This window comes from Alphaproteobacteria bacterium, assembly GCA_030680745.1.
Taxonomy (GTDB): domain Bacteria; phylum Pseudomonadota; class Alphaproteobacteria; order JAUXUR01; family JAUXUR01; genus JAUXUR01.
In genome coordinates, this window is the sequence record JAUXUR010000026.1 from 1 (window position 1) to 57,671 (window position 57,671).

A 57,671-nucleotide genomic window follows, 5' to 3' on the forward strand; every position below is an offset into this window, starting at 1 on the left:
AAAGACAGAGTTTTAAAAAATATAATGTCGCGTGCTCAATCGTTGGGATATGTGCTGTTAAGAAAACCGGAAAATGATGTCAAAAAAAATGACTTGTTATCAACATCTTAAGTCTTGGTCATTAGAAGCGGCAAAGCCGCGTGGCAATCCAGTCTTAAAATTAACATTTGGAGCTTTTTAAATGTTTTTTTCTGGATTGCTTCTTCGCCGTTGGCTCATCGCAACGACGGAAACTTTAGGTTTTTTAATAAAGGTATTATCGAGTTCGTGTTATGAATAAATTAGTTTATCTTGTTGCATTATACATATTAGTTGCTTCTACCATTAAAGCTGAAGCTCATTCTGCGCAGGTGATTTCTTCTTTAACAATCATCCGAAAAGATGAAGAACTTGCGGATATGAGTCGAAAACGCCATATTCCCATTCAGCTTTCATATGTGGGGAACAATCCAAAAAGTCATGTCATTTTGCTGAATCATGGTTATGGTGTTACCTATAAAGATTATCAATTTATTGCAAATCATCTTGCAAAATTAGGATTTTTTGTTGTAAGCATTCAACATGATTTGAAGACTGATTCTAAAATTCCACGAACAGGTAACATTTTTCAAAGGCGTATGCCTATGTGGGAGCGCGGTGTTCAAAATATTAATTTTGTATTGGACGAACTTAAAAGAATAAATCCCAATCTTAATTTTGATAAAGTCACATTGATTGGACATTCGAATGGTGGTGATATATCCATGATGTTTGCAGATTTATATCCACAAAAAATAGCAAAAGTGATTTCAATTGATTCACTACGTTACCCAATGCCTGTAAAGCATCATTTACCGATTTTATCTTTGCGTGCGACGGATACTAAAGCAGATGAGGGTGTTTTGCCTTTAACAGGCGCAAAAATCGTCGAAATCAAAAATGCAAAGCATAATGATATGTATGATGCTGCAACTGATGAAGTAAAAAAGGATATCTTGAATGAGATATCCGATTTTTTGAAGTAGAAATGTGTTGATTAAAAAAAGTTCGGAAATACATAATGACATTATTAGCATGTTCCAAAAATTCTTTTTTTGACCCTACTATTAAACATCCTTTTTTTTTGTGCTAATACCGGTTACTCGGTGTCGAGCAATGGCTTTGTTCAATATCCTTTGGAAGAGCGATATGTTAATCCTTTGTGGATTGTGCAACCACTCTAAAAGCAGTTCTAATTTGTTCAATGCGTTCAGCTTTTGCTTTTGCTTCATAATTTTCTGAAATACCAGCATTCCAAACAGGTCCGGGCCAGGCTTTGTCATCTTTGTAACGCGCGATGATATGGATATGAAGTTGTGGCACAATATTTCCAAGATTTGCAATATTAAGTTTGATGGGGTGAAAAAGTTGCTGCATGATTTTACTCGTTAAGGAAATTTCACGCATAAGCAATTGCTGATTTTGTGTGTCGAGATCTATAATTTCAATAAGTTCGGGTTGTTTAGGAATAAGAACAATCCATGGAAAAGCTGCATTATGGTTAAGGCGCATTTGGCATAAGTCTAAATCGAAGATAAAATCTGTATCAGATTCAAGACGAGAATCAAGTTGGAATGTCATAGAAGGTTGTTTCCTTAGAAGTTTATTTACGTAATAATTTGATGAATGTACTGATTTAAAGAGTCTAATCAGAAATTAAAAATAGGCAATAAATTTTCGTTATTTTTTTTCTTATAACTCGCTTTTAACAATAAGATAATATTGTTTTTAAAACTATTATATAGTAATTTTAATTAAATATTAACAATAAACAAATACAATTATTATATAAAAATGTTTTTAGGAGGAAAAGATGAAGAAATTTTCTTTGTTGTTTGTATTTACATGCGTATCAGTTAATGTTTTTGCGGTGGAGCAAACTATTAAAAAAGATTCACCTTTGTTTGTACCAAAATGTGAAGATGCAAATTTTCAATATCCGAGATGCATTGATAGTAATGGTAAAGTAATTGATAATCCAAAGTTCATTGAATATGGTAAGAATAATCCTGGAAGAAGGGGTGTTAGCAAAACTCCCCGTGTTTCAGTAGAATAAAATGGTTTGTCGCATCTATGATTTTTCACAGATGCGACTTTTGTGATTTGTTATTAGTCTCGTGCAAAAAGCGCAACGCCAAACCATTGTGATTTTCCGAAAGCTGGAATGACAGGTGTTTTAACGAGTACGTAAGAATAGCGATGTTGTACAGGCATCATAATGTCTCTATGACCGGGGCTATTATACCAGCCTTCAACAATTTGTTGTGCTGCTTCTTCAGGTGTTGATGCTGTGACGCATGCTAAAATTTCACCTTTATAATTACCTTTAAATCCTTCATAGCGCTCCTCAACACCAATATGGAGTAAAAATTTATCTCCAAGTCTTTCTGATTTTGTGCCTTTGCCTGTTTGATGAAAGTAAAAATTTTCAGCAAGTTCTTTGGCGAAACTAAAGGCTTGAACTTGTATTGCTGGGTCCATTGTTCCATCAGCGCTTTCAGGGCGCGTGTTTTTAGGGCTGGTGTAAGTTTTTACGGTGTTTGCAAGAATTTCATCAAACTTTGCAGATCCTTCAGCGCATGATGTGTCTAAAGCAGCTGTTGGGGTTGCTTTTGGAAAGCTTTTTGTAAAAATGCCAACAGCAAACCATTGCGGTTTTCCTGTAGAGGAAATAATATCTGTTGGTACAAATCCAAAGCCAAAACGATTATATCGGGTTAGAAGATGCGGCGTACTTGCCCATTCTCTTATAACAAGTTTTGCAGCTTTTTCGGCATTATCTGCAGAAACACTTGCAATAAGTTCAAATTTAATGCCACCAGGAATAGAGTTTAATCGGGCTTCAATACCATCTTGGTTGATTTTTTTTGAAGGCGTGCTGTTATGTAAATCTTGCAGATAGTAATCTTTGGCCAGTTTTTGTGCGAATTTAACAGCTACTTTACTTATTGTTTTACTTACATCACCTGAGACGCAGCGACTTTTGTCGCCTTTACGTGTTGTATATTGTCTAGCAGCTTCTTCTAATATTCTGCTGTTTTGGTTTGCCTCTTCGTTGGTTATAATATTATTGGCTGCATGAGATGCGTTGAAACCAGACGTTAAAAGCAAAGAAAAAAGAAATATTTTTTTAATCATTGAAAAACTCCTAATAAGAACTAAATTAAATGTTAAGTAAATTGTAGTATTGAATAATTTAAAAGTAAAGTAATTTTAATAATTAATGTACTGATTACTTAAAATTAAAAGTATTACTATAGTTTATAGTGTAAATTCTAATAAAGATCGCACTACCTACCTCCTCTCTATTCCTACGTCCTGTTGCTTGATCGTGGGGTCCAGAAAGCGTTTAAAAAGGCCTTATTCTTAATTAATAATCAATGTGTTTGTACCATGGATTCCGGACAAGTGAGGTAAGATGTTCAAAATTCGTACACTCTCATGGGGAGTTACAAAATTTCTCAGCTTGTGTGTCGAGAATTGTTTATAAAATAAATTGGAGAAAATATGTCTGTTTATAATTTTATTAAAATGTCTTTGAGAATATTCTTAAATTTAAATATGTTTTTTCTATTATTATTTTGTATGTTTTTAATACAATCTGGAACTGATTTATATGCAAATCCAGAAGATGATTTGGCTAATGGGCTTATACAAGATGCTAAAGACGATGCAGAAAAAATCTATCAATTAGGTGTAAAATTTAGAATTAAAGATATTCTGCAAGAATACCCACTTTTAAATAAAATAAGTGAAGAATCATTGCTTCATTATGGATTAAAGTGTTTTCAATTGCCTGGCATAGATTGTACAGCCAATTCACAATATAATATGGCCTGTATATATTATGAATTGCTTCATATTAATATTGAAAGAAATTTTGATGTAAATAAAATGAAAGAATTGTTGTTAAAAATTATATGTTATTTCAGAAACGCAACGAAAGAATATGGCGTTGATAATCTAGATCAAGCTATTTCAAAACTTAAAACTATTTTTTTGGAATGCGAAGAGGAGATATATGCTTCTTTTATACCTAAAAAGGAAGATCGTATCATATTTTTTCTTGAAAATTTAATTAATGATGAAGTTGCTCATCCTTTTGGTGGTAAGAAGTTATTTTTTGAAGAAATAGTGCGTAAAATTTCTGTGAATGATGATCTATTTCGTGTTTGCGTGATTGATTTTTTTGATGAATCTTGGCCAGAAAATAGAGAAAATATTTTTTATGATTTAGCAAAAAGAATTCACGATTTTATTTTATAATAAGAATTAAGCGAAATGGTCGTTACATTAGCCCCGACATTGCCGGGGCATATTGTCTATAATTACTTCTTACTCCACCATCCCTTTTTAGGTGCAGCGGGTTTGTCTACAATCATATTCAAATCTTTATTAGATTTAGGTGCAGGTTTTTCACTAGAACTACCAGTTGATGGTACAGTTTCCGATTGATAAACAGGTGATGAAATAATTTCTACTTTACCAGCAGGTTTTGGAGGTCTTGAATCATCTCTTTTATTATCTCTTGGTTTTCTGTCTCGTGAATTTCTATCACCAGTTTTTCTATCGCCCGTATTTCTGTCACCTGTATTTCTATCTCTGGGCGTTCTTTTGGTATCACTTTTTGTATCACGACGTGTATCGGATTTAGCTTCTGTATCGATACGAGGTGTTTCTTGATTGATCCCTTGATCTTTTTGAGAAGGAATAGGGAAGGTACCCTCATCTTTAATCATAGGTGCAACTTGTTGAGGTGCTGTTCTTTCAGGCTGAATATCCGCAACTTTAGTTTCTACAATTTTGTTTTCAACAAATTGATTTTGCGGTGGAATGTTTTCGCCTTTTTGCTCCATAAGATTTTGCTTAGGTTGACGTCTTGTGTCATTTGCATCTCTGGGTGGTCTCGTTCTATAAGGTGAGCGACGAAGATAGGTGCGTTCTCTAGGTTGACGTGGTTTTGCTTCAGTTGGTTGCCCTTCATTGGGCGCACTTATTTGTGGTGCTTGAGTTCCAGGTTCAATATTAGGGTTAATGTGTTTTGCAGCACGGGGTGGTGTAAAAACAACTTCATCCGTTAATAGTAATTCTGAAGCTTGGGTCGCACCAGACTGACTTCCTGGGCCTGATAAATCAAAAAACTGTTGTTGGCCTGATTGGTTTCTATCATGGCTTCGAGGCTGACGTTGGTTGCGCGGATGATTTCTTGTTTGTTGACTAGGTTCAGATTCAAATCTAGATTTATTTTCAAGGGGCTGTCCTGAAGGAAGCAAAGCCTGTTTTTCTGAAATTGGTCCTGATGTTATATCGAAAGGTTGTGCAAAACCATGCATTGGTTGTTCGTCTGGTTGCCCCATTGGTTGCATTGGGTCAAATGGAGTGCGAGGATTTGCATTTCTGTCCCAGCGTTCATTACGATCGCCACCAAAACGTTTGTCTCTACGCCCTTTACGTGGATGATCAGGCTCTTTTTTGTGTAAATGAGCTGGATGTGGTGGATGATGAGGTTGTTCCAATTCTGAATCGAACTCTAGTCTTGGTTGTTCCAATGTGACTGCATCCAATGCTTTGATAGCAGGTGCTGGTGGTGCAAGACTTTTGATGCGATTAATAGAATATTCGTAAGGCATCAATTCTTCTGTTACAAAGACAATTTTTTGACGATATACTTCTTCAATACGCGCTAAAATATTGCGTTTTTCATTGAATATATAAAGTGCAACAGGTGCCGGTAAAATAACTTGCATTTCTTGGTTTGGTGCTTCAATAGCATCAGCTTCAATGGCACGTAAAATTTTAAGAGCACGCGCTTCAACGGATCGAATGGTGCCAACACCACCACAATGTTCACAATTTTGACTATTCATTTCAAGAACAGACGGACGTAACCGTTGACGCGACATTTCCATAAGACCAAATTGACTTATACGACCAATTTGGATGCGCGCACGGTCAAATCGAACAGAATCTTTAAGTTTTTTCTCAACATTATGTTGATTTGCGTGTTCGCCCATATCGATGAAATCGATGACAATCAAGCCACCAAGATCTCGTAAGCGTAATTGGCGTGCAATTTCTTCCGCAGCTTCAAGATTTGTACGTAAAGCTGTTTCTTCAATGTTGCGTTCGCGTGTTGAGCGACCCGAATTGACGTCAATAGCAACAAGGGCTTCCGTTTGATTAATAACAAGATAACCACCTGAAGGAAGTTGAACAATAGGCGTATCAATGGACGCAATTTGCTCTTCTATATGGTAATGGTGGAATAACGGTATCGTTTTATCTTTATAAAGCTGAATTTTTTTGGTGTGGGATGGGATCAAAAGACGCATGAAATTTCGAGCGTTTTTATAACCTTCATCACCTTCAACAATGATTTCATCGACATCACGTGAATATAAATCGCGTAAAGCACGTCTAATAAGATCGCCTTCTTCAAACACAAGAGAAGGTGCTGTCGAATTAAGCGTTTGGTTGCGAATATTTTCCCAAAGACGAATAAGTGCTTCAAAGTCACGTTTAATTTCAGACTTAGAACGGCCAGAACCAGCAGTTCTAACGATAACAGACATACCGTCTTCAACTTCTAAATCAGAAATAGCTTCTTTAAGTTTTTTGCGGTCTGATGGATCATTGATTTTACGCGAGATACCGCCACCGTCTTTATCAGTATTGGGCATAAGAACACAATAACGGCCAGGTAACGAGATATAAGTTGTAAGGGCTGCACCCTTGTTGCCACGTTCTTCTTTTGTCACCTGAATCAGAAGAATTTGTCTTCTTTTGATAACTTCTTGAATACGATAACGTTTAAAAGCAGGGAGTTCTTTTCTTTCACGAGCTGCTGGCATATCTTCATGGTTCTGAAAAACTTCTTCAGAAACATTACTATCAAAACTCATTTCTGTGTTTTGAGCGTTCTCATCAGTGGTATTTTCATCATCTGATGCAACCACATTTTCAGAGGATGTGTCTATTGGTTCCGGTGAAAAAGCATCAATATCAAACTTTGCTTCTAAATCATGAAATGCATTTTCAATCGCTGATGTTGCTTCAACAATTTCAGGTTCTTCAATTTTAGGTGCGTCAAAGGTTGACGGTAGCACATCAGTTGTATCGTCTGTTAGATCTGTATTATCAACGTGACTTGGCTGCGCAGCCTCATTTGGGGTGACATTAATAGGTCTTGGGTCATAAGGAGAACCTAATAGCTGCCCTTCAATTAAGCCCGTGTGTAATTCTTCAGTTGATCTGTCAGAAACTGGAATGCGATAATAATCAGGGTGAATTTCACTAAACGCTAAAAAACCCTGACGATTGCCACCATAATCAACAAAAGCGGCTTGGAGCGAAGGTTCAACGCGTGTTACTTTAGCGAGATAAATATTACCTTTTAATTGTTTTTTTGAGGCTGTTTCATAATCATATTCTTCTAACTTATCGCCATCAAGTATGACGACTCGTACCTCCTCCTGGTGGGCTGCATCGATAAATAATTTTTTGGGCATTGGGGGTTAACTCCGTTTTCCTGCCGGGACTAAAATGGGCATCATAATTCAAAAAGCCATTTTTGTGGGGCAAGGTAAAATAATAATACTGATTTGATGAACTTGTATTGTGTTGTTTTGAAACTAAAGGAAAAAGGTGCGAATTTTTTGAATTGCTATACATAGCTTCGCATATCGGAAAGCTAACACTAAGATTTTGAACGCGCATGCAAGCATTCTCTATATTTAAGAGGTTCCTTGCTGTATTTGCTTGCACGATCAATTGCTCCTAGCTATTTTTACAATTGGTTGGTCACCTTTTACAACGACAGCCTATGACCGCGTTTAGGTCTTTAATTGCACAACATAAAATTAGGTTGCTGGAGTTTTTATTCAAACTCTATGTTAAGATAGCCACAGATTAGCATTTCGGCAAGAGGATGAATAGAAATTTTTGTTTTTTTTAAAAAAGTAATTGCTTTTAAGAGCCTATTTTTAAGCAAAAGTAGCTTATGTTTTGCGCTTGCCCTTTTTTTTGGGAGCACTCATATTTTATGGGCCATCCCTAAAGCTGTTGATGTGCGGATTGGAGAAAATGGCGAAACTACAAGATTTTTAATTGAATTAAGTGAAAAAACATTAATTGATACACATGTAGACGCGCAAAACCAATCGGTTAAAATTCGTTTTTTAAAGCCTATTGATTGGTCAATTCTTTCGACTAAAAAAAGACGCATTTTTGGTCTGGTTAAAAATTATTCTTATGGTGCTGATAAAAACAAAGCGCATCAATTTTTGATTCAATCAAACAGTGCAATTGATATTGAAAAAATATTTTGGCTTAAAAACACTGCAAATGATGGCTATAGACTTGTAATAGATTTAAAAAAAACAATTCCAAATCCGAAAACGACTATTATTCAAAAAAAAGCACCTAAGCAAATTGATCCTGTTATTGCTAAAGAAACAGCGCCGATACCGAAAGTTGCAATACAGGTCAAAAACGATCTTGCGGAGATTGAAGATTTGCTTGCAATTCTTAAACCTCAGCAAGAAAACATTTCAACAATTGCGGTGGATAATCAAACACATCTTCCGCCTTACGATATCAGGCCAATGCCTAAGCCATTGCTAACAAAAGATAAAAAATCATTTATGCCAGTACAAAAAACGATCCTTATTGATCCGGGTCATGGTGGTCAAGACCCAGGTACAATCAGTTGTACGGGTGTTTATGAAAAAAACATTGCATTACAAATGGGTTTTCTTGTTAAAAATATTCTAGAAAAATCGCCTTATTATAAAGTTTATTTAACGCGCGTTGATGATCGTTATTTAAGATTGCGGGAAAGGTTGGAAATTGCAAAACGCGTAAAAGCAGATTTGGTCATTTCGCTTCACGCAGATTCGTCGCCAAAACTTGATAATCGGGGAGCTTCTTTGTACCTTTTATCTAATGAGGCATCAGATGCGGAAGCCGAGGCTTTAGCTAAAAAAGAAAACAAAGAAGACATAATATCGGGCGTTGACCTATCTGAAAATAATCGTGAAATTAATAATATTTTAATCGACCTTGCACAACGAGATTCACTTAATCTAGCATTTGATTTTGCTCAACATTTAAAAACAGAACTTGTACCTTTTGTGCCGCTTATTCAGAAACCTATAAGATTTGCAGATCTTGCAGTCTTGAAGGCGCCGGATATACCGTCTATTCTAATAGAGTTAGGTTGTATATCGAACAAAGAAGATGATAGATTATTGAAAACGGCTCAACATCGTCTTAAAATAGCGCAAGCTATAAGACGTGCTTTGGATCGTTTTTTTGAATTTGGTAAGTAAAGTAGGTAAATATGTTTAGATGGCTCGCCATTTCTTTTGGTTTTGTCCTTTTTTGTTTGGTCGCAGTTTTTGTTGGTTTTTTAGGTGTTCTCCATTATTTTGGTCGTGATCTTCCAGATTACAAACAATTAGCCGATTACGAATTACCAGTTACAACGCGTGTTTATGCAAGTGATGGTGCTTTGGTTAAAGAATATTCAATTGAAAATCGTATTTATACGCCTATTACACTTATACCTGACCAAATTATTAATTCTTTTATTGCATCAGAAGATAAAAATTTTTATAACCACCCAGGCATAGATCCTCAAGGGATGTTACGTGCCCTCGTGAATAATATTGTTAATAGAGGCAAAAAAAGACCTGAAGGTGCGTCGACGATTACGCAACAGGTAGCAAAAAACTTTTTCCTATCCAATGAAGCGACTGTTAAACGTAAAATTAAAGAAGCTATTCTTTCCTTTCGTATTGAACGCGCTTTATCAAAAGATCGTATTTTAGAGCTTTATCTTAATAAAATTTATTTTGGATATGGAGCTTTTGGTATTACATCAGCAGCTTTGAATTATTTTGATAAAACGCTTGAAGAATTAACGCTTGCTGAAATAGCTTATCTTGCAGCCTTACCTAAAGCCCCTGCGAATTACCATCCTGTGAATCATTATGATGCAGCCATCGCTAGACGTAACTACGTTTTGAATCGTATGTATGAAAGTAGATCTATTTCCAAAGAAGATATGCAAAAATCACAAGCCGAGCCCATTACAATTGTTGATAAAAGAACGCTTAACAATAGATCGGCAGAATATTACGCTGAAGAAGTAAGACGTGTCCTTATGGAGCGTCATGGCATGCAAGGGCTTTACGGTGGTGGCTATTGTGTGCGCACGCCTTTAGACCTTGAAATTCAAGGTTATGCCGATGAGGCAATGCGTTTTGGACTAACAGAATATGATAAACGACATGGATGGCGCGGCCCCATCACACGCGTTACAAAAACTGATAATTGGCAAAATGAACTTAAACATATTGAAACGCCTGAAGGTATGGGTAATTGGCGTATTGCTGTTATTTTAGGCAATAAAGGCAATGATACTGAAATTGGTTTTGCAGACGGCACCACAGGACATATCCCACCTTCCTTAAGATGGGGCACAATTAAAACAGGTGATGTTATTCCTGTTGAGCTTCAAAAAATAGGTGAAAAAGGCCTTGAATTACCGCCTGCAACGTATGCTGTACGTCAAATTCCACTTATCAATGGCGGTTTTGTAGCGCTTGATGCCCATACAGGACGTGTTTATGCAGTCGCTGGTGGATTTAGTTATGATTCCAGTGAATTTAACCGCGCAACCCAAGCCATGCGTCAAACCGGATCTGCCTTTAAGCCCTTTATTTATTTAACGGCTCTTGAAAATGGATTAACGCCCAATTCACTTATTTTGGATGCGCCAGTGACAATTCATTTAGGTCAGGGCTTGCCTCCTTATTCGCCTAAAAATTATGGTGCTTATAAAGGAACTGTAACGTTACGCAAAGCACTTGAAGGGTCTTTAAATTCGGCAGCCGTTCGGCTTGCAGCAAAAGTGGGTATTGAAAAAGTTGCTGAAATGGGTGAACGTTTGGGGATTGCAGATCATATGCCTAGACGTTTTTCCATTACTTTAGGTGCTCAAGAAACAACGCCTTTACGTATGGCAGCGGCTTATGCAGCTGTTGTGAATGGTGGTAAAAAAGTAACACCTACTTTTATTGATTCAATCCAAGATCGTCATGGACGAATGGTTTATCGACATGACAATAGAAATTGCCCTGGTTGTGTCACCGACAAATGGAATAATCAAGAAGTGCCTGTTTTGCAGGATGAGAGAGAACAAATTTTAAATCCATTAACAGCCTATCAACTTGTCAGCATCATGGAAGGTGTTGTAAAGCGTGGAACTGCCGTGCGTCTTAAAGATTTTCCAAACCCACTTGCGGCTAAAACAGGGACATCAACAGGATTTCATGATGCATGGTTTTCATGTTATACACCTGACATTGTAACGGTCACCTATGTAGGTGATGATGCGCATAAGCCAATTGGAAATGGTGAGACTGGATCTAAAACAGCCCTCCCCATTACAAAATACTTCCTTGAGCGCGCTCTTAAAGGTGTACCGCCTGTTCCTTTCCGAATTCCTGCGGGCATTAGAATGGTTGCGATTGATCCTACAACGGGGCAGCCAACAAATGCTGGTAATGATAATGCTATTTACGAACCTTATTTGCCAGGGACCGAGCCTACATTAGGATCTGAGCAAGAAAAATATGTGCCCCCTTCGGTGGAAGAAGAGCAATATGTTATTAATGAGCGTGGAGACGCTGTTCCACATAATCCAAATGCGTCGCCTGCTGACACGTTGTCTAGTAGTTCATCAATGCCTGGAAGTTTGAGTCCAAATTCAGGTGTAAGTGTAACGGGTAGCAATTTACAAATTAATCAAGGGGCTTTATCAACAAGCACACAACAACCTAAGTCACCCTCTTCTTATGATGAGCAAGCCTATGATGGTGATTTAGAGGGTGATTCAGGTCCTACGGAAGGGTTATATTAGGGCTATAGTGGATCAATCTACGAGGTATATTTTTATTTTTAATCTACGGGACAAAAAATGAAATTCCTTCGGTTTCACCTCTCCCCTTGTGGGAGAGGTCGGCGCGCAGCGACGGGTGAGGGGTATCTAAAGCGTTTGCAAAGAGCAATACTATCATGCCATAATTTAAGCATTGCCAAACAAATACTCACCTCTCCAAAATTGTAAAATACCCCTCACCCGCTCCTTTTTGTCGCGACCTCTCCCACAAGGGGCTAATCTGTGGACACATCTTTTGCAATAGTAAATTCTGATAAAAATAACACCACTAACCCCCATTTTCCTACTCCCCGCGGCTTGACCGCGGGGTCCATAAAATCATAAAAATTTAACACAAATCAACAATCCACCTTCTTTACAATGGATCCAGTAGTCAAGCCGCGGGTATATCATTACCCACAAGTGTTTCAACCTATTGATATTTAATAACTATCGCTTACTCACCTTCTACGTCCGCGGCTTGTCCGCGAGATCCAGAAAGCAAATAAAGAAGATGTCATTGCCTATTTTATACAATCTTAACTTTAGGAAAGATCGTCTGGATCCCGCGATCAAGTCGGCGTTGTTGCATAAATTGTTTATTTTTGATTTTTCAATCTTTAAGTGTGTTCAAAATGTAGAAGAGAGCACTTTTAAAATATAATCTTAAATTTACAAGGTGTTACGAACACAATTTTTTCGGTATAAACTTCAATTTCAACAAGGAGTTTTACCTATGCCTAAGAAAGCCTATCGTGTTCGTAACTGGAAAGAGTATAACAAAGGTTTGATTAATCGGGGAAGCCTAACTTTTTGGTTTTCTGATGAAATACAAAAAAATTGGCAAAAAAGTGAAAATAGCACTGCACACGGAAATCAAAAATATTCAGATGCTATTATTTTATGTAGTTTGACTTTAAGACAATTATTTAGACTTCCTTTAAGAGCGACACAAGGTTTAATGGCATCTTTGGCAGAATTAGCTAAACTAGATGTCAACATCCCTGATTATTCGACATTATCTAGACGAAGCAAAATCATAAAAGTTAATTTTGATATAAAGAAAAGTTTAAAAGCACGCCATATTCTAATTGATTCTACAGGTATTCGAGTTATTGGCGAAAGGGAATGGAAGAAATTACATCATGGAGAAAGTAGATATCAGCTTTGGCGAAAATTGCATATTGCAATGGATGCTGACACAAATGAAATACTTGCAGCTACTATGACAGAAAGTGTACGTCTTGATGGAAATTACTTACCTGGATTAATTGATAAAATTGACGGTCCAATTGATCAAATCACAGGAGATGGTGCTTATGACAAAAAAAATTGTTATCAGGCTGCTTATAAACGAGGTGCAAAAGCAGTTTTTCCTCCACAGCATGATGCCTGTGTGCAAAGAAACAAAATTAAAAAAGATCAAGCCTTAATGGCACGTGACGCAACAATCTTGTTTATAAACAATGGGGAGGACATGAAGACAAGACGAAAATTATGGAAAATAGAAAATAATTATCATCGTCGTTCTTTAGTTGAAACAATGATGTCACGTATGAAGTCCATATTTGGAGACGAAATGCGATCACGAACTACTGAAAATCAACATACTGACTTAATGATTCGTTGCAATATTATTAATAAAATGAACCTACTAGGAATGCCAAAAAGTGAACGAATAGATTAAACTATCTAATCCTTGTTGAGAGTGACCCTCTTAATACTCCATATACCCATAACTTAGGATTTATGCAACAACGCCGATCAAGTCGCGGGACGTAGGAAAGGGGTGGGGTTTATACTTATGGGTAATGATATAGCCGCGGGAAGTGAAGGAGTGCGATTTTTATCAGAATTTACTATTGCAAAAGATGTGTCTACAGATTAGCCCACAAGGGGAGAGGTGAAAAAAACCTTCTTTTGAAGATAATATAAAAATATTTGTACATTTTTTAATAATTTGATACAGTTATTTTTGAATAAAATTTTAATAACAAGTAAATAGCTAATAAATAAAAAGAAGTATATTGTTTTCTTATTCACAAATATTTAAATAATTTTTTATTTAGTATTTTGTGTTATAAATTAATGCAGTCAAATTATTGCAATAAAAACATGCAATTCTTGCAAATAATATATGAAATTATGGGCTTGTTTCGTGTAGTTTTTAAAAATTTAAGCGAATAATGATTTTTAAATTTAATAATGGATAAATATAAATGTATATTAAAAAAATAGCACTTTTTATAATAATGGTTACAGGAATAATTTGTAATAATGCGTGTTCGGTATTAAATCCAGAGCTTTATAAGAAAAAATATTCTTTTTCGGAACCAGTTTTGGATGAAACAAAAGCGCTTAATTATATAATTGGCAAAGGTGAAAACCCAGAAGTAGTGTTTAAACTTATGTGGGAAGAAGCTATTCAGAAAAATGAAAACATTCAATTAAAGTTATTACTTTTATTTTCTGATGCTCGTTTTTATAATAAAGCAAAACAAAGAATGCCAAATTTACTAAATGATAATAGTGAATATTCTTTAAATTCTCTTATTGAAATGGGTGTTAATCAAAAAAAATCTTGGGCTTTTTATGAAAAAGCAATGATTGAAACCAATAATAAAGAAAAATTTATTCTCTTAAATCAAGCAAATAATTATATATTCCCACAATTATCAGATTCATTGCTTTATCAAAATATAGAAAATGAACGTAAAAAACTAATAGAAAATATATTAACGAACGTTATAGGTATTGAACATACAGAAAAAAGTAAAATAAAAATAAATAGATTTATTAACCAAATAATTGAATATAAATATGGTAGTTTTTTATTTTTTATATATACAGATTTAAAAAATAAAAACATAAAAAACCCAGATTACTCTTTTGCATGTTTAAAAGCTGCAAGCGAATTAGATTATGTAACAGCATGTGTTGAGCGTGGTAATATTTTTCATCTTCAAAACAATATGGAAGCAGCTTATGAGTGCTTCCTTAAAGCCGCCAAAATGGGTGAGATTGGTTCAATGTATAATGTTGGTGTAATATTAGCCGCCAAAGAAGCAATATTAGATAAGCAAAAAGGATTGAAGTGGTTATTAAAAGCGGCTGATGGAGGTGAAATTGATGCCATGTATTACGCCGCTATCACATTAAAAGAACTTTCTAAAAAACAATCTAATATTCAATTGGATGTTCAAAAAACAATCAATCTTTTATGTGAAGCCTCAAAAAAGAACCATATTGATGCAATGGTTAAATTAGGAAAAATGCTCAATAAAGAAATTATCGGCAAAGAATTTAATCCAACAGAAGCTGCTGAATGGTTATTAAAAGCTGTTCAACAAAAAAACCCAAAAGCCATGTATCATTATGGACTTTTGTTAAAAAAAGGATTTATAGGTCAAGAACCAAATATAAAAGAAGGTAATCTTTGGATTAAAAGGTCAGCGACTCTTAATTATGAGCCTGCTATAAATTATATGGGTGGATTGTTAATGGGATGGGTGAAAAATGAAGAACAAAAACCTAATCAACAAGAAGCATATAACTGGTTTTTAAAAGCGGCTGAAACAGACAATCTTGCGGCTTTCAATGCTGCGAACATGATAGGATTTGGTTTTAGAAATATAAAACCTAATCGCAAAAAAGCAATTCAAATTTTATTAAAGACGGCAAAAAATAAACAAATTGACTCAATGATACTTCTTTCGCGTTTTTATTTACGTGAAGCATTAGCGGAAAATAATATGACATCTTATAAAAACGCTGCTTTATGGTTAAAACAAGCTGAAGAATATGGATGTTTTGATGATTTGCTTGGCCCTACATCAACAAAATTACATCTAAAAACAAAAATTAGATTTAGATTTTGCTTAACAAATAAAGATAAAATTAGAGAAATTTACAATCTTGCTTGTTTTTATTATGATGCGCTCATAGGTGACAATCAAAACAAAAAAGAAGCTTTCAGATTATTTTTGTGCGCAGCAAAAAACGATTATGTTGACGCCATGTATTGTGTTGGTGATATGCTTTTAGATGGTTTTGAAGGCCAAGAATCCGATCCCAAAGAAGCAGTCCATTGGTTTTGTCTCGCGGCAGAAAATGATCATGCGCCCTCTATGGTAAAATTGGCAAAACTTTTTATCTGCACACCTGAATTCTCTAAAAGCGAGCAAACTCTTCAAGAGGCCCTTTTTTGGCTTCGAAAAGCAGAAGCGTTGAATGAGACTGAAGCACGTGATTATCTTGAAATGTGCGAAACATTATTAAATAAACAATCAAAAATAAAAATTGATGATGATTCTTTAATAAAACTTGTTGAAAACTCTAATAAATTACAACCAATTTTAGTAGATTTAGGTGAGTTAAAACATTCAAATGAAGAAGATGACAGTGATACACTTGAAAATGATGTGGACGAAATAAATGTTGTCTTCCCTGAAGAAGGTAATAATTTTACTACTCTATCTTCATTGTCTGAAGTAGCCGAATGTGCCATTAATCCACAGTATAAAAATCCAAAATCTATAAGAAATCATTTTCGTGAAATTGGATTGTTAAAAAAACAGCAACAAAATCAAGAAAAAACTGTACTTATAACATTGTCAGCAGGGAATCAATTCATTGTTAATATGTTGTGTGACAATACTATAAAAAACAAAAATATTGATTATAATCAATTAGTTAATTTGTTTAATGATCCTTATTTTGAAAATCAAGTACGTATCATTAGATCCAAATCTGGATGTGTTATAAGTGCTAAAAACTATAAAACACTTCATCATGAGGCAACAAGTACGCATAAAAAACATGGTCAAAGTTACGATGGATTGAATAGAGAATTTACAAAACAACTTATTTCAATTCTTGGAATGTTTGGTTTGGGAACGGAGGGTAAATAAGTAGATTTAGAATGGTCAATTTCCAAGACTCTCCTCTCTATTGATAGAGAAGAGAGTCTTGATTCAGCTGTTTTTACTCTTTTTTTGTAATTTAACTGCTTGTATGGTTTTATTTGCAATACCTTTTTGTGTCTTGTTTTTCAATATACATTTTGAGGTGTTGCACTTCATTTTAGTGGTTTGTTAAAATGTGTGGTTCTGTAAAATGTAACGTTCTCCTGTGGAGGCAATGTTATTTATGGTAATATTCTCCCCGTTTAATTCAGGCTCAGCTTTGTACTGTGAATATGAGCCTTCTACATCAAAGGTCTCTTTTTCTTCTTCAAGAAGTTCCTGAATAACAATATGTGAAAAATATTTATAAATAATATCTTTCATGATTCTAACACCAGGTTCATCGTTTTGATCGATTATTTGTTGAAGGGTTTCTTGATCAGGTTCAATATAAATTTTGTTTTCTTTGCACAATTCATCAAAATAATTATGAGCAATTGTTGTTTGTGTTTCTTTGGAAACCTCTCCAAATTCAATAACACGCATTCTACTTCTTATGGCGTTATCTGTCGGTAATTCATTGCAAGCCAATATGACAATAGTCTTGGATATGTCAATATGAAGACCTGATATGGAGGGGGCGTCTATATTGTTTTTTTGTTTTTCAAGAAACTGCAAAAGAAAATTGGTAAGTGTGTGTTTATTATTAATAGCGTTTAATCCTTTGTCAAACTCATCTAAGAACAATATATTGTTTTTAAAATTATTTTCTTCATGTCCAAATAAATCTAGCAGAAGATCTTCTGAATTATTGACGTGATTTCCGTATTTAGATGGAAGAGCTGAAAGATCGCCTGAGGCATCAAAAATTGTCATCGAAACGCCTAACAATTCAGCGATTTTATTTGCCAAATAAGTTTTTCCAGTTCCTGGATCTCCATGAAAGCAAATGACTGTTTTTTGGCTATTGGGCAAAAGCGACGCTACGATTATTTCACGAATCATATCGCTTATTTGTTGCTTAACTTTGTCATTAAAAGTTTCTAGAAAAACATCAAGTTTAGGTTTGAGCTCTTTCCACTCAAATATTTTAGCATCCTTTGCTAGCTTGTGAATATAGGAGCCCCTAAGAAGGGCAACGTCACTGCCATAAACAGACTTATTCTTTTCTGGAAGGTATTCAGAAAATTTTGTATAAGTGTTTTCACTGATTCTTCCTTCTGCGAACCACTGCTTCATGTCTTTTTTCATAGATAATACTTGAATCTCATCTTGCGAACAAAGTAGGTTAGGAAAAAATTCTGAAGCCATGTGGTTTCCAGCTTGTTTAATCGGATCTACAAATAGCTGAGATGCAAGGTATTGCCCTCCCATCATACCAAATAAGTTATTGGCAGTATTCATGATTGAGAATGGGCGTTTTTCGTTTGACAACATATAATTCAATGCGACATACCCTCCTACTAACGCGATTCCAGGCGCTAAAGGCTTGACTTTATCATAAATTTTTTCGGAAACCCATGGTTTAGACGAGTCGGTCTTATCTGATGTTTCCAGTCTGTTCTTGGTTGGATTTGCAAAAGCTGAAGTCATAAATAAAAGAGATATAGCTAAATTGGTTGCAAAAAACATTTTCTTGTTCATAAAAAATCCTATTCATTGAATTCTAAATATTGGTTATTAATTATTGATTCTGCACTTTATTAAAACTTGACATAAAAGTCAACAAAATAAAAAAAATTATAAATTCATTATAATAATTAAAACAAAATGCTGTTTATTTAATTGAAAAATATTTTAAATTTAAATTTTTTGTTCTGTAATAAATGTAAAATTAAAAAATTAAATTTATATTTAAATTAATTTCTGATATAAGCAAAAACATAGAGGTATGCTTTAATCAGCATTTAAGGCAAAAGAATAAGAAATCAATCTGCTGGATAAAAATATAATTTTCTTTCGATGTTTACCTCAATCTATATGAGCAAGGAATGACGATGTATCAATTTGAAGTTATTTTACTGTATTTGGTTGTGATCAATCGGTAAAACAAATAATCCATTTAGTTGTAGGAACATTGGCATCGCTTGTGGATGTCCAAGTTCATGTGCTTTTGTAAAATTAATGCGTGATGCATCTTTATCTTTGGGACCACCCTGACCATTAAATTGCATAAGCGCTAATGCAAAGGCTGCATTTCGGTGATTTCTTGCAGCAGCGCCACTAAGATAAAGACGCGCTTCAACTAAATTTGGTGCTTCTTCAATATGTTGTGGATTGAGATCACTATTGAAACGCATGATTGCATAATTATACATGGCGCCCGCATGACCAAGATCAGCAGTTTTTTTGAAATATTTTAGGGCCTCTTCAGGATTTTGTAATCCATATTCAGAAGAATTACACATTGAAGCATAATTATACCAAGAGACATTAAAATCATCTGTATATTCGACTGATTTTTTGAAGTATTTGAATGCTTCTGGATAATCTTTTTTGCCACCATCACCATCAAGACACATGCAAGCGTAATTATGTGTAGCCTTATAATGATCGTGATCTGCAGCTTTTTTATAATAATGCCGTGCCATTCTTAAATCTTGATCACCGCCTTCTGCATGATCACACATATGCGCAAATTCATACATTGATTCAATATGACCAGTATCAGCCGCAATTAAAAAATAATCACGTGCAGCACAATGATCTTTATCATCGTTTAATCCTTGGTAAAGTATCGAAGCATATTGAAAGTAATCTTCTGGTTCAGCGCTCTTGTCGTTAATTTTTTGACTAAGGTCAGTAATTAATTCTTCATAATTAGAGTCTTCTGGTGGTGTCCACATCGCAATAGAAGCGTGCGGCATGGATAGGAATACATATAATAAAATTAAAATACTTGATTGTTTAATGTATGATAACATTTTTGCTCTTCATTTATAGGGTTGATTGATAAAATATAAAATACATTGCATGATCGGGTCACTTGGAATGTCCAGGCAACCCAATCAAAGTTCAAACAATATTAGAATTGTTTGTCAGTAAGTTGCGTCAATAAATTACGCAATAGATCGTATTTATCAGCAAGGGCTAAAGCTGTTGATGCTGAAAACTCAAATCTTGTATTGTCTTTTGCAACAATTGTAAGTTTTTTAGGTTCGTTTTGTTGCGCGCTTACAAGTTTGCTATAATCTTGGAGTTTTGCCATGAAATCGCGTAAATCGACCTCTTTAAATTCATCCATTTCGCGGTGCTTAAAACCTTTATGGAAGGAGCTGACCGCGTGATGTGATCCTTCTTTGAGCGTAGAAGCTGTTAGACGATCATCACGTATAAAAAAGATAGCTTTCTGTGCTTTTGGTGAATAAAGCGTTGGAGCCTTCTCTAAAGTCCATTTATTAACACTTACATGGCCGCCTGTATCATGGCTTAATTCACGTTTGGCAACATCTATTGGAGAGGTGCTTGCTGAGGTGCATTTACCACCAGGTAAATTCCAAGCAAAAGGGGCGTAGTTCTTTTTACCGATAAAAGTAGAAACAGAACCATCTGTGTTTAGTTTCACTAAAAAAATATCAGCTGTCTGAACTTTTAAATCTGCTGATTTAACAACGCCCATATCATGGAGTTGCGGAATGTTAGTGTCGCATAACATAGGATTTTTGCGGCATTCCGCTTGTTGTGTAAAAAGCATTGCTGCTAAGCATGCTAAAGAGAGTGATTTAATGGATGACATTTCCTGACCTCAAATAATTTATTATGTTATTTGATTTTACAAAATTTTTATTAAAAAACAAATCGATATTTTAACTATTTTTGAAAATTATGAAGAAAGGGGATTGAGAATGGCGGGAGTGACGGGACTCGAACCCGCGACCTTCGGCGTGACAGGCCGACGCTCTAACCAACTGAGCTACACCCCCTTTTAGGGACTATTTCTTTCGAAGCCACGCCTTTGATTTAAAGGGTTTTTAGATCTTTGTCAACACTATTTTGAATAATTATTAAAAAAAAAGAACAAAGGGGAGGGATCCCCTTTGTTTTCCAAGGCATTTGGTTTTAAGTCATTTGCCATTATTTTGGGTGATGCCCAAATTATTTCACCGACATGGGTCGTGGCTCGTCACTCATTTTCATGGTTGGTGTTGTTGCTTTTGTTGCATCGTTCTTTTTATCGTCTTTTTTCGATGGCCATATCCAATGCCAAGCGGCGCTAAATCCATTGCCGATCGCGCTGCCAACATAAACAGCACCGTCTTTGATGGAAGTGCCTACCCACATGGCTTTATCCTTAATCCAACCCCATACACCTTTAGATTCTTCTTTTGCTGTTTCTACTTTTTGTGTTGTAGGTTGATCAGCTACTGTTACTGATATCGGTCCTACGACTAGAAAAAAAACAGCGAATAATGTCATTAAAATTGTTGATGCCTTGGTCATTTCTTCCTCCTAAATTTATCGCTATCTTGTTTAGATTCACATGAACCATTCATGTCTTCTTAAACCTAGTATAGGATATAAAGGTTAAGAATTTATTAAGAGGAAAAGATGAGGATTAATATTAGATAGATGTATTAACTGTGATTTTTGAAGGGGAGGAAGTGACTCCTGACAGGAGTCACTTTAAAAAAAAGATTTATTTTTTAATACTAAGGTTTTTTGAGTAGACTATATCCAATGAATTGTGTTCGTATCCCTCAACCCATGGTTTTACAAGTCGTTTGGTTACAGAGTGAAAAATGGGAAGAAGAGCGTGGCTTTCTAATGCCATTTTACTAAGATTGTATAGGCTTTCTTCTCTTTCTTGTGATTCAGCAGATGCCATCGCTTTTTTATATAGATCGTCATAAGCTGTGCAATTATACCCGCTTGTATTCATGCCTGAATAAGAGAGATAAAGTTGCGTAAAGCTAAATGGGTCAAAATAATCAAGATTCCAAAAATTACGAAAGGCTTCAGTGACTTGTTTTAGTTGACGATTTTGAAGAAATACTTTGAGTTCTTCGTTAACAAGGTGTGTTTTAACGCCTAAATCTTTCCACATGGTTGAAATGGCTAAAACTAGTTTTTTGTGATTATCATTCGTGTCGTAGCGTAATTCAACTTCAAGTGGTTTTTCTTTAGAGTAGCCAGCTTCCTTGTATAATTTTTTGGCGAGCTTTAATCGTTCTGCTTGCGTCATGTTTTTGTAAGAAAAAGAAGGTGCATTAATTTCTTTGATAGAAGGGTCAACCCAAGAATAAGCTGGAATTTCACCGGTTTTAGTAATACGTTCGCAGATAAATTCTCGATTAATGGCAAGAGATAAAGCTTCACGAAGCTTAAGATTATCTTTAAAGGGTGGTCGTGTTAAATTGAACCCTATGCCTGCTGTTGTAAGGTAAGAACCGCCTTTAAATTCGTTTGGAAAATTTTTACGCACGAAATCATATTGTGAATCAGGGATGATATAGGTGAAATCGATATCGTTAGCGCGATAAAGTTTAAACAAAGCATTTTGATCTTCGATGGGGTAAAAAGAAACATTCGTTAATTTTACGTTTTCCTGGTCCCAATAATGCGGATTTTTTTTAAGTAAAATTTTGCTTTGGGGTTGCCATTCCTCAAGTGTAAAGGCGCCATTAGAAACCATAATGCCAGGTTTTGCAAAGTTTTGGCCATATTTTTCTATTTGAGAAGGCAAAAGAGGAAAGAAAATGCTATGTGTTAAAAGGTTTAAAAAATAAGGATAGGGATTGCGGAGTGTAACTTCAAAGGTATAGGGATCGATTGCTTTGATGCCTAAATCATCAATTTTTTTTGTGCCTTTTACAATTTCTTCAGCATTTTCAATTATATAGATAAGGTCTGCTTTGGGCGAAGTGGTTTTAGGGTCAAGGGCACGTTTCCAACCAAAAACGAAATGTTCAGCCGTGACAGGTGTTCCATCAGACCATTTCGCGTCATGTCGAAGGTGAAAAGTATATTTTTTGCGATCTTCACTGATGTCCCATTTTGTTGCAACACCAGGTAATGCTTCATTATCTGCAGAGGCATTTGTAAGCCCTTCATATAAATCACGCAAAACACTTAAGGGGTGTATGCCTAAAGCAACATGTGGATCAAGAGTGTCTGGTGATGATTGAATACTTCTACGTAAATGTTGTGTAGAATGTGTTTCTGAGGCAAACGAATCACGCAATGATTGAAAGCTGCAATAACACGTTAAAACTATAAGGGTTAGGCTCAATTTTGCCAAAACTCGCTTATGCATTCTGCCTCCGTATAAGGTTCAATGTTAAGGGGACACGTTAGCTTCAAACTACGCATAAGTCTTATACCAAAAAACAAAGATTATTGCAAATGTTTTTTTTATTTTTTTAATAAAAAAATTATGAATTTTTTTCTATAAATATACTTTGTGTTACATATTTTTATTAAAATATATTTAAGTAATTCTTTTAAAAGGATTGCTGCCATATTTTGATTTAAGGCTCATTTTGTTTTCCTAAGAAAAATAATTAAACTCTATCTTGCGCAAAAAGCAGCTTTGATGTCTAATCAGAATGCAATTCACTATTTGGGAGCCTAATGTGTCTGAAAGATTTAAAGTTGTTTCATCAGAAAATAATTCATTTTGCCACGTCTGTGGGGCAATTATTTCTTTAAAATTTAGTTTTTGTCCCTCATGTGGTGCAGAAATCGCTAAGCCATTAGTAAAGGTAGTGCCAGCAGATGACGTGCCAATGCCTGTTGATATGCCATATGATCCGAATAATGTTGCCCAGCTTCCTTTTACCGAAGAGCGTCAAGTAACAATTTTACGTGTAAAATTTTTAAATAAAGCGATATTAGATGAATCAAAAAAATCATTAATTAAAACATCGATTTATGAACGGTCGGGCTTATTTGATTATTTGAGCGATGATGGTTTTGTTGCTTATTATGGTTATCCAAAAGTTAATAAAGATGATGCGAAACACGCCATTGATGCATTGCTCAAAATCTTTTTAACGTTGTCTGTACAGGATAGAAATTCTATGCAGTTTGTCGTTAATACGGGGTCAGCTGTTATTACTGAAAAAGGTAGTGATGATAAGCCGCAAAAAATGCATGGTCGTGTTTTTGATGAAGCGGAGGAAATGATAAAATTTTCGCCCGTTGGTGCAATAATAATAAGTCAAGTAACAAACAAATTAACGCATAATTATTTTGAAACTTTTTCACTGGGTGAACATTTTTTCGATAAATACAAAACGTCCTTTGAGCTTATTAAAGTTGTTTCAAAAAAACATTCTTCGGATTCTTTGTTAGGTGATTTAACGCCCCTTACTGGTAGGGTTAGAGAGCTTAATAAGGTTGTAGACAATTGGACGCAAGTGAAACAAAAAATACCTAAAATCGTCCTTATTTCAGGCGAAGCAGGTATTGGTAAATCACGTATTGTTCAGGCATTTAAAGACAGTTTAGATCCAGATGAAGTTTTGTGGTTTCAAGGTATATGTAACCATGTAACACAAAATAGTGCCTTTTATACATTAACAGATTTATGGCTTAGGTATAACGAGCTTAATGTAGCGTCTAGTGATGAAGACCTTATCAATATTGCGTCCGATTCTGCTGAAAGATTGGGATTGCCTCAAAAAGAATTATTGCCGCTTCTTTATAATTTAATGTCAATGGAAGGACGATCACTTACTGATTCAGCCCAGAACTTATCTGTTGGTGATTTAAAAGACAAAATATCAGCGTCTGTCGTTTCCTGGCTTCAAATGCGTAGCAATGATAAGCCTGTTGTTTTTGTTATCGAAGATTTACATTTTGCAGATCCATCAACCTTAGATCTTTTAAACTATCTTGTTCAAAATCTTGGGTCTCACCGTATTATGGTGCTTTTAACCTTCCGTCCAGAATATCAACCTTCCTGGATTAAGAATTCTAATATAACGCACATTAATTTGAATCGCTTAACGCCCAATGAAACGAAAACGATGGTTCAAGGGCTGCTTGGCTTTAAAACTGTTCCTAATGAAGTAGTAGAGTATATTGTTTCAAAAACGGATGGTATTCCTCTTTTTGTTGAAGAGCTTGCGCTTGCGCTCGTTGAAACGGGTGCTCTTATTCTTGAAGATGGCAAATATGTTTTTAAAGGCTCTTTAACAAGCCTAACAATTCCGTCAACATTACGTGATTCTTTAACAGCACGACTTGATTTACTTGGCAAAGCTAAATCATTGGCTCAATTATCTTCAGTTTTTGGACGCACATTATCCTTAAATTACTTACGCATTTTATCGGGTTATGATGATGCACGTTTACAAGAATATTTGAAGCAGCTTGTGAATGCTGGGGTTTTAGTTGAAAATGAAACGCCATCTGATGTTTTGTATGTATTTAAACATGCATTGATTCAAGAAACGGCCTATTTATCAATTCCAAAGTCTAAAAGATATGCCTATCATGCTGAAGTTGCTGAAATGTATGAAAAGCATTTTCCAGGTATGGTTTTAACGCATCCAGAAATTATTGCGTTGCATTATACGCAAGCAGGATTTATTGATCAAGCAGCTCAATATTGGTTAATGGCTGGTAATCGCGCAAATAAATATTCTACACATCATGAAGCGATTGCGCATTTAGAAAAAGGTATTGAATTGATCGGCATGCTCCCTCCTGGGCAGGGTCGTGATATTCGTGAATTACCCTTACGTGCAGCGATTTGTGTTCCTCTTATGGCGCTTAAAGGTGCTGGTGCTGATGAAGTTGAAAAAGCCCTTTTGAAAGCTTACAATCTATGCCAAAAGACAAGTGATACAGTTTACTTGATTCCTATCCTCAGAGGATTACAGCAATTTTTTGTTATTCGTGGTCCTTTAAGTACCTCACGAAAATATGCAGAGCAATTGCTTGGTATGGCACGTCAACTTCAAGATCAGGCTTTAAAACTTGAGGCTTATCGTGCATTAGGTCATACGCTTTTATTTCAAGGTGACTTCAAGCAGGGCAAAAAATATCTAGATCGATCAATTGAAATTTATGATCCAGTCTTGCATAAAGAACATGCTTTTATTTTTGGCACTGGCGCAAATCCAAAAGTTGCTGGGCTTTCAATTTTAGCTTGGAATAACTTAATCCTGGGTTCCGTTGAATTGGCGTTAACGCAGATACAAGAAGCTATTGATTACGCAAATGATCTGAACTATCCGTTTGATATTTGTTATGCTTATAGTGTCGCTGCAGCTTTTTTTCAAACCCTTAAAGACATTGAAAAAACAGAAAAATATGCAAAACTTGCTGTTGAATTTGCAACAGAAAGAAAGTTTATGTATTGGAAAAGTTGGAGCCAAGTTATTTTAGGTTGGGCACAAATTATGAAAGCTCAAAAATCTAAAACAGGCGCTGATTTTATAAATGAAGCAAAAATCCATATTAAAGAAATGGAAGAAGGCATCGTTGAATATCGTGCTACAAGATCGGAGCAAGGTGTTCCATATCAGCTTGCCATGCTTGCACAAGTTAAAACTTTGGTTGGTGATGCTGACGAGGCTCTTAGATTAACGGATGAAGCGCTTCTTTGTGGTGAAAAACTTGATATTCATATGTATGACAGTCATATTTTTAGGGTAAAGGCAGAAATTCATGCGCTGCAAAAAGGAAGTGAAAAAATTGCGGAAAGCTTATTCCGTGAATCTTTGACGATTGCAAAAAATAGTGAGTCTAAGTTTTTTGAAGCATCCACTTATGTATCTTTTTATGAGTTTATGAAAACATGCAATCGAGAAAAAGAAATCATACCAGAGATGGATATTCTTTATAATAGCTTTACAGAAGGTTTTACTGTTGCGCCTAATCTTATTGCTATCCATAAATTTATTCAACAATCTAAATAAGCGAATCAAGAGAGGGGAGGGGCTTGTTCCCTCCTGTTTTCTTAGTCTTAGTTCATGAATAAAGTACTTGTGTGATTTTCTTATAAATGTCATTTTAAGACAGTTTTATTAAAACTGCATTTTAAGGAATGTGCATTATCGTGATAGAAATTTTAGGTCATAATCATAATAAGTTAATATTGGAAAATGCTTTTGCGCATGAACAGATGCCACATGCATGGCTTTTTACAGGACCTAGAGGGGTTGGCAAGGCAAGTCTTGCCGTAAATTTTGTCAGAAATATATTGCAAAAAGATAATGAAACTGATTTATCTGCGCATCCCCATTTTTTTCAGCTTAGATCAGAGGATGCGAGTATAAATATTGAGGATGTTCGAAAGTTAATAGATTTTTTAAACTTAACCTCTTTTAATGCGCAATATCGTTTTTGTCTTATTGATACAATTGATGCACTTAATATTAATGCAAGCAATGCGCTTTTGAAAATATTAGAAGACCCGCCTGAAAAAACAATTTTTTTTCTAATATCGCACAAGCCATATAGTGTTTTAAAGACAATCAAATCAAGATGTGTTCAATTGAGATTTCACTATCTGTCTTATGAAACAACAAAAGACATTATAGAATCAAAAATGCCGTCTATTTTACCTTTTTATGCGTCTTTATATGATCTTTTAAAAGGAGTGCCAGGACAATTTTTGACACTCGAAAAATATCAAGGGATAGATTTATTTAAAAATCTTCAAACTTTGTTGAATAAAAATGAAGTTGATTTTATTAATTTCGGTGTACTTATTCAGAAAATAATTGAAGTGCCTCCTTTATATGAAATTTTTAAATCTCTTTTTATGAGTTTGCAAGTTCAAAAAAATAAAGATTTAATTTGTAAATCTTCTTGCTTTTCTAATATAGAATATAAAAGAAATCAATGTATTGCGTCATTACCAGAAAAATTTTATAAAACTGAAATATTGCATTTGGACAAAAGCCTTGTCTTTTTAGAAAGTTATTCTACTTTTGTAAATAGATAGCAAAAACATTAGAAAAATTTTTTTTATTCGAAATTAAGAATAATTTCTTTTTTTTGTTGACATATCTATTGTTATTTACTACACTTTCATAAGTGTTAAACATTAATTGTAAGGATAAATGAAATGAATGAATTTTATGTAGACGACATCAAGCCCAAGTTAGAAGCTGACAGCGACATGCTCAAAATGTCGTCTGGGATAGCTTCTGCTTATTTAAGCAATAACATATTACCTGCAGAACAAATTGCAGATGTTATTCGAACCATTTACGATTCTTTGCGCCAAATTGAGGCGGGTTTTGAAGATGGTGTGTATAACAAAGACCAACGACCAGCAGTTCCCATCAAAAAATCTATTACTGATGATTATATTATTTGTTTAGAAGATGGCAAAAAACTCAAAATGTTGAAACGTCATATTCGTACAGCGTACAAATTATCTCCTGAAGAATATCGTGCAAAATGGGGTTTACCGTCGGATTATCCTATGGTTGCACCGAATTACGCTATTCGACGTTCACAATTTGCTAAAGATATCGGATTAGGACGTAAAAGAAACCAAGGGTAAAATTTTGTTTTTATATTTTAAAGTGTACTATTTTAATATACTTTTCGTCTTTCAGACGGCTAGGGTTCTTAAGTTATTATAGCTTAAGAGTATAAGGTGCTATATGGGTAACCCCGTATGACATACCTAGTCGTTTGTTGCGATGATTCTTTCAAAATTATATATTTTCTTAAATTCTTTTTCCCTCTTTTAAAATCTCCCTAACAATTATTCAAAATCTATCGTTTTCCTTTACAATTGAATGTGCGTTGTTAATCAAGACTAAATTATGTATATTTAATTGCAATGATATCGAGATATAAGCATGATGCCCATAATTCCAAAGCCAAAACAAAAACCATTATGTCCTTTTTTTTCCTCTGGTCCCACGTCTAAAAGACCAGGTTGGACGGCTGATGTCCTTAAAAATGCGGCGTTGGGACGTTCACATCGATCAATATCGGCAAAAGCTAAAATCAATGAAGTGCTCCAAAAAACAAGACAGCTTTTGCAAATTCCGGATGATTATTTGATTGCTTTAACACCAGCATCCGATACGGGTGCATTTGAAACATGTCTGTGGTCATTGTTAGGTCCAAAGCCAGTCGATGTTCTTGTCTGGGATGTTTTTGGGCAGGTTTGGCAAGTCGATATTACGACCCAATTAAAACTACCTGATGTTTGTATTATTGAAGGTCCAAAAGGTTATTTGCCAGATTTCAAACAAACCAATTCAAACCACGATATTGTTTTTTGTTGGAATGGAACGACTTCTGGTCTTATCGTGCCAGATAGCAATTGGATTGCAGAAAATAGAGAAGGGCTCACTTTATGTGATATTACGTCTGCTGTTTTTGCCGTCGATATTCCATGGCATAAATTGGATGCATCAAGTTTTTCATGGCAAAAATGCATGGGCGGAGAGGCACAACATGGCATTCTTGTGCTGAGTCCAAAAGCCCAAAAAAGACTTGAGTCTTATACACCTCTTTGGCCAATGCCGCGCCTTTTTAGATTGACTCAAAATGGTAAAATTAATAGAAAAATCTTTGAAGGCGACACAATCAATACGCCGTCTCTTCTGGTTATCGAAGATGCTATTGATGCGCTCAATTGGATGATTTCTATAGGGGGTCTTGAGGCTACGAAAAAACGAAGTGCAACATCGCTCGATATCGTTTCAAATTGGGTTAAAGATAAAAACTGGATTGCTTTTAGTGCTCAAAAAATTGAGTCACGTTCACCCACATCAATTTGTCTTAATATAATTGATAAAAAATTCCTGGTTTTGAATAGGGAAGAACAATTTAGTAAAATTGCTAGGATCGCAAAATTATTAGAAGATGAAAATGTGGCCTTTGATATTAAGGGTCATGCTTTTGGTGACCCCTGCATTCGATTGTGGGGAGGTCCAACGATAGATCCAAGTAATATGGCGCTTTTATTACCATGGATTGAGTGGGCTTTTGCTTCAGTTTTTGAAATTCAGCATTAATAATCAACGCGTTTCTATTTCCTGAAGATATTTATAATTCGTAAGTTTGTTTCTAGCATTTAAAATGTAATTATTTATTAGTTAATAATAGTGTATAATAAAATTAGATAATTAAATATAGGGGAGAGAAATCATGTTTAGAAATATTTCAATTTTAATTGCTGCTTTGTTCGTTTTGTCACAAAATGTATATGCAGCTGAAGAGAAAACTGAAATGACAACAGAAGTTACAAAAAAGGATGATACAGGCAGTGTCGTGGAAAAAGACGTTACAACAAAAACTATCAAAAAAGATGATACAGCTAAGATAGTAAAAAAAGATGCTAAAATAAAAGAAATGAAAAAGAAGGTGGATGAAGTTAAGGTAAAAAAAGATGTAAAAATAAAAGAAGTGAAAAAGAAGGTGGCGGAAGTTAGGGTAAAAAAAGATGCAAAAATAAAAGAAATGAAAAAGAAGGCGGAGGAAGTTAGGGTAAAAAAAGATGCTAAAATAAAAGAAATGAAAAAAGATATGAAGGATCTTAAAGCAAAAAAAGAATAGAAAAAACTGAAGACGGGGTTGCTACGTTAGGTAGCAATACCATCTGTGCGCATTCAATCTATGGGACAAAAAATGAAATTAAGCCCATTTTTAACTGTCCTGCTCTCACACTCCGCAACTTATTTCTAAGAAGTGAAAACAATTTTTTACCAAAAGCCTTCCAAAAGAAGGGTTTTTTTCACCTCTCCCCTTGTGGGAGAGGTCGCGACCAAAGGGAGCGGGTGAGGGGTATTTTACAATTTTGGAGAGATGAGTATTTGTTTGGCAATGCTTAGATTATGGCATGATGGTGTTGCTCTTTGTAAACGCTTTAGATACCCCTCACCCGTCGCTGCGCGCCGACCTCTCCCACAAGGGGAGATGTAAAAACCGAAGCAATTTCATTTTTTGTTCCGTAGATTGATTAGGTTTATTCAAGATGGTTTTTATAATACGCTTCTTGAATTTGATTTAAGTTGGCTGATTGAAAACCTTCAGCTTCCATGACGTCGCGTTGAATTTTTTGCCATTCGTCATAGGGTGATATATGTTTATATGCTCCAGTATCTTTGTATTGCGCAAACCATAGCGATTTTAGTCGCTCAAATTGCGCTTCATTTTTAGAAATTGTTAGTGCTGCACGGTCAAGCATCATCTGGGTATAGTCATCACTAATATCATCTGTTTTAAGATCGCCAATTAATTCTGTTTGAATACGAATGTAATTGTTACCTAAGAAACTTTCCATTGTTCTGTCAACGGCTGCTAATTGACCTTGTTCAAATTGTTTAATAATTTTTTGTATGTCAGGGATTGTTAAATCAATTTTAATTTTATCATTGATATTTTCACCTGTTCCTATTGATATTACAATAATATCTTCAAATGCTTTGTTTGGAAATAAACGCCTAATTTCAGCCAATGCAATTTCTGATGGGTTGTTGGCGGAAAGTCCGCCATCTCGATATATATCTCCATCCTCAAGTACTGATGTAAAATAAAAAGGAGCGGCTGATGTTATTCGTCCTGCTTTCCATACTCGTTCATTTTTTGCATCGCTCAAAAATGCAGAATGACTTCCAAAAATTTCTAAATTATTGTCTGTATCATTAAAGGCGGTTACAAAAGCGGGCACTAAAAGTTGCGACAATTTGGTATGGTCAGTAAAAGTCTCTTTACAAAAAGTTTCGATGCCACTTGGATCGTACATAGATTCAAGAATGCCAGGCAAATGAATAATACTTCTTTTTTTGAAGATTTCTTCTTTTTTTGTTAAATATTGCTTAAGAATCATGTCTGGATTAAAACGGGCTAACGCAGGATTATCAGTATCAGGCATTGATAAAGCCAAGGCGATTAATCCACCAGTTGATGTTCCAGCGATGAGATTAAAAAGTTGATTAATAGGAACATTCATCATGTCTGCAATATGTATCAAGATGCGTGCTAATATAACACCCCTTATGCCACCGCCATCAAGAGATAAAACAAATACTTTTTGATTGCAATCCTGCATACATTCATGTGTTTTGAATAGGGTGTTTTGAAAAGCTATTATAGGAGCAATATCAATTTTGTGATCATTGCTTGAGCTTGATTGATTTGCAGGTGGAACTAAAGGTGGTGCATAAGGTGGTGGATTATCATCTTCTTCACTTGTATCATTATCTTTTTCGTTATGAGAAACCGATATAATTTGATCGGATCCTGTACCAATGTCGATTTCGTTTAGTTCTATATCATTATTTTTTTTGGAACCTCCAAATAGGCCTCTGAAACATGAAAAACAACCGGGTTTTTCAGCAATATCACTATCTTCTATTGTTTGTTTTACTTTTTTACCCGCTTCAACTTCATGCGTTGAAACAGAAAATAATACAAAAAAAATTATAGTCATTAAATTTATTTTTGATTTCATCGGTGCCTCTCTAAATGGATTGTCTTTGTTATTTGATCAAAAAATAAGACATTCTAAAAGTGAGATATGCAGACATAAATTATATAATTTTCAAATAAAATTAATTTCTTATATGAATTAAGTAATTTTATGTCGAAATATTTTTTTCAATAATCAAATTTATATTATTAAAATAATAAATATTATTTTTTGTTAATTATAAAAAAAATACAAGTTTTTATATTGACGTGAACAATTTTTAATTGTATATATTTTGTTTAATTTAAAAAACAAGGAAGTTTAAATGAGAAATTTTTTTTTAACGATTGGTTTATTAAGTTGTTCTTTTTCTTCATTAGCAACTTTGCTAGATCAAGAACAAATAGATCAATTTAATGCGACATCTGAAGGTTTAAAAATTTCAAGGAAATTTGATCCAGAAAAAATAAATACTTTGGTTATAGGTGCAGGCATTTTAGGATCAGAGGCACATTTTTTTGGATCATGCTGTCAAATGGGTGATTATCGTAAAGAATATGTAACAAGTAATGGCGAAATTCTCACTGAAAGAGAAAAAAAGAATAAGCATATATATAAAATACCAAGATTAATTTTAGATCCTTTAAATATTGTTCATTATCATTTTGAAGATGGTTTTTCTTTTCAAAATAAGAAGGAAGCTTTGGATTATCAAAGAAGGAACATCACGAGTCCCATGGAAGTGTATCCTGAAAATACACTTTTTTTAGATGTAAATGATAGAATGAGAGATCCATATACATATGAGGTGAATGATTATGTTCATCTTAAGGGTGATGTTTTTACACTAAACGAACTTCCTTTTGGCCTTAAGGTTGATAAAATTGTGATTGAGTATTTAGGAGATTGTTTGTTTGCAGGAAAAGATTTTGAAAATCTTGATTGGACATGGTTAAGAAATCTTTTTGGTGTATTAAATCCAAATGGTAAAGTTTTTTTCGAAATGCGTGCGGATTCACTGACAAGTCAAGATGCAAAAATCGTGAAAGAGCCCTTATCAGATAAGCTTGAAGCTGTTGAAAGTAGCATAGCTTGGCTTGTGAGTTCTCCATTAGGGAAGAAGAACCGCGCTTACTTTGAACATATGTATAAATGTGGGTCTGAATTTTTTGAAGATCTTTCTGAGGAAGAATTCACGATATTAATGGATTATATTTTCCCTGTTGTAGTAAATCATAGTACTAAAATATTAAAAATTCTTCGTGAAAAATTTGAGATTAATGGTTTTTCATGTGTTTCAACAAAATCTTTTCCGAGAGGATCGATGTGTATAAAATGGCATATTCCTAATCGGTATTACTCTACTGTTAGGATAGAAGCTATTGCTTCTGAATAATAAACGAATAGGGGTCATTTGAATTTTTAAATGGCCCCGTTGAAAATATGGTGTTGTAAGGTTGCGATCTTATTGATTTTTGAATATTTTTTTAGTATATAATTTATGACTATCTTATGAAAATTTAATCTTAATAAAAGGTTTAATATGTCACATCCAATGATTTATAAAATTCTAACATTGGAAGAATTTGATGAATTCAATAAAAATAAAAAATTTGTTGGAAATCCACTTGATCGTGAAGATGGGTATATGCATTTTTCAACTAAAGAACAATATCCTAAAATTATTCAAAAGTTTTTTCCTGGCCAAAAAGTTGTCGTTCTGGAAATTTATGCAGCTAAAATAGCAGGAACGCTTAAGTTTGAAAGTAATGTTCCTAATGGCGAGCAATACCCACATCTTTATGGTGGCTATTTTGATGTTCAAGACGTCGTGAATGTTATTAATATCGATTAATGCAATCGCTCTAAACGTAAAAATAAAAAGAGGCTTATCCATTTTTCTGTACGTGAAATTAAATAAAATACAATTTTTTATACCTTTTTAAACGAAAGAGGTTGCCAAAAAGCGAATCTCTTCATAGAATCGCAAAGTCTTAAAAAATTATTGAGTTTAGTTTTAAGCTACCGACTTATCTATTATGAGGTTTAGTGTGAAGTTTTTTCAAGCCAAGCAATTCGTTTTGCTGCTTTTTTTCCTTTTCTTGACAGATGTTAATGCGCGAATGGGCGATGATTTTAATCAAGAAGTATCCGAAAACCATATGTTTGTGGGTTCAATTGAGGTTGAAGGTGTTGAACGCATTCCTAAAGAAACAATTTTATCCTATTTAACTTTTAAAAAGGGCGAATCTGTTGATCGTAATGCGATTGATCTTTCCTTAAAAGCATTGTTTGCAACAGAGCTTTTTGCAGATGTGAATATTGATGTTGATCGAGAAACGATTAGGGTGAAAATTAAAGAAAATCCAGTTATTAATCGTATTGCATTTGAAGGAAATAGTAAGCTTAAAGAAGAACGTCTTAAAAATGAATTGCAATTAAGACCGCGTGTTGTTTATACACGCAGTAAAGTTCAAAGCGACGTGGAGCGTTTGGTTGAAATTTATCGTCAAAATGGTCGTTATGCTGCAAAAATTGAGCCTTACGTTATTGAACTTCCTCAAAATCGTGTTGATCTTGTTTTCAAGATTAATGAAGGTAAGGTGACGCAAGTACGACGTATTAGTTTCCTGGGACATAAACATTTTTCAACTGCAACACTGAAAGAAATTATTAAGACACGCGAATCAGCTTGGTGGCGCATTATGTCAACTGATGACATTTACGATCCCCATCGTCTTGAATATGATAAAGAATTGTTACGCGAATATTATTTGGCAATGGGCTATCCTGAATTTCGTATAAAATCAGCGATTGCTGAGCTTGCGCCTGAAAAAGATGGTTTTTATATTACCTTTACGATTGAAGAGGGAAGCCGGTACAAAGTTAATAAGGTTGAAGTGGAGTCTCAGATTAAAGAGATTCCAGGCGAAATGCTTAAAAAGGACGTTTATACAAAAGTTGGCACTTGGTATAACGCTGAAGAAGTGAATGCGACTATTTCATTACTGACTGAAAAATCTGGTGAAATGGGCTATGCGTTTGTTGATGTAAAACCACGTACAGAGCTTGATCGTGTTAATAAAAAGATAGATATTATCTATGAGATAGGCGAGGGACCAAAGGTTTTTGTTGAAAAGATCGATATTGTTAATAATTTTAGAACCTTGGATAAAGTGATACGTCGTGAGTTTTTGCTTGCAGAAGGTGATGCTTTTAATGTATCGAAGCTTAAAGATAGTAAAAAACGACTGGAACATGTCGGTATCTTTGAAGACGTTAAAGTTGATCATGAAGAAGGGTCAAAGCCTGATCAGACAATTATTAAAGTAGATATTCAAGAAAAAAGAACGCTTGATTTCAACATTGCCGGTGGTTTTTCTGAAAATGAAGGTATTTTAGGGAAGGTCGAACTTAAAGAATCTAATTTTTTAGGACGTGGTCAAGAAGTTGGTGGTGCAGTGACTGTCTCTAAAAGAAGCAAAAATTTTAACGTTTCTTTTACTGAGCCTTATTTTTTAGAGCGTGATCTTTTGGCAGGTGTGGATTTCTTCCATTCGCGTACGAATAATTCTAAGCAAAGTTCATATGATATCATGTCATCTGGTGGAAATATGCGTTTCGGGTATGATTTAGCTGATCATATTGGGCAGATGTGGTCCTATGGTTTACGTCGTTCAAAAATTTATCATGTTAACGAATCTGCATCTCGTTATGTTAAATCGCAGCGTAGACGTGCTGTCATTTCAGAGATTGGGCATACGCTTACTTTTGATTATAGAGACAATAGGGTAGAACCAAATCGTGGATTCTTTCTTAGCTTAACGCAAGATGTTGCAGGGCTTGGAGGAAACACACGTTATGTTCGGTTTTCAAACTCAACAGGTTTTTATCAGCCTATCACCAATGATATTATCTTGAGTTTAACAGGCGAATTAAGTTATATTCGGGGTATTCATCAAAAGGTGGATATTAATAACCGTTTCTTCTTGGGTGGTGATTCTTTCAGAGGGTTTGAAGTTGGTGGTATTGGACCACGCGATATTTTTTCTGATGATGATGATGCACTTGGTGGGCGACGTTCTTCGGTGAGTACTGCAGAGATAAGATTCCCAATTGGGTTGCCTGAAGAATTGGGCGTTTCAGCAAGAATCTTTACAGATATTGGTTTTTTAGATAAACCTGTCGAAAAAGGTCCTGGTATTCTTAACCATTTTAAATGGCGAGCATCTTCAGGAGTAGGGATTACTTGGAAAACACCAATGGGGCCCGTTAGAATAGATTTTGCAAAACCTTGGCTTAAGGATAAGCACGATATGAAAAAATATGTCTTATTTGGCTTTGGTACACGTTTTTAGTTAGATATGAGGATAAAATGAAAAAAATATATATACTTTCTGCATTAATACCTAATTTGATGCTTATTTCGGCGCATGCTGCAGCTGTTAATGAACCAGTTGTTCAACAAACAAGTACAACGAGTGTGGCTTCTGCTCCAGTACATACAGCGTCTAAATTTTCTATGGGTGTTTGTGATGCGAATGAAGTTTTTTATCGCGCTAAAGCAATACAAGAATTCGAGCAACATCGTGAAAATAGATTAAAAGAATATCAAAAAAGTTTTGTTCAGCAAGAAACGAATTTGCGTAAAGAACATGAAAAACTTGAAGATAAAATGAAGCTTGGTAAAGAAGCATATATCGAGGCTGAAAAAGGTTTTCAAGGTAAAGTTGATGAAGCACGTAAGCGTTTTGAAGAAATGCGTAAAAAAATAGATTTGGCCTCAGCTGATGCTGAAAAAAAAGTCAAAGAAGAAATATTGAAAATTGTTATGGATCTTAAAAAGAAACATAGCTTAGGAACAGTGTTTGATAAAGGTGCTTTGCTTATTTCTGATGAAGTTCATGATTTAACTGAAGAAGCTGTAAAGCTTGTTAATGAAAGATTGCCATCTGTTAAGGTTTCTATACCTCCTGTGAAAGGTTAATTATGGCCGATAGCCGTTTTTTTAAATATGGTGGTCCTTTAAGTCTTAAGGACTTAGCGCGGATTGGTAACGCTGAATTAGCAAATACGACTGATGCTGAAAAGATTATAAAAGATCTCGCAACGCTTGAGAATGCGCAAACGGATGCAATTGCTTTTTTTCATAATCCTAAATATATGGAAACATTCAAGAATACAAAAGCAGGTGCTGTTATTATAAGACCTCAGGATTTAAGTGCAGCACCTAAAAATGTTGCTCTTTTGTTGTCGGATGATCCATATAGAAGTTTTGCTTTTATTGCACAAGCTTTTTATCCGGACGAGGTTTTTCCCTATATTCAAGAAGATGCTGAATCAGCCATTCATCCAGCTGCAATTATTGATCCAAGTGCCAAAATTGGAAGATCATGTCGCATCGATGCAGGCGTTGTTATTGGGTCGAATGTTACGATTGGTGATTGCTGCAATATAAGTGCTAATGCTGTGGTAGAGGCTGGTGTGCAATTGGGGCACCATTGTTATATAGGTCCTAATGCAAGTATTACGCATAGTTTGATTGGCAATTATGTTGTGATTCATATGGGCGCCCGTATTGGTCGTACTGGTTTTGGTTTTGTGCCTGGTCCTCAACGTGCGATGCGTGTGCCACAATTAGGGCGTGTTATTATTGAAGATTGTGCTGAAATAGGCGCTAATGCAACAATTGATCGCGGTAGCCTTGAAGATACTATTATTGGTGCTGGCAGTATGATTGATAATTTAGTACAGCTGGGTCATAATGTGCAAATTGGTCGTGGTTGTATTATTGTTTCTCAAGCGGGTATATCAGGAAGTACGAAATTGGCTGATTTTGTCCAAATTGGAGGACAAGCAGGTCTTACAGGACATTTAAATATTGGTCGTGGCGCAAAAATTGCTGCACAAAGCGGTATTATGCGTGATATTCAAGAGAATGCCGTTGTGTGTGGTGCACCTGCAGTTCCTATTAGAGATTTTCATCGACAAACTTTAGCAATTTGGCGAATGGCTAAAATTAAAGGCGCATAATATGTCAGAAAACAATGAAAATTCAATTGATTTGAAAAATCATTCGACGCTCAGTGTAGAGCGCATCATGAAATTAATTCCACATCGCTATCCTATGCTTCTTATTGATCGATTGGTTGATATTAAAGAAGGTGAGGCGACAGGCATTAAAAATGTGACCATCAATGAACCGTTCTTTCAAGGGCATTTTCCTGCACGCCCCGTTATGCCTGGCGTTCTTCTCATTGAAGCCATGGCGCAAACCGCTGGTGTATTGGTTATGCATCACTTAGGCGAAGAAGCAGATGGTAAAGTTGTTTATTTCATGTCCGTTGAAGAAGCCCGCTTCAGACGTCCTGTTGTACCTGGCGATTCTTTGCGCATACATGTCATTAAAGAAAGAAATCGCGCGCGCGTATGGAAGTTTAGCGCAAAAGTGATGGTTGAACAAAAATTGGTTGCAGAAGGTAAATTTTCAGCAATGATCGTGGATATTAAAGAATGACTTTTTCTCAAGTAACAGATTTTTCAAAAAATACAAGCGTAAATATACACCCAACAGCAATTGTTGATCCTCAAGCACAACTTGGTGAACGTGTCTCTATTGGGGCATATTCAATTATCGGGCCGCATGTTGTTTTGGGTGATGATGTTGAAGTGTTACATCATGTCGTGATCGTTGGACGCACAAATATTGGCGCGCGTACTAAAATTTATCCATTTGCAGCCATTGGTTTTGAAACGCCAGATAAAAAATATAAAGGCGAACCTTCGACACTTATCATTGGTACAGATAATATTATTCGTGAGCACGCAACCTTACATCCTGGCACTGAAGGTGGCGGTATGGTGACGCGTGTGGGTAATAATTGTTTGTTAATGATTGCATGCCATGTTGCGCATGATTGTACTATTGGTAATAATGTTATTATGTCCAATAATGCAACCCTTGGCGGTCATGTGATTGTGGGTGATTATGCAAACATTGGTGGGCTCGCAGCTGTTCTTCAATTCGTACGCATTGGTCATCATGCGATGATTGCAGGTTTAGCTGGCGTTGGTTATGACGTTATTCCTTATGGAACAGTTATTGGCGAGCGTGGTCATTTAAATGGTCTTAATTTGATTGGGCTAAGGCGTCGTGGCTTTGACCGTGAACTTATCCATTCATTACGGAATGCGTATCGACTTATATTCGCTAAAGAAGGTTCATGGGATGAACGCGTAAGTGATGCTGCTGAAACTTTCAAAGGCAATGCTTTGGTCATGGAAATTATCAATTTTGTGATGGAGCCGTCAAAACGACCCATTTGTAAGCCTAAGGGTTTAGAGGAAGAAGAGTCAGATGTCTAAATTAGGAATTATTGCCGGTGGTGGAAATCTACCGAAAAAAATTATTCAAGCTTGTCAACAAACCAAACGCGATCATTTTGTGATTGGATTTGAAGGGATGACAGATCCTGATTGTGTTGAAAAGAGTCCTCATTATTGGTCTAGTCTTGGGCAAATTAACGCAACTTTAGAAAAATTTAAGGAAGAAAACGTTACTGAAGTTGTTTTTGCAGGTAGAATTGAAAGACCATCTTTTAGTGCGCTTAAAATGGATAAGCGTGCAGCCTCTCTTCTTGCAAAAGCGGCTTTACGTGGTTTTGGTGATAATGCCGTTTTGACATTGATTATTGAAGAAATTGAAAAAGATGGCTTCAAGGTTGTTGCTGCACAAGATCTGTTAGATGATCTTTTGGCGCCAGAAGGTGCTTTGGGGCAAATTGAACCTGATGCGCAAGCCTTAAGCGATATTAAAAAGGGCCAAGAAATTTTAACGCAGATGTCCCCTATGGATATTGGTCAATCTGTTGTTGTTCAAGAAGGCATGGTTTTAGGCATTGAAGCCATTGAAGGTACGGATGCGTTAATTGATCGTTGTGCCAGTGTGAAACGCGATGGCGTTGAAGGCATTCTTGTGAAAATGCGTAAAGTTGGCCAAGATAATCGTGCGGATTTACCTACAATTGGACCTGAAACGCTGAAAAAAGCGAAAGCAGCGGGTCTTCGTGGTATTGCGATTGAAGCACGAGGTACAATCATTATTAATAAAGATGAAGTGATTGATTACGCTAATAAATCCAATATGTTTGTTGTTGGGGTTAAAGCCGCATCGTGAAAAATGAAGTTAAATCTATATACGTTGTTGCGGGCGAAGCATCGGGAGATCTTTTAGGCGGTCGCTTACTTAAAGCTTTACATGAAAAATTGGATGGCCAAGTTCAGTTTTTTGGTGTCGGTGGCGAGACAATGCAAGAAGCTGGTCTTCAGTCTTTGTTTCCCATGACAGATTTATCCGTTATGGGTTTTACTGAAGTTCTGCCAAAATTGCCTTTATTGATGCGACGTTTAAAAGAAACAGAACAACATATAAAAATTCAACGACCAGATGCTTTAATTACAATTGATGCGCCTGGTTTTAATTTTAGACTCGCTAAAAAACTTCAGAAACATCCTTTTCCGATCATTCATTATGTAGCGCCTTCTGTTTGGGCCTATCATAAAGAACGCGCTAAAAAATGTGCTGCTTTCTTAGATCATTTGCTCACTCTTTTGCCTTTTGAGCCGCCTTATTTTACCGAGCATAATTTGTCGACGACTTTTGTAGGTCACTCTATTCTTGAGTCAGGTGCTGATCAAGCTGATGGTGAAAGATTTAGACAAAAATATAAGATTGATCCATCAATACCACTGATTGGTATATTGCCAGGTAGTCGGGTTATGGAAATCAATCGATTGGCGCCTATTTTTGCTAAAAGTTTTGAAAAATTATCCTATTTTTATCCGCAAGCAAAAGCAATTGTGCCTTGTTTGCCTCATTTGACACCCCAAATAAAACAGATTTTTCGTCGTGAATTAGGGATGCTTTATGATCAGGTTGTTTTTGTTAAAGATGTTAGTCAAAAATATGACGCGATGGCGGCGTGTAATGTAGCCATTGCAGCATCCGGAACAGTCACCTTAGAACTTGCGCTTGCAAAAGTACCAATGGTTGTTGCGTATCGTTTAAACCCTTTGACGGCAATGCTCGCAAAACGTGTATTAACGCTTGATTATGTTACGCTTGTTAATATTTTGCAAAATAAAGAGATTATTCCTGAATTTTTGCAGGAAAATTGTACCCCTGATAATATTGCGCTCTCTGTTGAGTCAATCCTTAAAAACCCTAAAAAAGCATTACAGCAACTTGAGCAAACAGAAATTTCTTTAAAAATGTTGCGCGCAGATGGTGCAAATCCAAGTGAAAAAGCGGCTGATGCAATCTTAGGTGTTCTAGGAAAAGTTTATTAACTTGACTTAATAGACGTTAAAATGCTTATATAGTTTCAGTTTTCATAATAATAAGATAATTATACCCAAACAATTTCAAAGTGTGGGTAGGAAAATGAGTAGTGAGACATGCGATGTGTATTCTTTATACATGAGCAATGCGAATCTCAAAATTTGACGACCTCCACAATTAGAAAGAGTTGGGTATATGCGTTGTACAACCTTTGCGACGGCAGATTCATACAAGATTAACGACTTATTAGCTTTCTTTGAATCTAAAGGCTTTAATCCTAAACATTATAACGGCGTTATTCACTTAAAATCGATTATGCCACCTAAGGATGATGAACAAGGCCCTAAATTAAAAGGCGATGCTTTTTTCTTTGTGTATGGTTGCGTTAATTTTTGGGGACTTACGCAAGAAGAAGAGAAGCATTTTATTAAGATGATCAAGCCATATGAGCTTGGATCTTTACAAAATGCGATTCAAGATTATTCCACCTATTTAATGGGTCAAGAAACTGAAATTGACGAAGAAAACGATCGCATTGTTTTATCAAATAATGATGATCTTATCAAATTATCGATTGCACATGCATTAACGCAATCGGTTAAACTTTCTTCTTTTGAAGTATTTGTTGATAAAACAATCGAAAGTATGGGCGATTTACCTACTGAGTTTTCAACTCAAGGTAAAATTTTACTTTCACGAAAAAAATTATCTCAAAAAATTGGCGCCTTATTTTCCGTCCGACATAAAATTAATCTTCATAGCGATATCCTTGATACGCCTGAATTTTTTTGGCGTCGCCCAAGATATGAGCCCTATTATCTGATGGCAGCAGATTATATGGACATTCAAACACGTATTGAAATTTTGAATAAACGTTTAGATGTTATCAGAGAATTCTATGAAATTTTATCAACTGAATTAAATCACCATCATTCCGTACGACTTGAAATTGTCGTTATTATTTTGATTGCCATGGAAGTAGTTATTGGATTGTCGCATATATTCAATATTTGGAAGTAATCATATTATTCATAATATAGGACAAAAAATTAAACTGGGATCATTTTTTCTCCGGTATTATGGTTTTGTTGTTTTTCTATAGGGTGATTATATTCTTTCTATGCTTTGAATGCACCCTTAATGTCTTTTATGGGATGCCTAAGGAAGCAAATTGTTTAGCTTCTTTTTGAGATAAATTGCAAAGTAATTCATAGAAGTATAAGTAGTTAATTTTGTCTTTTGATAATCCAGAGAATTCAGTTTTTTTCCTTCAAAACCATCATATTTGTCAAATATCTTTGAAATTATTTAACCGTACGAAGTAGGAAGTTTTATTTATGTGTTTTGAAATATTAACCTCTTTGCTCGATGGTATTATTTTTTAAGAATGAACGTTTATTAAAGTAATAAATTAATATAAAGAAAAACAAATGTTATTTCGGTGCATTAATTTAAACAAACAAACAAAAAATAAAAATGTTGCAAATTAAAAAAAATACTATACTATGAAAAATAATAGATTTGTATGTAATTAAACTTAAAAAGGAAATTTAAGATGAAAAAAACTATTTTTTATTTAATGTCGGCCATCACATTTTCAAATAATTTAATGGCTATTGGTAGTGATCAAGAAAAAAGAAGTATAGGATATGAAGATTGTACAAGCTCTTCCTCTTCCTCCTCTTCCTCCTCTTCCTCCTCTTCCTCCTCTTCCTCCTCTTCCTCCTCTTCCTCCTCTTCCTCCTCCTCTTCCTCCTCCTCTTCATTTGAGGATAATAGTCAATCGAAAAATACGAAAGTTTTATTTACCCTAGGTGAAGGTGATGAAGCAGAAATTAGAATTTTCGGCGAAACAATTAAAAAATTTTATAGCAAAGAAAAAGTTATTGTTAATGTAAATGATTATTTAGAAAAACAAGAAGGATATGAAATTGTATGTAAACTTAACGGCGAAGAAAAATTTAAGCTTTTAGGTGTTGTATATTTTTATAAAAAACTAGAAAATTCTATTATATTTATTCACCACTATGACGGTAATATCTTTTTTGATAATAACAATCAAAATGTTAGCGTTCAACTTATGCCTGTTGCCATAGGTGTGTATTGGAATGATTTATCGAAAGTTCATCTTGAATATAAAAGAAATAAATTACGTATTTTTTATAATGAAAAAATTCTTACTTCTAATTTAGACTTTAATTATGATAATGGTACTGAAAATCCTGTTGCGGCACAAGGAATTGAAAATGTAATGGGTTATGCACAAACATCTGCTGAGCTTAGGAGAAGATCAATTAACACGTTGAATGATATTGCGATTCCCTTTAAAGAAGTCTATATTCCAAGCAATTTTTTAGACTTAACCTTTCAAGTTGTTAAAGATGAGATTCGTAGGCTTGATAAAATAGCAAGAGATAGGTTTAATAGAAAAACTGAAACACTCTGGAGGAATGATCTGGATAACGTGCTAAGGGTGTTGGATGGAGATGGATATAACAAATCCAGGGATTACTATAATTTAAGAAATGAAAACGATGATGTTAAAAATATTTTCATTAATATTGTCTTGATTATTCAGCATTATAAATTCAAGGAGGGTAATATTCGTGACTTGCTCATGGAAGCTCTTATTAGAGCTTTGGCGAATTGTATTGAATCGGATGGACATAGGGTTTGCCATATAGGAAAATCTGCGAGATTATTGAATGTTCTTCAGGGGTATATTCCAAATGTTGGCCTTGATCAAGAAAGTCAAAATCCAGCAGTTGTTCGTAGTCCCTCAGAGATTTTGTTAGGTCTTAATAGTGAAATAGATGAATATGTTGGAAAGAACGAGCTTTTGTCAAATGTTTATTACCTGTGTGAATTTGATAATATAGAAAAAGGTAAATTCTTTAATCTTCACAATGCATTTATTAAAAAGATGAACAAAAAAATTAAAGATGTGGTTCAAGGATTATATCGTGACAATCCTGAATTGAAGTACAAATTAAGAATAAAATACGCAGAAAAAATTATATTTTTTGAAAACGCAGCTTACAATTTACTTAAAATGTCTACGAAAGATTTTGAAAATTTGCTTTCTTTTCTTTTTAAAGAATATGAAGAATACGAAACTATTAAAGCTAACGCAACTTATGGTGCGTACAAGGCTTTTGAGGATTTTGAAGCAAGAGATGCGTCAAATATATTAATTGATTCTCTTAAGGGTCAATTGTCGAAGGCGCAACTTGATCTATGTTCATCACAAGTATTAGGGACTTATCCCTGGAGGTGTTTACCGGTTGATCCACATCATAAAATTGCATTTCTTATGGGAATTAAGAATCTTACAGATGAGCAAGTAGCTTCTATTAAAAACAATTTCCTTCTAAGGTTTCAACCAAAAGATTGTGGGGATGTCTTAAATTGTTTTGTTGAGCTCGATCCAGAGATGATTGAAGCTATCACCGACTCCAATTTATTTGATGGTTATGGTGACAAGCTAGATTGGACCAAAAAGCTAACAGAAGAATGCAAAAATAGTAGACCGGTAATAATTAGAATCATATCTGAGCGTAAATTGTTTGGAAGAAATATAGATATAAATGAAAAGATTGAAATATTAAGGCGTCAGATAGACGAATTGTCTGGCAAAGATGAAGCAGAGCTTAATGATATTTTTCAGGATATGGTAAGAAAAAATGAGGAAATGTACGCTTTTTTTAAGAGTTATGGTTTAACTTGATGCGTCAAGCGGGGTGGGATCCGACAGATTTAATTGAAAGTAGACGTCAAAAAAGGCTTGTTGCAGGGTCTTCAAGTTCTTTGCAAAATCGTCAACATCTTAGTACAGCACCATTGTATTTTGAGTTTGCGGCTGAACCTCAAGAAAGTTTTGATGAAGAGGTAGGTCCGTCTTCTTCTAATGCTTTTGATGAACAAAATAATTAATTTTCATTTTAAGAAGAATGGGGTTGTGGGCATTTTTTAGAAAAATCTAAAAAGTGCTTATCATCCTTTTTTTACTCAATTTGTATAGTTTTTTTTAAAATAAGTTGATTTTGTATTTCGGGTTAGTCGAATTTTAGGTCTGATTTAGGAAGTAAGAAGGAAAGCAAGATTTTTTAAAAAAAGGGGCTTGAAAGATTGTGCTTAAGTGTGTATCTTCTCTTCTTATGAACACATCAATAAATGCCGGTTTAGCTCAGGGGTAGAGCAACTGATTTGTAATCAGTGGGTCGGGGGTTCAAATCCCTCTTCCGGCACCATTTCCAAGATTTCATTATATGCTTAAAATAGATTACCTCAAGAATCATTCTCATTTTATACCCGTATTAGCGCGCTGGATTTTTGATGCTTGGGGAAGTTATAATACAGATTCTACTATTGAAAAAATTCAGCAAAAATTAACAGCTCATTTAAATGCTCATTGTTTGCCGCTGACTTTAATTGCCCTTAGGGATAATGTGCCTATTGGTATGGCAAGTCTTCGGGTATCTGATGGGTGTGAGCATCTAGGTCGTAGTTTTACACCATGGCTTGCTTCTTTGTTTGTCGTTCAGCAAGAACGGTCAAAAGGGATTGCTGCACGATTAATTCAAGAAATTCTTCAAAAAGCAAAAGATTTAGGTTTTTCGGAATGTTATTTGTTAACATTTGAAAAAATACTTGTTAAATATTATGAATCATTGGGTTGGCATTATCTTCAAGAGGATGTTTATAATGTTCATCCTATTAGTATTATGAAGATAAACACTTAATTATATTAAGCGCTGTGATTGCATTTAAGGGAGGTTTTACCTAGTAAAAAACTACGTTTAGATGTACTAATTGTAAGCTTTGTTTTACTATTTGATTTTATTTTGTTTGGATCAATCGTGCAACTGCCAGGATTAACGCCTGGTGCGTTGCTGCTTACGTTTGCTGTAACATTATTTGAGAAGAAAACGTCTAAAGATTCTAGAGTCCCACCGGTAATGTTGGCAGATTTGTTGCCGACAGAAACGTACACTTTGTATGAAGTTTTATTATTAATATCTAATTGATGTGCATTTGTTATTGATGAAAACCCAACAAATCCAAGTGTTAAGATTGATAATAAAGCTTTTATATTCATTTTGAGCTCTCCAGCGATATAAACAGTTCTCAATTCTATTTTGCTGTAAATTAGTTAAATATTCGTAAAAAAGGAAGGTGTGCTTAAAATCCACGCTCCTGTCGTAAAATTGCTTTCTAAGTATGTTGCCCACTTATATATTCAATTCAATAATGGTAAAATGCAGCATATTAAGTGGCTGCTTTACGATGGGGCGAATATGGAAGCGTTGTTAAAAGATTATCTGCCTATTCTCATGTTTTTAGGGGTTGCTTTGGGCCTTGCTTCTGTCCTTGTAATTGCATCTTATATTTTATCAAAACGTAAACCCGATGCTGAAAAATTATCTGCTTATGAATGTGGTTTTGCCCCTTTTGAAGATTCGCGAACACAATTTGATGTACGGTTTTATCTTGTTACCATCCTATTTATTATTTTTGATTTAGAGGTTGCTTTTCTGTTTCCCTGGGCTATTACCCTTAAAGAAACAGGCATTGTAGGATTTTTGGCAGCTTTTATATTTTTAGCTATTTTAACAATTGGCTTTGTCTATGAGTGGAAAAAAGGGGCTTTGGAATGGGAATAAAAGGTTACTCGAATTATTTCAAAATGTGGGTAGGAAAACGCGTGGTGAGCAAGCGGAATGTATTCTTCATACTTGAGCATTGCGAATCCCAAAGTCTGACGCCCTCCACAGTTTGAAAGAAGAAGAGTAAATGAGCCAGATAATCGATTGGCCCGGTTTGCCACAAAACCAAGACCCATTGTTAAAACTTGCCACAGAGGAATTTAACAACCGGGGATATATACTTGCGCAAATGGATAAATTGACGGCCTGGGCAAGGTCTGGATCCTTATGGCCAATGACTTTTGGTCTGGCCTGTTGTGCTGTTGAAATGATGCAAACGGCCGCATCTCGATACGATTTGGATCGTTTTGGTGTGGTGTTTAGACCAAGCCCAAGGCAATCAGATGTCATGATTGTAGCAGGAACCTTATGCAATAAAATGGCACCCGCTTTACGTAAGGTTTATGACCAAATGGCAGAACCTCGTTATGTGATTTCCATGGGATCTTGTGCCAATGGCGGTGGGTATTATCATTACTCATATTCTGTTGTGAGGGGCTGCGATCGCATTGTGCCTGTTGATGTTTATGTGCCTGGATGCCCGCCAACGGCTGAAGCGCTGTTATATGGTATTATGCAGCTTCAAAAGAAGATTCGTCGAACAACACGTTTTGCGCGGGGCTAGGCATGCAAACACAAGCAACAATCGCACAATATATAGCAGATACGGTGCCCAAGCTTTTAGAGCGTGTTGAGATTACAAAGCATGCGATCATTTTATGGACGGATCATGCGCGACTTTTGAATTTAATGTTATTTTTACGAGATGATGGATCTTGCGCTTTCAAGCAATTGGTAGAATTGACGAGTATTGATTATCCAGAAGAAGTGAATCGTTTTGAAATGGTTTATCATTTGCTGAGTCTTCGTTTTAACATGCGTCTTGTTGTAAAATTAAAAACAAATGAAAGTCAGAATGTGCCGTCTGTAACATCGCTTTTTAGATGCGCTAATTGGATGGAGCGTGAAGCTTGGGATATGTTTGGCATTAAATTTGAAGGACACCCTGATTTGCGTCGACTTTTAACGGATTATGGTTTTGAAGGTCATCCCTTGCGTAAAGATTTTCCGCTGACGGGCTTTGTTGAAATGCGTTATGACGATACTGAAAAACGGGTTGTGTATGAACCTGTGTCACTACGCCAAGATTTCCGTGTGTTTGATTTTGAAAGCCCTTGGGAGGGTATGGCGCATAATGTGTTGAAGAACGTGTTGCCAGGCGATGAAAAAGCGACTTATGATCTGCCATTAAAGAAGGAGTCTGCTTAATGCCAGATACGCAGATTAAAAATATCACCATTAATTTTGGACCACAACATCCGGCCGCCCATGGTGTGTTAAGGCTTGTACTTGAAATGGATGGCGAAATTGTTGAACGTGCTGATCCGCATATCGGATTTTTGCATCGTGGGACTGAAAAATTAATCGAACATAAAAGCTATTTACAGGCTTTGCCTTATTTTGACAGGCTCGATTACGTGGCGCCGATGAGTCAGGAACATGCTTTTGCACTCGCTGTTGAAAAATTGTTAGGGATTGAGGCACCTATTCGCGCTCAATATATCCGTGTTCTTTTTGCAGAAATATCACGTATTTTGAATCATTTGCTTAATATTACGACTTTTGCGATTGATGTGGGTGCAATGACACCTTTGTTATGGGCGTTTGAAGAACGTGAAAAACTAATGGAATTTTACGAGCGTGTTTCAGGGGCGCGTTTGCACGCGGCCTATATTAGACCAGGCGGTGTGCATCAAGATTTGCCCGATGGTTTAGTTGAAGATATTTATGCTTTTATGGAGCAATTTCCAAAGGTTTTAGGCGATATTGAAACATTGTTAAACGAGAATCGTATTTTTAAGCAACGTACTGTCGATATTGGCATTGTAACCGCAGAAGATGCGTTGGATTGGGGTTTTACAGGTCCCATGTTGCGTGCGTCAGGTGTGCCGTGGGATTTGCGTAAAGCCCAGCCTTATGATGTGTACGCACAGATGGATTTTGATATTCCGATTGGCAAAACCAATGATTGTTATGCGCGGTATTTAGTCCGTGTTGAGGAAATGCGTCAAAGTTTACGTATTATGAAACAAGCCTTGGATCAAATGCCAAAGGGTCCTGTTAAAGTTGATAATCGCAAGATTTCAGAGCCACCTCGTGCCGAGATGAAACAGTCAATGGAAGCCTTGATTCATCATTTCAAATTATATACGGAAGGCTATCACGTGCCTAAAGGTGAAATTTATACAGCCGTAGAAGCACCAAAAGGTGAGTTCGGCGTGTATTTGATTTCAGATGACAGCAATAAACCGTATCGTTGTAAAATACGTGCGCCAAGTTATTTTGCCTTACAAGCCTCTGAATTTATGGGAAAAGGTCATATGCTGGCAGATATGGTGGCAATTGTTGGGGCGATGGATATCGTTTTTGGGGAGATAGATAGATGAATATTCATAAATCAGAAGAATTTTCATTTTCGCCTGAAAATTTGAAACGTGCTCAAGAAATTATGACGCATTACCCTGAAGGACGTCAGCAAAGTGCGTTGCTTCCTTTATTGGATATAGCGCAACGTCAAAATGGTGGTTGGCTCTCGCGTTATGCACTTGATTATTTAGCGCAATTTTTGGGTATTGCAGCGATTCGTGTTTACGAAGTTGCTAGTTTTTATTCTATGTTTAATTTGAAGCCTGTTGGTCAACATTTAGTGCAAGTTTGTACGACGACACCTTGCTGGTTGCGTGGTTCTGACTCGATTATGGATACATGTAAGTCAAAACTCGGTATTGGTTTGGGCGAAACAACGGCGGATAAACAATTTACCCTTGTAGAAGTTGAGTGTTTGGGTGCTTGCGTGAACGCACCACTAGTGCAAATCAACGATGATTATTACGAAGATTTAAATGCCGATCAAATGGCTAAAATTATCGATGATCTTAAAGCCGGTAAGAAAATAGAAATTGGGTCGCAATTGGGACGCAAAGGATCGGCGCCAGAGGGTGGACCACAAGTGTTATGCGAGATAGTGAAATGATACATGAATTATTTCATCATTATTGCGACGCAGCAACTTTCCTTTTTCGTCATTGCGAGGCACGAAGTGACGCGGCAATCTTTTTATCGTTGACATCGCGTGCCCCTTCTTATCCGTCATTGCGAGGGACGAAGTCCCGCGGCAATCTCTCTGCAACAATTAGATCGCCACACCCCCTGAAGGGGGTTCGCGATGACGATGTTGGTAGAGCGGGGGGTCGCGATGGCGATGTGAGACGGACTCGTCGTTGCGAGGCACAAAGTGCCGTGGCAATCGTTTCTCTCTCGTCATTTCGAGCCAATTACATTACCTCGTCATTGCGAGGGACGAAGTCCCGTGGCAATCTAATGTACGCAAACGATCATTTAAGATTGCCACGCAGCTTCGCTGCTCGCAATGACGAAGTGGTCAGGATAAATCAACAAATAAACGGGCTATCCCATGCTTCAAGATAAAGATCGTATTTTTCAAAATCTGTATGGTCTCCATGATTGGCGCATAAAAGCGGCTCAATCGCGTGGTGCTTGGGTAGGCACGAAAGATCTTATCCTTAAAGGTCGTGATTGGATCATTGATGAAATGAAAAAATCGGGTCTACGTGGTCGGGGTGGCGCTGGTTTTCCAACAGGCATGAAATGGTCTTTTATGCCCAAAACAGAAGGTCCTAAACCCCATTATCTGGTTGTAAATGCAGATGAAAGTGAGCCTGGCACGTGTAAAGATCGTGATATTTTACGTCATGATCCGCATTTATTACTCGAGGGCTGTCTTTTAGCGGGTTTTGCGATGGGGGCACACACAGCCTATATTTATATTCGTGGTGAATTTTATAACGAGGCGAGTAATGTAGCGCAAGCCATTCAAGAAGCTTATGCCAATAATATGATTGGTAAAAATGCGTGTGGTTCTGGCTGGGATTTCGATATTCGTTTGCATCGCGGGGCAGGGGCTTATATTTGTGGTGAAGAAACAGCTTTGCTTGAAAGTCTGGAAGGTAATAAAGGCCAACCGCGCATGAAACCCCCATTTCCAGCGGGTGTTGGGCTTTATGGTTGCCCTACAACGATTAATAATGTTGAAACAATTGCGTCCGCACCCGATATTTTAAAACGTGGTGGTGCGTGGTTTTCTTCTATGGGACGACCTAATAATGTGGGCACCAAGCTTTTTTGTATCTCGGGCCATGTGAACAAACCTTGTAATGTTGAAGAAGAAATGGGGATTCCGTTGAAGGAGCTCATTGAAAAACATGCAGGTGGTGTGCGCGGTGGCTGGGATAATTTATTGGCTATTATTCCCGGTGGGTCATCTGTGCCGCTTTTGCCAAAATCAATTTGCGATACCGTTTTGATGGATTTTGATGCGTTACGTGAAGTCAAATCAGGCCTTGGGACAGCTGGCGTTATCGTCATGGATAAATCAACTGATCTTATCAAAGCGATTGCGCGTCTGTCGAAATTTTACAAACATGAAAGCTGTGGACAATGTACGCCTTGCCGTGAAGGGACAGGCTGGATGTGGCGTGTCATGGAACGGATGGTTAAAGGTAATGCCCGCCTTGAAGAAATTGATGAATTGTTAGAGGTCACAACGCAGGTTGAAGGACATACAATTTGTGCTTTGGGTGATGCGGCCGCATGGCCTATACAGGGTTTAATGCGTCACTTTAGATATGTGGTTGAGGATCGAATCAAAAATGCAGGCTCAAAAGCTGCTTGAAATCAATAGGGTAATGATATTTTTTGGTCAGTTACCCAAACTATTTCGAAGTGTGGGTAGGAAAATGAGTGGTGAGGCCAACGGAGTGTATTCTTCAATCACGCGCATGGCGAATCCCGAATTTGACGACCTCCACAATTTGAAAGAGGAAGGGTAATATGCCTAAATTAACGATTGATGGAACAGAGATTGAGGTCCAAGCTGGAACGACAGTTTTTCAGGCTTGCCAACAAGCAGGTGTTGAGGTACCTCATTTTTGTTTTCATGAGCGATTAGCGATTGCTGGTAATTGCCGTATGTGTTTGGTGGAGCTTGAAAAAGCGCCGAAACCGATTGCTTCTTGTGCTTATCCCACGGCCGAGGGAATGGTTATTAAAACGAATACACCGATGGTTGAAAAAGCGCGTAAAGGCGTTATGGAATTTTTACTTATTAATCATCCACTTGATTGTCCAATTTGTGACCAAGGTGGCGAATGCGATTTGCAAGATGAAGCCATGGCCTATGGTAAAGATCGCAGTCGCTACGAAGAAAACCGCCGTGCTGTGACTGACAAATATATGGGGCCACTCGTTAAAACAACGATGACGCGTTGCATTCATTGCACACGTTGTGTGCGATTTATTACGGACGTTGCTGGTGTTGAAGAATTGGGTGCCACAGGTCGTGGCGAAAATATGGAAATCACCACTTATGTTGAAAAAGCATTAAGTTCAGAATTATCTGGTAATATCATTGATTTATGTCCCGTGGGTGCATTGACGTCTAAACCTTATGAATTTAAAGCTCGTTCTTGGGAACTTAAAAAGACTGAATCGATCGATGTTTTTGACGCGTTAGGCACTAATATTTGTATCAATACACGTGGGCCTGAAGTTATGCGCATTTTGCCGCGTTTGAATGAAGATATTAATGAAGAATGGATGGCTGATAAAGCCCGCTTCGCCTATGATGGTCTTAAAAGACAACGTTTGGATCGTCCTTATATCCGTCAAAATGGTAAATTAAAAGAATGTTCGTGGGATGCGGCATTACAATTTGTTGCAACAAAAATTGAAACGGCAAAACCCAATGAAATGGCGGCCATTGCAGGCGATTTATGCGATGTTGAATCCATGTTTGCGCTGAAAGAATTGATGCATGCGTTGGATGTTCAAAATCTTGATTGCCGTCAAGATGCAGCTTTTATTCCACATGATACGCGTGCGCATTATTTATTTAATACCTCAATTGCTGGTATAGAAAAAGCTGATATCTGTTTGATTATAGGCGCGAATCTTCGTTGGGAAGCACCGTTACTCAATGCGCGTTTACGCAAAACCTATCTTCAATCGAAATTAAAAGTTGGGATGATTGGTGAAGAACTCGATTTGACTTACCCTTATACCCAAATCGGCGCAGGGCCTGAAGCTATTGATGCATTGCTAAATAATACACATTCTTTTGCTGCATTATTAAAAAATGCGAAGAATCCAATGATTATTATCGGGTCGGCATTGATGACGCGTGCTGATGCACCTGCTTTGTTCCAAAAAATTCAACAACTTATTGATACTTATGGGATTATTCGTGACGATTGGAATGGGTATAATCTGCTCCATAAAGCAGCGTCCCGCGTCGGTGGGTTAGATATTGGTTTTCTACCAACGAAGAGTGCAATGGGGACGGAGCAAATTATTGAGGCTGCTCAAAAAGGAAGTTTAAAACTTCTCTATTTACTGGGTGCTGATGAAATACGTGTGAAACCACACCCCAATTGTTGTGTTGTGTATCAAGGACATCATGGCGATATGGGTGCTCAAATCGCTGATGTTATTTTACCGGGTGCTGCTTATTCTGAAAAATCAGGAATGTATGTGAATATTGAAGGTCGTGCACAACGCGCTGAAATGGCGTTGTTTCCACCCCATTTGGCAAAAGAAGATTGGAAGATTATTAGGGCGATTTCAGGCGCGATCGGCAAAGCATTGCCTTATAATTCGCTTGAAGAATTGCGTTATGAATTGACTGAAAAATATCCACATTTTGGTCATATTGACCAGCTCGCTCAAAATAAATGGCAAAAAATTGACATTGCGTCATCGTCAAAAATTTCGGATAAACCATTTTTGAATGTTATTCAAAATTATTATATGACTGATGTTATTTCGCGCGCATCCCTGACTATGGCGAAATGTACAAAAGATATTCTGAATATTCAAGAACAACACGAAAATAAAAAGGTGGCCAATGCTTGAATTATGGACTCATTTTATTGCACCTGGGCTACAAATTCTGCTCTATATCATGTGCATTATTGTGCCACTCATTTTATCAGTTGCGTATTTAACGTATGTTGAACGTAAAGTCATAGGCGCCATGCAATTACGAAAAGGGCCCAATGTTGTTGGACCTTTTGGATTATTGCAGCCTTTCGCCGATGCTTTTAAGTTGTTGTTTAAAGAGCCTATTATTCCGTCAGGATCAAGCAAGTTCTTGTTTTTACTGGCGCCTGTTTTAACCTTTTCGCTGAGTTTTGCGGCCTGGGCTGTGATTCCTTTTGAATCGGGCGTGGTTCTTGCGAATATTAATGTAGGTATCCTTTATCTTTTTGCGCTTTCATCCTTGGGCGTTTATGGCGTGATTATTGCCGGTTGGGCGAGTAATTCACGTTATGCTTTTTTAGGTGCGCTTCGTTCTGCAGCCCAAATGGTGTCTTATGAGGTCTCAATTGGTTTTGTGTTGGTCACTGTTTTATTGCTTTCTGGATCGCTCAATTTATCAGATGTGGTCATGGCGCAAAAAGGCCTATGGTTTTGTGTGCCTTTATTTCCTATGTTCGTCATTTTTATTGTGTCAGCACTTGCTGAAACGAATCGTTCGCCTTTTGATTTAGCGGAAGGTGAATCTGAAATTGTGGCAGGGTATTTCGTTGAATATTCATCCATGAGCTTTGCGCTGTTTTACTTGGGTGAATATGCCAATATGATCTTAATGAGCGCTATGGCCGCGTTATTATTCTTAGGCGGTTGGTTGCCACCTATTGATATGGTGCCCTTTACATGGATTCCAGGCCCTATTTGGTTTTGTTTAAAAATCGCTTTTGTGCTTTTCATCTTTTTGTGGGTGAGGGCGACGTTCCCCCGTTATCGTTATGATCAATTGATGCGTTTGGGTTGGAAAGTCTTTTTACCTTTTTCGCTTGTTTGGGTTATTTTGACGGCTGGCTTTGTCGTTGTTAAAAATGAATTAAATTCAAGTGCTCCTAAAGTTCACGCCTTATCATCGAAGGAAACGTCATGAAAAAATTGACGCGTACACTTAAAAGTTTTTTGTTGGTTGAGCTCGCTTCAGGGCTTTGGCTGACACTGAAATATATGTTTAAGAAAAAAGTGACATTGAATTATCCTTTTGAAAAAGGACCCTTAAGCCCAAGATTTCGGGGTGAGCACGCATTAAGACGTTATGAAAATGGCGAGGAACGCTGTATTGCGTGTAAATTATGCGAAGCCGCCTGTCCCGCGCAAGCCATCACCATTGAAGCTGAAGCACGTGAAGATGGTAGCCGTCGTACAACGCGTTATGACATTGATATGACCAAATGTATTTATTGTGGCTATTGCCAGGAAGCATGCCCCGTGGACGCCATTGTGCAAGGTCCTAATTTTGAATTTACAGTCGAAACGCGTGAAGAGCTTTTTTATGATAAGGATAAATTACTCTCCAATGGTGATCGTTGGGAAGCTGAAATTCAACGTAATTTAGAGCAGGATGCGAAGTATAGGTAATAAGCGTTGGCAATATACTGTATGCTTGCGTTATTCTAATTGTTTGTAACGTGAATTTGGAAATTTAAAAGCATCTACATTCAAGCACAACCATTTGAATTAAAAAGAAAAATAAAGAGGTCCGTCGTTGCGAACCCCCCACTTTTTTTTTAGGGGGGGGTGTGGCAATCCAGTCCTAAAATCAACTTTTATAAGGCTATTTTCTGGATTGCTTCTTCGCCTTCAGCTCATCGCAACGACGGAAACCTTAGGTTTCCTAATGCAGGCATCATCGAGTTCGCCTTTATAATAAATGGTTCATGACTTTGAAAAAAGACCATTGTATATTCAAAGTTTCTTGATTATAACGCATTCTTAACATATTTTGAGCACTCAAAGCTCAAATTTGCAATAATTTTTTGGAAAATTACAATGAAACAAATTATTGTTATGCTGTTTTTTCTTATCGCAGGATTAGAAATTAGAAATAACCAAGTCTATGCAGCAGGAAATGAACAAGAGTCAGCAATTGTTGCTATAAATGAAGACCCCCAATCTGAATTAGTAGTGGCAGAAAAAACCCCAATCGATAAACTTTCGAGTATTTTTCGTATATCACAAAATACGAGACCATTTTTAACACCCACTGTTTCCAAAGATGAAATCTTTGAAATTTATCATGCAATTGCTAATTCATTTCAATATTTAACAACAGAAGATAAACCCTGGGATATACCGATTCCCGAATTATATTATTTAGGTATAGAGCTTGTTTATACAATAACTGCAAAAGATTACCGTAAAAGAGAGGCAATTCAAAAAGCAAAAAATTTCTTGGAAACGGCAAAAAATGGGAATTTAATTACCTATCGTTGGTTTTTGAAATTTTCAGGGCTTTGTGCAGCGATTGCGACCATAGGCCGTCAGAAGATCGATCTTGAATCTGATTCAAATAATATTTATTCATATCAACAAGCTTTGATGAATGTATTTGTCGCATCGAATTACGACCCACAAGCTTATTTTGATGCAATTGATACAATTGGATCACCAATCACCCATGAAATTGGGTCGCTCAATGCGATGGCTGAACTTTTTCCTGAAATAGTGATTCTACCTTATCCTTTTGATTTAAGCGATACTGATATTTTTTTGAATTTTCCAGGTAAAACAAAACATGTATGGTTTGCAGGTGTTGCAAATAAAGAAACTACAGCAGATGGTCAGAGAAAGGATCCTCATGATTTTTTCTATCATGACATACTTCATTTAGCTATTATAAGACAAGCTTTATCAACAAATAATATTGCTTTTTTTTATGCGCAATATTTACAATATGTAAAAGATTTTTCTTACGATTATTTTGAAAAAAATCAGCAAGAACGTGTTCAACTTTTTTTTGAAGCGTTAGAATTGACCCAAAATTTTTTGGAGGAATTTCTTAAAGATCCTAATCAGGGCGAAGATACAAAAAGAATGTATAGTTTTTTTAGCTTTGCAATTTTTCATGAATTTTCTATGAGTTTAATTGGCCGATTGCATTTAATAATAAATCCTGATGCTCTTTTGAATATTTTTAAAATAGCTATTAATCCTATGCTTTCTTCTGATTATTATGGACCGCTTCTTCCTGAAAAAATTAAAACAGCGTTAAAATTAGAAATTTTTCAACCTGTTGAGACATTGGCTGTAAATTTTTTGAATGATCTGCTTTCTTATACTAATGCACATCATTTTAGTTTATTTGAGGAGCTTAAAAAATATACTAAAAGGTCGTTTTTACCATTTCCTTTAATCAATTATTATGCTGTAGAAAATTTTATTGTTTGGAATCCATCAATTTATTATACCGACTATTTTGAAAAAACTGTTAAAAAACATTGTCAAGAAAATAATATATCTATTGGTGAAATGGATGCATTTA

45 protein-coding genes and 2 tRNA genes (1 of these 47 running past the window's edge) are annotated in these 57,671 nt (G+C 36.0%); 36 read left to right on the forward strand and 11 right to left on the reverse strand.

Annotated features, from left to right (window positions below; all coding sequences use genetic code 11):
* Nucleotides 1-272: 272 nt before the first annotated feature.
* On the forward strand, nucleotides 273-1,004 hold the full coding sequence (locus Q8L85_02210) for an alpha/beta fold hydrolase (GenBank protein MDP1723499.1): 732 nt from the start codon (nucleotides 273-275) through the stop codon (nucleotides 1,002-1,004).
* Nucleotides 1,005-1,170: 166 nt separating this feature from the next.
* Here Q8L85_02210 and Q8L85_02215 read toward each other — a convergent pair whose 3' ends face one another.
* Nucleotides 1,171-1,599: an HIT family protein gene (locus tag Q8L85_02215; protein ID MDP1723500.1), complete on the reverse strand. Its 429-nt coding sequence runs from the start codon at nucleotides 1,597-1,599 to the stop codon at nucleotides 1,171-1,173.
* A 232-nt stretch (nucleotides 1,600-1,831) separates the two neighbouring features.
* Here Q8L85_02215 and Q8L85_02220 point away from each other — a divergent pair, with 232 nt between their 5' ends.
* Nucleotides 1,832-2,074, forward strand: a complete 243-nt coding sequence (locus Q8L85_02220; protein MDP1723501.1) for a hypothetical protein — start codon at nucleotides 1,832-1,834, stop codon at nucleotides 2,072-2,074.
* Between the two features lie 53 nt (nucleotides 2,075-2,127).
* Here Q8L85_02220 and Q8L85_02225 read toward each other — a convergent pair whose 3' ends face one another.
* Nucleotides 2,128-3,156: a hypothetical protein gene (locus Q8L85_02225; GenBank protein ID MDP1723502.1), complete on the reverse strand. Its 1,029-nt coding sequence runs from the start codon at nucleotides 3,154-3,156 to the stop codon at nucleotides 2,128-2,130.
* 369 nt (nucleotides 3,157-3,525) lie between these two features.
* Here Q8L85_02225 and Q8L85_02230 point away from each other — a divergent pair, with 369 nt between their 5' ends.
* A complete protein-coding gene (locus Q8L85_02230) occupies nucleotides 3,526-4,284 on the forward strand; it encodes a hypothetical protein (protein ID MDP1723503.1) in 759 nt (252 codons plus the stop codon).
* A 62-nt stretch (nucleotides 4,285-4,346) separates the two neighbouring features.
* Here the strand turns inward: Q8L85_02230 and Q8L85_02235 are convergent, their stop codons facing one another.
* The gene (locus Q8L85_02235; protein ID MDP1723504.1) at nucleotides 4,347-7,526 is read right to left on the reverse strand and encodes an Rne/Rng family ribonuclease; all 3,180 of its coding nucleotides are present in this window, start codon (nucleotides 7,524-7,526) and stop codon (nucleotides 4,347-4,349) included.
* A 558-nt stretch (nucleotides 7,527-8,084) separates the two neighbouring features.
* Here Q8L85_02235 and Q8L85_02240 point away from each other — a divergent pair.
* From Q8L85_02240 to Q8L85_02255, 4 genes are all read left to right on the forward strand, one after another.
* Entirely contained in the window at nucleotides 8,085-9,347 is a 1,263-nt protein-coding gene (locus Q8L85_02240; GenBank protein MDP1723505.1) for an N-acetylmuramoyl-L-alanine amidase, read from the forward strand.
* A gap of 11 nt (nucleotides 9,348-9,358) precedes the next feature.
* On the forward strand, nucleotides 9,359-11,944 hold the full coding sequence (locus Q8L85_02245; protein MDP1723506.1) for a penicillin-binding protein 1A: 2,586 nt from the start codon (nucleotides 9,359-9,361) through the stop codon (nucleotides 11,942-11,944).
* Between the two features lie 754 nt (nucleotides 11,945-12,698).
* Nucleotides 12,699-13,649, forward strand: coding sequence for an IS5 family transposase (locus Q8L85_02250; GenBank protein ID MDP1723507.1), 951 nt, complete (start codon nucleotides 12,699-12,701; stop codon nucleotides 13,647-13,649).
* Nucleotides 13,650-14,181: 532 nt separating this feature from the next.
* Nucleotides 14,182-16,872: a tetratricopeptide repeat protein gene (locus tag Q8L85_02255; protein MDP1723508.1), complete on the forward strand. Its 2,691-nt coding sequence runs from the start codon at nucleotides 14,182-14,184 to the stop codon at nucleotides 16,870-16,872.
* Nucleotides 16,873-17,055: 183 nt separating this feature from the next.
* Here the strand turns inward: Q8L85_02255 and Q8L85_02260 are convergent, their stop codons facing one another.
* From Q8L85_02260 to Q8L85_02285, 6 genes are all read right to left on the reverse strand, one after another.
* Nucleotides 17,056-18,510: an AAA family ATPase gene (locus Q8L85_02260; GenBank protein MDP1723509.1), complete on the reverse strand. Its 1,455-nt coding sequence runs from the start codon at nucleotides 18,508-18,510 to the stop codon at nucleotides 17,056-17,058.
* Nucleotides 18,511-18,884: 374 nt separating this feature from the next.
* Nucleotides 18,885-19,790, reverse strand: coding sequence for a tetratricopeptide repeat protein (locus Q8L85_02265; protein ID MDP1723510.1), 906 nt, complete (start codon nucleotides 19,788-19,790; stop codon nucleotides 18,885-18,887).
* Between the two features lie 101 nt (nucleotides 19,791-19,891).
* A complete protein-coding gene (locus tag Q8L85_02270; GenBank protein MDP1723511.1) occupies nucleotides 19,892-20,602 on the reverse strand; it encodes a hypothetical protein in 711 nt (236 codons plus the stop codon).
* Nucleotides 20,603-20,712: 110 nt separating this feature from the next.
* A tRNA-Asp gene (locus Q8L85_02275) sits at nucleotides 20,713-20,789 on the reverse strand.
* Nucleotides 20,790-20,961: 172 nt separating this feature from the next.
* Nucleotides 20,962-21,306, reverse strand: coding sequence for a hypothetical protein (locus Q8L85_02280; GenBank protein ID MDP1723512.1), 345 nt, complete (start codon nucleotides 21,304-21,306; stop codon nucleotides 20,962-20,964).
* Between the two features lie 196 nt (nucleotides 21,307-21,502).
* Nucleotides 21,503-23,119, reverse strand: coding sequence for a peptide ABC transporter substrate-binding protein (locus tag Q8L85_02285; GenBank protein ID MDP1723513.1), 1,617 nt, complete (start codon nucleotides 23,117-23,119; stop codon nucleotides 21,503-21,505).
* A gap of 319 nt (nucleotides 23,120-23,438) precedes the next feature.
* Between Q8L85_02285 and Q8L85_02290 the strand changes: the two genes are divergently transcribed.
* The 5 genes from Q8L85_02290 (at nucleotide 23,439) to Q8L85_02310 (ending at nucleotide 30,348) form a co-directional block, all read left to right on the forward strand.
* Nucleotides 23,439-26,735 carry an AAA family ATPase gene (locus Q8L85_02290; protein MDP1723514.1) on the forward strand — a complete coding sequence of 1,099 codons (3,297 nt, stop codon included), beginning with the start codon at nucleotides 23,439-23,441 and terminating at the stop codon, nucleotides 26,733-26,735.
* 140 nt (nucleotides 26,736-26,875) lie between these two features.
* Nucleotides 26,876-27,766 (forward strand): AAA family ATPase, encoded by an 891-nt coding sequence (locus Q8L85_02295; protein ID MDP1723515.1) that lies wholly within the window; start codon nucleotides 26,876-26,878, stop codon nucleotides 27,764-27,766.
* Between the two features lie 123 nt (nucleotides 27,767-27,889).
* Nucleotides 27,890-28,333 carry a MucR family transcriptional regulator gene (locus Q8L85_02300; GenBank protein ID MDP1723516.1) on the forward strand — a complete coding sequence of 148 codons (444 nt, stop codon included), beginning with the start codon at nucleotides 27,890-27,892 and terminating at the stop codon, nucleotides 28,331-28,333.
* 304 nt (nucleotides 28,334-28,637) lie between these two features.
* On the forward strand, nucleotides 28,638-29,807 hold the full coding sequence (locus tag Q8L85_02305) for a phosphoserine transaminase (GenBank protein MDP1723517.1): 1,170 nt from the start codon (nucleotides 28,638-28,640) through the stop codon (nucleotides 29,805-29,807).
* Nucleotides 29,808-29,940: 133 nt separating this feature from the next.
* On the forward strand, nucleotides 29,941-30,348 hold the full coding sequence (locus Q8L85_02310; GenBank protein MDP1723518.1) for a hypothetical protein: 408 nt from the start codon (nucleotides 29,941-29,943) through the stop codon (nucleotides 30,346-30,348).
* Between the two features lie 409 nt (nucleotides 30,349-30,757).
* Here the strand turns inward: Q8L85_02310 and Q8L85_02315 are convergent, their stop codons facing one another.
* Entirely contained in the window at nucleotides 30,758-32,245 is a 1,488-nt protein-coding gene (locus tag Q8L85_02315) for a patatin-like phospholipase family protein (protein MDP1723519.1), read from the reverse strand.
* Nucleotides 32,246-32,528: 283 nt separating this feature from the next.
* On the opposite strand from Q8L85_02315, the gene Q8L85_02320 reads away from it, so the two are divergent.
* The 14 genes from Q8L85_02320 (at nucleotide 32,529) to Q8L85_02385 (ending at nucleotide 46,285) form a co-directional block, all read left to right on the forward strand.
* Nucleotides 32,529-33,599, forward strand: coding sequence for a hypothetical protein (locus tag Q8L85_02320; protein ID MDP1723520.1), 1,071 nt, complete (start codon nucleotides 32,529-32,531; stop codon nucleotides 33,597-33,599).
* Nucleotides 33,600-33,746: 147 nt separating this feature from the next.
* Nucleotides 33,747-34,058, forward strand: a complete 312-nt coding sequence (locus tag Q8L85_02325) for a DUF952 domain-containing protein (protein ID MDP1723521.1) — start codon at nucleotides 33,747-33,749, stop codon at nucleotides 34,056-34,058.
* Nucleotides 34,059-34,254: 196 nt separating this feature from the next.
* Entirely contained in the window at nucleotides 34,255-36,561 is a 2,307-nt protein-coding gene (gene bamA, locus Q8L85_02330; GenBank protein MDP1723522.1) for an outer membrane protein assembly factor BamA, read from the forward strand.
* A gap of 17 nt (nucleotides 36,562-36,578) precedes the next feature.
* Nucleotides 36,579-37,190 (forward strand): OmpH family outer membrane protein, encoded by a 612-nt coding sequence (locus Q8L85_02335; GenBank protein MDP1723523.1) that lies wholly within the window; start codon nucleotides 36,579-36,581, stop codon nucleotides 37,188-37,190.
* A gap of 2 nt (nucleotides 37,191-37,192) precedes the next feature.
* Nucleotides 37,193-38,236, forward strand: a complete 1,044-nt coding sequence (gene lpxD / locus Q8L85_02340) for a UDP-3-O-(3-hydroxymyristoyl)glucosamine N-acyltransferase (GenBank protein ID MDP1723524.1) — start codon at nucleotides 37,193-37,195, stop codon at nucleotides 38,234-38,236.
* A gap of 1 nt (nucleotide 38,237) precedes the next feature.
* Nucleotides 38,238-38,720: a 3-hydroxyacyl-ACP dehydratase FabZ gene (gene fabZ / locus Q8L85_02345; protein MDP1723525.1), complete on the forward strand. Its 483-nt coding sequence runs from the start codon at nucleotides 38,238-38,240 to the stop codon at nucleotides 38,718-38,720.
* Nucleotides 38,717-39,568: an acyl-ACP--UDP-N-acetylglucosamine O-acyltransferase gene (gene lpxA / locus Q8L85_02350; GenBank protein ID MDP1723526.1), complete on the forward strand. Its 852-nt coding sequence runs from the start codon at nucleotides 38,717-38,719 to the stop codon at nucleotides 39,566-39,568. Before fabZ ends, lpxA begins: the two co-directional genes overlap by 4 nt.
* Entirely contained in the window at nucleotides 39,561-40,379 is an 819-nt protein-coding gene (gene lpxI / locus Q8L85_02355) for a UDP-2,3-diacylglucosamine diphosphatase LpxI (protein MDP1723527.1), read from the forward strand. Before lpxA ends, lpxI begins: the two co-directional genes overlap by 8 nt.
* Nucleotides 40,376-41,551 carry a lipid-A-disaccharide synthase gene (lpxB, locus tag Q8L85_02360; protein ID MDP1723528.1) on the forward strand — a complete coding sequence of 392 codons (1,176 nt, stop codon included), beginning with the start codon at nucleotides 40,376-40,378 and terminating at the stop codon, nucleotides 41,549-41,551. Before lpxI ends, lpxB begins: the two co-directional genes overlap by 4 nt.
* Before the next feature lie 187 nt (nucleotides 41,552-41,738).
* The gene (locus Q8L85_02365) at nucleotides 41,739-42,563 is read left to right on the forward strand and encodes an RMD1 family protein (protein MDP1723529.1); all 825 of its coding nucleotides are present in this window, start codon (nucleotides 41,739-41,741) and stop codon (nucleotides 42,561-42,563) included.
* 535 nt (nucleotides 42,564-43,098) lie between these two features.
* A complete protein-coding gene (locus Q8L85_02370; GenBank protein ID MDP1723530.1) occupies nucleotides 43,099-45,270 on the forward strand; it encodes a hypothetical protein in 2,172 nt (723 codons plus the stop codon).
* Entirely contained in the window at nucleotides 45,270-45,476 is a 207-nt protein-coding gene (locus Q8L85_02375; GenBank protein ID MDP1723531.1) for a hypothetical protein, read from the forward strand. Before Q8L85_02370 ends, Q8L85_02375 begins: the two co-directional genes overlap by 1 nt.
* Nucleotides 45,477-45,718: 242 nt before the next feature.
* Nucleotides 45,719-45,793 (forward strand) — tRNA-Thr (locus tag Q8L85_02380).
* Between the two features lie 18 nt (nucleotides 45,794-45,811).
* Nucleotides 45,812-46,285 (forward strand): GNAT family N-acetyltransferase, encoded by a 474-nt coding sequence (locus tag Q8L85_02385; GenBank protein ID MDP1723532.1) that lies wholly within the window; start codon nucleotides 45,812-45,814, stop codon nucleotides 46,283-46,285.
* A 5-nt stretch (nucleotides 46,286-46,290) separates the two neighbouring features.
* Here the strand turns inward: Q8L85_02385 and Q8L85_02390 are convergent, their stop codons facing one another.
* Nucleotides 46,291-46,641, reverse strand: a complete 351-nt coding sequence (locus tag Q8L85_02390) for a hypothetical protein (protein MDP1723533.1) — start codon at nucleotides 46,639-46,641, stop codon at nucleotides 46,291-46,293.
* Nucleotides 46,642-46,840: 199 nt separating this feature from the next.
* Here Q8L85_02390 and Q8L85_02395 point away from each other — a divergent pair, with 199 nt between their 5' ends.
* The 10 genes from Q8L85_02395 to Q8L85_02440 all read left to right on the forward strand — a co-directional run.
* Nucleotides 46,841-47,206 (forward strand): NADH-quinone oxidoreductase subunit A, encoded by a 366-nt coding sequence (locus tag Q8L85_02395; GenBank protein MDP1723534.1) that lies wholly within the window; start codon nucleotides 46,841-46,843, stop codon nucleotides 47,204-47,206.
* A gap of 130 nt (nucleotides 47,207-47,336) precedes the next feature.
* On the forward strand, nucleotides 47,337-47,873 hold the full coding sequence (locus Q8L85_02400) for an NADH-quinone oxidoreductase subunit B family protein (GenBank protein ID MDP1723535.1): 537 nt from the start codon (nucleotides 47,337-47,339) through the stop codon (nucleotides 47,871-47,873).
* A gap of 2 nt (nucleotides 47,874-47,875) precedes the next feature.
* Entirely contained in the window at nucleotides 47,876-48,517 is a 642-nt protein-coding gene (locus Q8L85_02405; protein MDP1723536.1) for an NADH-quinone oxidoreductase subunit C, read from the forward strand.
* Nucleotides 48,517-49,695 (forward strand): NADH-quinone oxidoreductase subunit D, encoded by a 1,179-nt coding sequence (locus Q8L85_02410; protein MDP1723537.1) that lies wholly within the window; start codon nucleotides 48,517-48,519, stop codon nucleotides 49,693-49,695. The genes Q8L85_02405 and Q8L85_02410 overlap by 1 nt, the downstream gene beginning before the upstream one ends.
* Nucleotides 49,692-50,282 (forward strand): NADH-quinone oxidoreductase subunit NuoE, encoded by a 591-nt coding sequence (gene nuoE, locus Q8L85_02415; GenBank protein ID MDP1723538.1) that lies wholly within the window; start codon nucleotides 49,692-49,694, stop codon nucleotides 50,280-50,282. Before Q8L85_02410 ends, nuoE begins: the two co-directional genes overlap by 4 nt.
* Before the next feature lie 441 nt (nucleotides 50,283-50,723).
* Nucleotides 50,724-52,001: an NADH-quinone oxidoreductase subunit NuoF gene (gene nuoF, locus Q8L85_02420; protein ID MDP1723539.1), complete on the forward strand. Its 1,278-nt coding sequence runs from the start codon at nucleotides 50,724-50,726 to the stop codon at nucleotides 51,999-52,001.
* Nucleotides 52,002-52,159: 158 nt separating this feature from the next.
* Complete coding sequence (nuoG, locus tag Q8L85_02425) at nucleotides 52,160-54,238, forward strand: NADH-quinone oxidoreductase subunit NuoG (GenBank protein ID MDP1723540.1); 2,079 nt, start codon at nucleotides 52,160-52,162, stop codon at nucleotides 54,236-54,238.
* Nucleotides 54,231-55,283: an NADH-quinone oxidoreductase subunit NuoH gene (gene nuoH / locus Q8L85_02430; protein MDP1723541.1), complete on the forward strand. Its 1,053-nt coding sequence runs from the start codon at nucleotides 54,231-54,233 to the stop codon at nucleotides 55,281-55,283. The genes nuoG and nuoH overlap by 8 nt, the downstream gene beginning before the upstream one ends.
* A complete protein-coding gene (nuoI, locus tag Q8L85_02435) occupies nucleotides 55,280-55,768 on the forward strand; it encodes an NADH-quinone oxidoreductase subunit NuoI (GenBank protein MDP1723542.1) in 489 nt (162 codons plus the stop codon). The genes nuoH and nuoI overlap by 4 nt, the downstream gene beginning before the upstream one ends.
* A gap of 411 nt (nucleotides 55,769-56,179) precedes the next feature.
* Nucleotides 56,180-57,671, forward strand: partial view of a hypothetical protein gene (locus tag Q8L85_02440; GenBank protein ID MDP1723543.1) — the 5' portion only. 278 nt of this gene lie beyond the right edge of the window; the window shows 1,492 of its 1,770 coding nt (coding positions 1-1,492); it begins with the start codon at nucleotides 56,180-56,182; its stop codon lies beyond the right edge, outside the window.

Coding starts and splice junctions, on each gene's coding strand:
- Q8L85_02365 (MDP1723529.1), top strand. CDS start 41,739: ATGCGTTGTACAACCTTTGCGACGGCAGATTCATACAAGATTAACGAC.
- Q8L85_02395 (MDP1723534.1), top strand. CDS start 46,841: ATGGAAGCGTTGTTAAAAGATTATCTGCCTATTCTCATGTTTTTAGGG.
- Q8L85_02210 (MDP1723499.1), top strand. CDS start 273: ATGAATAAATTAGTTTATCTTGTTGCATTATACATATTAGTTGCTTCT.
- nuoI (MDP1723542.1), top strand. CDS start 55,280: ATGAAAAAATTGACGCGTACACTTAAAAGTTTTTTGTTGGTTGAGCTC.
- Q8L85_02300 (MDP1723516.1), top strand. CDS start 27,890: ATGAATGAATTTTATGTAGACGACATCAAGCCCAAGTTAGAAGCTGAC.
- nuoH (MDP1723541.1), top strand. CDS start 54,231: ATGCTTGAATTATGGACTCATTTTATTGCACCTGGGCTACAAATTCTG.
- Q8L85_02270 (MDP1723511.1), bottom strand. CDS start 20,602: ATGTCATCCATTAAATCACTCTCTTTAGCATGCTTAGCAGCAATGCTT.
- Q8L85_02230 (MDP1723503.1), top strand. CDS start 3,526: ATGTCTGTTTATAATTTTATTAAAATGTCTTTGAGAATATTCTTAAAT.
- nuoG (MDP1723540.1), top strand. CDS start 52,160: ATGCCTAAATTAACGATTGATGGAACAGAGATTGAGGTCCAAGCTGGA.
- Q8L85_02220 (MDP1723501.1), top strand. CDS start 1,832: ATGAAGAAATTTTCTTTGTTGTTTGTATTTACATGCGTATCAGTTAAT.
- Q8L85_02235 (MDP1723504.1), bottom strand. CDS start 7,526: ATGCCCAAAAAATTATTTATCGATGCAGCCCACCAGGAGGAGGTACGA.
- Q8L85_02400 (MDP1723535.1), top strand. CDS start 47,337: ATGAGCCAGATAATCGATTGGCCCGGTTTGCCACAAAACCAAGACCCA.
- Q8L85_02250 (MDP1723507.1), top strand. CDS start 12,699: ATGCCTAAGAAAGCCTATCGTGTTCGTAACTGGAAAGAGTATAACAAA.
- Q8L85_02310 (MDP1723518.1), top strand. CDS start 29,941: ATGTTTAGAAATATTTCAATTTTAATTGCTGCTTTGTTCGTTTTGTCA.
- Q8L85_02390 (MDP1723533.1), bottom strand. CDS start 46,641: ATGAATATAAAAGCTTTATTATCAATCTTAACACTTGGATTTGTTGGG.
- Q8L85_02335 (MDP1723523.1), top strand. CDS start 36,579: ATGAAAAAAATATATATACTTTCTGCATTAATACCTAATTTGATGCTT.
- Q8L85_02245 (MDP1723506.1), top strand. CDS start 9,359: ATGTTTAGATGGCTCGCCATTTCTTTTGGTTTTGTCCTTTTTTGTTTG.
- Q8L85_02285 (MDP1723513.1), bottom strand. CDS start 23,119: ATGCATAAGCGAGTTTTGGCAAAATTGAGCCTAACCCTTATAGTTTTA.
- Q8L85_02325 (MDP1723521.1), top strand. CDS start 33,747: ATGTCACATCCAATGATTTATAAAATTCTAACATTGGAAGAATTTGAT.
- fabZ (MDP1723525.1), top strand. CDS start 38,238: ATGTCAGAAAACAATGAAAATTCAATTGATTTGAAAAATCATTCGACG.
- Q8L85_02280 (MDP1723512.1), bottom strand. CDS start 21,306: ATGACCAAGGCATCAACAATTTTAATGACATTATTCGCTGTTTTTTTT.
- Q8L85_02260 (MDP1723509.1), bottom strand. CDS start 18,510: ATGAACAAGAAAATGTTTTTTGCAACCAATTTAGCTATATCTCTTTTA.
- Q8L85_02215 (MDP1723500.1), bottom strand. CDS start 1,599: ATGACATTCCAACTTGATTCTCGTCTTGAATCTGATACAGATTTTATC.
- Q8L85_02375 (MDP1723531.1), top strand. CDS start 45,270: ATGCGTCAAGCGGGGTGGGATCCGACAGATTTAATTGAAAGTAGACGT.
- Q8L85_02405 (MDP1723536.1), top strand. CDS start 47,876: ATGCAAACACAAGCAACAATCGCACAATATATAGCAGATACGGTGCCC.
- Q8L85_02320 (MDP1723520.1), top strand. CDS start 32,529: ATGAGAAATTTTTTTTTAACGATTGGTTTATTAAGTTGTTCTTTTTCT.
- Q8L85_02385 (MDP1723532.1), top strand. CDS start 45,812: ATGCTTAAAATAGATTACCTCAAGAATCATTCTCATTTTATACCCGTA.
- Q8L85_02370 (MDP1723530.1), top strand. CDS start 43,099: ATGAAAAAAACTATTTTTTATTTAATGTCGGCCATCACATTTTCAAAT.
- nuoF (MDP1723539.1), top strand. CDS start 50,724: ATGCTTCAAGATAAAGATCGTATTTTTCAAAATCTGTATGGTCTCCAT.
- Q8L85_02265 (MDP1723510.1), bottom strand. CDS start 19,790: ATGTTATCATACATTAAACAATCAAGTATTTTAATTTTATTATATGTA.
- lpxD (MDP1723524.1), top strand. CDS start 37,193: ATGGCCGATAGCCGTTTTTTTAAATATGGTGGTCCTTTAAGTCTTAAG.
- Q8L85_02410 (MDP1723537.1), top strand. CDS start 48,517: ATGCCAGATACGCAGATTAAAAATATCACCATTAATTTTGGACCACAA.
- Q8L85_02305 (MDP1723517.1), top strand. CDS start 28,638: ATGATGCCCATAATTCCAAAGCCAAAACAAAAACCATTATGTCCTTTT.
- Q8L85_02225 (MDP1723502.1), bottom strand. CDS start 3,156: ATGATTAAAAAAATATTTCTTTTTTCTTTGCTTTTAACGTCTGGTTTC.
- lpxA (MDP1723526.1), top strand. CDS start 38,717: ATGACTTTTTCTCAAGTAACAGATTTTTCAAAAAATACAAGCGTAAAT.
- Q8L85_02255 (MDP1723508.1), top strand. CDS start 14,182: ATGTATATTAAAAAAATAGCACTTTTTATAATAATGGTTACAGGAATA.
- Q8L85_02315 (MDP1723519.1), bottom strand. CDS start 32,245: ATGAAATCAAAAATAAATTTAATGACTATAATTTTTTTTGTATTATTT.
- lpxI (MDP1723527.1), top strand. CDS start 39,561: ATGTCTAAATTAGGAATTATTGCCGGTGGTGGAAATCTACCGAAAAAA.
- nuoE (MDP1723538.1), top strand. CDS start 49,692: ATGAATATTCATAAATCAGAAGAATTTTCATTTTCGCCTGAAAATTTG.